General features: G+C 62.5%; 55 protein-coding genes and 2 pseudogenes (2 of these 57 running past the window's edge). 15 read left to right on the top strand and 42 right to left on the bottom strand.

What is annotated here, in order from left to right; genetic code table 11:
• Window positions 1–553, top strand: the final stretch of a protein-coding gene (locus V1289_RS28525) for a sensor domain-containing diguanylate cyclase (RefSeq protein WP_334400800.1). Its footprint begins 950 nt before the window's first position; only the last 553 of its 1,503 coding nucleotides appear in the window; its start codon lies beyond the left edge, outside the window; it ends in the stop codon at window positions 551–553.
• 160 nt (window positions 554–713) lie between these two features.
• On the opposite strand, the gene V1289_RS28520 is transcribed toward V1289_RS28525, so the two are convergent.
• A complete protein-coding gene (locus V1289_RS28520; RefSeq protein ID WP_074273117.1) occupies window positions 714–1,598 on the bottom strand; it encodes a UTP--glucose-1-phosphate uridylyltransferase in 885 nt (294 codons plus the stop codon).
• A 212-nt stretch (window positions 1,599–1,810) separates the two neighbouring features.
• On the opposite strand from V1289_RS28520, the gene V1289_RS28515 reads away from it, so the two are divergent.
• Complete coding sequence (locus V1289_RS28515; RefSeq protein WP_334400798.1) at window positions 1,811–3,196, top strand: lytic murein transglycosylase; 1,386 nt, start codon at window positions 1,811–1,813, stop codon at window positions 3,194–3,196.
• Between the two features lie 219 nt (window positions 3,197–3,415).
• Entirely contained in the window at window positions 3,416–5,122 is a 1,707-nt protein-coding gene (locus V1289_RS28510) for a DUF459 domain-containing protein (RefSeq protein ID WP_334400796.1), read from the top strand.
• A gap of 129 nt (window positions 5,123–5,251) precedes the next feature.
• Here the strand turns inward: V1289_RS28510 and V1289_RS28505 are convergent, their stop codons facing one another.
• The 3 genes from V1289_RS28505 to V1289_RS28495 all read right to left on the bottom strand — a co-directional run bounded on the left by V1289_RS28505 (window position 5,252) and on the right by V1289_RS28495 (window position 7,136).
• Window positions 5,252–5,626, bottom strand: coding sequence for a CsbD family protein (locus V1289_RS28505; RefSeq protein WP_334400794.1), 375 nt, complete (start codon window positions 5,624–5,626; stop codon window positions 5,252–5,254).
• A 145-nt stretch (window positions 5,627–5,771) separates the two neighbouring features.
• Window positions 5,772–6,506, bottom strand: coding sequence for an SDR family NAD(P)-dependent oxidoreductase (locus V1289_RS28500; protein ID WP_334400792.1), 735 nt, complete (start codon window positions 6,504–6,506; stop codon window positions 5,772–5,774).
• A gap of 24 nt (window positions 6,507–6,530) precedes the next feature.
• Window positions 6,531–7,136: a GNAT family N-acetyltransferase gene (locus V1289_RS28495; protein ID WP_334400791.1), complete on the bottom strand. Its 606-nt coding sequence runs from the start codon at window positions 7,134–7,136 to the stop codon at window positions 6,531–6,533.
• Window positions 7,137–7,145: 9 nt separating this feature from the next.
• Here V1289_RS28495 and V1289_RS28490 point away from each other — a divergent pair, with 9 nt between their 5' ends.
• Complete coding sequence (locus V1289_RS28490) at window positions 7,146–7,925, top strand: SDR family NAD(P)-dependent oxidoreductase (RefSeq protein ID WP_334400790.1); 780 nt, start codon at window positions 7,146–7,148, stop codon at window positions 7,923–7,925.
• A 219-nt stretch (window positions 7,926–8,144) separates the two neighbouring features.
• Window positions 8,145–9,035, top strand: coding sequence for a TauD/TfdA dioxygenase family protein (locus V1289_RS28485; protein WP_334400789.1), 891 nt, complete (start codon window positions 8,145–8,147; stop codon window positions 9,033–9,035).
• A 147-nt stretch (window positions 9,036–9,182) separates the two neighbouring features.
• On the opposite strand, the gene V1289_RS28480 is transcribed toward V1289_RS28485, so the two are convergent.
• Window positions 9,183–9,848, bottom strand: coding sequence for a YqgE/AlgH family protein (locus V1289_RS28480; protein WP_309179952.1), 666 nt, complete (start codon window positions 9,846–9,848; stop codon window positions 9,183–9,185).
• A 134-nt stretch (window positions 9,849–9,982) separates the two neighbouring features.
• On the opposite strand from V1289_RS28480, the gene V1289_RS28475 reads away from it, so the two are divergent.
• The 3 genes from V1289_RS28475 to V1289_RS28465 all read left to right on the top strand — a co-directional run bounded on the left by V1289_RS28475 (window position 9,983) and on the right by V1289_RS28465 (window position 13,917).
• Window positions 9,983–10,822 (top strand): protein-disulfide reductase DsbD domain-containing protein, encoded by an 840-nt coding sequence (locus tag V1289_RS28475; protein ID WP_309179953.1) that lies wholly within the window; start codon window positions 9,983–9,985, stop codon window positions 10,820–10,822.
• Between the two features lie 229 nt (window positions 10,823–11,051).
• Window positions 11,052–12,287 (top strand): IS701 family transposase, encoded by a 1,236-nt coding sequence (locus V1289_RS28470; RefSeq protein ID WP_334397144.1) that lies wholly within the window; start codon window positions 11,052–11,054, stop codon window positions 12,285–12,287.
• 253 nt (window positions 12,288–12,540) lie between these two features.
• A complete protein-coding gene (locus V1289_RS28465) occupies window positions 12,541–13,917 on the top strand; it encodes a flippase (RefSeq protein ID WP_334400787.1) in 1,377 nt (458 codons plus the stop codon).
• A gap of 123 nt (window positions 13,918–14,040) precedes the next feature.
• Here the strand turns inward: V1289_RS28465 and V1289_RS28460 are convergent, their stop codons facing one another.
• From V1289_RS28460 to cysG, 12 genes are all read right to left on the bottom strand, one after another.
• The gene (locus V1289_RS28460) at window positions 14,041–14,829 is read right to left on the bottom strand and encodes a 3-hydroxybutyrate dehydrogenase (RefSeq protein ID WP_309179955.1); all 789 of its coding nucleotides are present in this window, start codon (window positions 14,827–14,829) and stop codon (window positions 14,041–14,043) included.
• Window positions 14,830–14,836: 7 nt separating this feature from the next.
• Window positions 14,837–16,012, bottom strand: a complete 1,176-nt coding sequence (locus tag V1289_RS28455) for a patatin-like phospholipase family protein (protein ID WP_334400785.1) — start codon at window positions 16,010–16,012, stop codon at window positions 14,837–14,839.
• Window positions 16,013–16,234: 222 nt separating this feature from the next.
• Window positions 16,235–16,729, bottom strand: a complete 495-nt coding sequence (locus V1289_RS28450; protein WP_334400783.1) for a CAP domain-containing protein — start codon at window positions 16,727–16,729, stop codon at window positions 16,235–16,237.
• A gap of 183 nt (window positions 16,730–16,912) precedes the next feature.
• Window positions 16,913–17,962, bottom strand: coding sequence for a sulfate/molybdate ABC transporter ATP-binding protein (locus V1289_RS28445; protein WP_309179959.1), 1,050 nt, complete (start codon window positions 17,960–17,962; stop codon window positions 16,913–16,915).
• Window positions 17,952–18,923 (bottom strand): sulfate ABC transporter permease subunit CysW, encoded by a 972-nt coding sequence (gene cysW, locus V1289_RS28440; protein WP_334400781.1) that lies wholly within the window; start codon window positions 18,921–18,923, stop codon window positions 17,952–17,954. The genes V1289_RS28445 and cysW overlap by 11 nt, the downstream gene beginning before the upstream one ends.
• Before the next feature lie 10 nt (window positions 18,924–18,933).
• The gene (cysT, locus tag V1289_RS28435; RefSeq protein ID WP_334400779.1) at window positions 18,934–19,773 is read right to left on the bottom strand and encodes a sulfate ABC transporter permease subunit CysT; all 840 of its coding nucleotides are present in this window, start codon (window positions 19,771–19,773) and stop codon (window positions 18,934–18,936) included.
• A 33-nt stretch (window positions 19,774–19,806) separates the two neighbouring features.
• Window positions 19,807–20,796, bottom strand: coding sequence for a sulfate ABC transporter substrate-binding protein (locus tag V1289_RS28430; protein WP_334400777.1), 990 nt, complete (start codon window positions 20,794–20,796; stop codon window positions 19,807–19,809).
• A gap of 124 nt (window positions 20,797–20,920) precedes the next feature.
• The gene (locus V1289_RS28425; protein ID WP_334400775.1) at window positions 20,921–21,652 is read right to left on the bottom strand and encodes a phosphoadenylyl-sulfate reductase; all 732 of its coding nucleotides are present in this window, start codon (window positions 21,650–21,652) and stop codon (window positions 20,921–20,923) included.
• The gene (locus tag V1289_RS28420; protein ID WP_334400773.1) at window positions 21,649–22,164 is read right to left on the bottom strand and encodes a DUF934 domain-containing protein; all 516 of its coding nucleotides are present in this window, start codon (window positions 22,162–22,164) and stop codon (window positions 21,649–21,651) included. Before V1289_RS28420 ends, V1289_RS28425 begins: the two co-directional genes overlap by 4 nt.
• Complete coding sequence (locus V1289_RS28415) at window positions 22,151–23,806, bottom strand: nitrite/sulfite reductase (RefSeq protein ID WP_309179963.1); 1,656 nt, start codon at window positions 23,804–23,806, stop codon at window positions 22,151–22,153. The genes V1289_RS28420 and V1289_RS28415 overlap by 14 nt, the downstream gene beginning before the upstream one ends.
• Window positions 23,807–23,817: 11 nt before the next feature.
• Window positions 23,818–24,135 (bottom strand): DUF2849 domain-containing protein, encoded by a 318-nt coding sequence (locus V1289_RS28410; protein ID WP_334400770.1) that lies wholly within the window; start codon window positions 24,133–24,135, stop codon window positions 23,818–23,820.
• Window positions 24,132–25,568 (bottom strand): siroheme synthase CysG, encoded by a 1,437-nt coding sequence (gene cysG / locus V1289_RS28405; protein WP_334400768.1) that lies wholly within the window; start codon window positions 25,566–25,568, stop codon window positions 24,132–24,134. Before cysG ends, V1289_RS28410 begins: the two co-directional genes overlap by 4 nt.
• A gap of 254 nt (window positions 25,569–25,822) precedes the next feature.
• On the opposite strand from cysG, the gene cysD reads away from it, so the two are divergent.
• From cysD to V1289_RS28390, 3 genes are all read left to right on the top strand, one after another.
• Window positions 25,823–26,617, top strand: a complete 795-nt coding sequence (cysD, locus tag V1289_RS28400; protein WP_334407721.1) for a sulfate adenylyltransferase subunit CysD — start codon at window positions 25,823–25,825, stop codon at window positions 26,615–26,617.
• Window positions 26,618–26,641: 24 nt separating this feature from the next.
• Complete coding sequence (gene cysC, locus V1289_RS28395) at window positions 26,642–28,558, top strand: adenylyl-sulfate kinase (protein ID WP_334400766.1); 1,917 nt, start codon at window positions 26,642–26,644, stop codon at window positions 28,556–28,558.
• Window positions 28,559–28,724: 166 nt separating this feature from the next.
• A complete protein-coding gene (locus tag V1289_RS28390) occupies window positions 28,725–30,887 on the top strand; it encodes a malate synthase G (RefSeq protein WP_334400765.1) in 2,163 nt (720 codons plus the stop codon).
• 127 nt (window positions 30,888–31,014) lie between these two features.
• Here the strand turns inward: V1289_RS28390 and V1289_RS28385 are convergent, their stop codons facing one another.
• The 3 genes from V1289_RS28385 to V1289_RS28375 all read right to left on the bottom strand — a co-directional run bounded on the left by V1289_RS28385 (window position 31,015) and on the right by V1289_RS28375 (window position 32,678).
• The gene (locus V1289_RS28385; protein ID WP_143205163.1) at window positions 31,015–31,170 is read right to left on the bottom strand and encodes a Thivi_2564 family membrane protein; all 156 of its coding nucleotides are present in this window, start codon (window positions 31,168–31,170) and stop codon (window positions 31,015–31,017) included.
• 176 nt (window positions 31,171–31,346) lie between these two features.
• Entirely contained in the window at window positions 31,347–31,994 is a 648-nt protein-coding gene (locus tag V1289_RS28380) for a DUF2865 domain-containing protein (protein ID WP_334400762.1), read from the bottom strand.
• Window positions 31,995–32,003: 9 nt separating this feature from the next.
• On the bottom strand, window positions 32,004–32,678 hold the full coding sequence (locus V1289_RS28375) for a L,D-transpeptidase (RefSeq protein ID WP_309179969.1): 675 nt from the start codon (window positions 32,676–32,678) through the stop codon (window positions 32,004–32,006).
• A 224-nt stretch (window positions 32,679–32,902) separates the two neighbouring features.
• On the opposite strand from V1289_RS28375, the gene V1289_RS28370 reads away from it, so the two are divergent.
• The 3 genes from V1289_RS28370 to V1289_RS28360 all read left to right on the top strand — a co-directional run bounded on the left by V1289_RS28370 (window position 32,903) and on the right by V1289_RS28360 (window position 35,002).
• Window positions 32,903–34,015, top strand: coding sequence for an AI-2E family transporter (locus V1289_RS28370; RefSeq protein ID WP_334400760.1), 1,113 nt, complete (start codon window positions 32,903–32,905; stop codon window positions 34,013–34,015).
• Window positions 34,016–34,090: 75 nt separating this feature from the next.
• Window positions 34,091–34,462 carry a DUF883 family protein gene (locus tag V1289_RS28365; RefSeq protein WP_334400758.1) on the top strand — a complete coding sequence of 124 codons (372 nt, stop codon included), beginning with the start codon at window positions 34,091–34,093 and terminating at the stop codon, window positions 34,460–34,462.
• 102 nt (window positions 34,463–34,564) lie between these two features.
• Window positions 34,565–35,002 carry a hypothetical protein gene (locus V1289_RS28360; protein ID WP_309179972.1) on the top strand — a complete coding sequence of 146 codons (438 nt, stop codon included), beginning with the start codon at window positions 34,565–34,567 and terminating at the stop codon, window positions 35,000–35,002.
• Between the two features lie 917 nt (window positions 35,003–35,919).
• Here the strand turns inward: V1289_RS28360 and V1289_RS28355 are convergent.
• The 5 genes from V1289_RS28355 to tnpA form a co-directional block, all read right to left on the bottom strand.
• Window positions 35,920–36,300 (bottom strand): hypothetical protein, encoded by a 381-nt coding sequence (locus V1289_RS28355; RefSeq protein WP_334400756.1) that lies wholly within the window; start codon window positions 36,298–36,300, stop codon window positions 35,920–35,922.
• 432 nt (window positions 36,301–36,732) lie between these two features.
• Window positions 36,733–37,104: a DUF3024 domain-containing protein gene (locus V1289_RS28350; RefSeq protein WP_334400754.1), complete on the bottom strand. Its 372-nt coding sequence runs from the start codon at window positions 37,102–37,104 to the stop codon at window positions 36,733–36,735.
• A 13-nt stretch (window positions 37,105–37,117) separates the two neighbouring features.
• Entirely contained in the window at window positions 37,118–38,707 is a 1,590-nt protein-coding gene (gene tnpC / locus V1289_RS28345) for an IS66 family transposase (RefSeq protein ID WP_334400752.1), read from the bottom strand.
• A 69-nt stretch (window positions 38,708–38,776) separates the two neighbouring features.
• Entirely contained in the window at window positions 38,777–39,124 is a 348-nt protein-coding gene (gene tnpB / locus V1289_RS28340; protein WP_334400751.1) for an IS66 family insertion sequence element accessory protein TnpB, read from the bottom strand.
• Entirely contained in the window at window positions 39,121–39,483 is a 363-nt protein-coding gene (tnpA, locus tag V1289_RS28335) for an IS66-like element accessory protein TnpA (protein WP_334400749.1), read from the bottom strand. The genes tnpB and tnpA overlap by 4 nt, the downstream gene beginning before the upstream one ends.
• Between tnpA and V1289_RS28330 the strand changes: the two genes are divergently transcribed.
• Window positions 39,409–39,948, top strand: coding sequence for a LysR substrate-binding domain-containing protein (locus V1289_RS28330; protein ID WP_334400747.1), 540 nt, complete (start codon window positions 39,409–39,411; stop codon window positions 39,946–39,948). The genes tnpA and V1289_RS28330 overlap by 75 nt on opposite strands.
• An 85-nt stretch (window positions 39,949–40,033) precedes the next feature.
• Here the strand turns inward: V1289_RS28330 and V1289_RS28325 are convergent, their stop codons facing one another.
• The 17 genes and pseudogenes from V1289_RS28325 to V1289_RS28245 form a co-directional block, all read right to left on the bottom strand.
• Complete coding sequence (locus V1289_RS28325; RefSeq protein WP_334400745.1) at window positions 40,034–41,482, bottom strand: CoA transferase; 1,449 nt, start codon at window positions 41,480–41,482, stop codon at window positions 40,034–40,036.
• Between the two features lie 123 nt (window positions 41,483–41,605).
• Window positions 41,606–42,004 carry a nuclear transport factor 2 family protein gene (locus V1289_RS28320; protein ID WP_334400743.1) on the bottom strand — a complete coding sequence of 133 codons (399 nt, stop codon included), beginning with the start codon at window positions 42,002–42,004 and terminating at the stop codon, window positions 41,606–41,608.
• Between the two features lie 18 nt (window positions 42,005–42,022).
• Window positions 42,023–42,392, bottom strand: a pseudogene (locus tag V1289_RS28315) (DUF427 domain-containing protein).
• An 85-nt stretch (window positions 42,393–42,477) separates the two neighbouring features.
• On the bottom strand, window positions 42,478–43,227 hold the full coding sequence (locus tag V1289_RS28310; protein WP_334400741.1) for an SDR family NAD(P)-dependent oxidoreductase: 750 nt from the start codon (window positions 43,225–43,227) through the stop codon (window positions 42,478–42,480).
• Window positions 43,224–44,102, bottom strand: coding sequence for an alpha/beta fold hydrolase (locus V1289_RS28305; RefSeq protein WP_334400739.1), 879 nt, complete (start codon window positions 44,100–44,102; stop codon window positions 43,224–43,226). The genes V1289_RS28310 and V1289_RS28305 overlap by 4 nt, the downstream gene beginning before the upstream one ends.
• A gap of 16 nt (window positions 44,103–44,118) precedes the next feature.
• A complete protein-coding gene (locus V1289_RS28300; RefSeq protein WP_334400737.1) occupies window positions 44,119–44,544 on the bottom strand; it encodes a GlcG/HbpS family heme-binding protein in 426 nt (141 codons plus the stop codon).
• 121 nt (window positions 44,545–44,665) lie between these two features.
• Complete coding sequence (locus V1289_RS28295) at window positions 44,666–45,412, bottom strand: SDR family NAD(P)-dependent oxidoreductase (RefSeq protein WP_334400735.1); 747 nt, start codon at window positions 45,410–45,412, stop codon at window positions 44,666–44,668.
• Window positions 45,413–45,957: 545 nt separating this feature from the next.
• A complete protein-coding gene (locus V1289_RS28290) occupies window positions 45,958–46,212 on the bottom strand; it encodes a hypothetical protein (protein WP_334400733.1) in 255 nt (84 codons plus the stop codon).
• Window positions 46,213–46,764: 552 nt separating this feature from the next.
• Entirely contained in the window at window positions 46,765–47,760 is a 996-nt protein-coding gene (locus V1289_RS28285; protein ID WP_334400731.1) for a Bug family tripartite tricarboxylate transporter substrate binding protein, read from the bottom strand.
• Window positions 47,761–47,799: 39 nt separating this feature from the next.
• Window positions 47,800–48,900 carry an NADH:flavin oxidoreductase gene (locus V1289_RS28280; RefSeq protein ID WP_334400729.1) on the bottom strand — a complete coding sequence of 367 codons (1,101 nt, stop codon included), beginning with the start codon at window positions 48,898–48,900 and terminating at the stop codon, window positions 47,800–47,802.
• Window positions 48,901–48,970: 70 nt separating this feature from the next.
• A pseudogene (locus V1289_RS28275) lies at window positions 48,971–50,148 on the bottom strand (ABC transporter substrate-binding protein).
• 94 nt (window positions 50,149–50,242) lie between these two features.
• A complete protein-coding gene (locus tag V1289_RS28270; protein WP_334400727.1) occupies window positions 50,243–51,838 on the bottom strand; it encodes a class I adenylate-forming enzyme family protein in 1,596 nt (531 codons plus the stop codon).
• 389 nt (window positions 51,839–52,227) lie between these two features.
• Entirely contained in the window at window positions 52,228–53,007 is a 780-nt protein-coding gene (locus tag V1289_RS28265) for an SDR family oxidoreductase (RefSeq protein ID WP_334400725.1), read from the bottom strand.
• Complete coding sequence (locus V1289_RS28260) at window positions 53,004–53,855, bottom strand: enoyl-CoA hydratase-related protein (protein WP_334400723.1); 852 nt, start codon at window positions 53,853–53,855, stop codon at window positions 53,004–53,006. The genes V1289_RS28265 and V1289_RS28260 overlap by 4 nt, the downstream gene beginning before the upstream one ends.
• 52 nt (window positions 53,856–53,907) lie before the next feature.
• Window positions 53,908–54,414, bottom strand: a complete 507-nt coding sequence (locus V1289_RS28255; RefSeq protein WP_334400721.1) for an SDR family NAD(P)-dependent oxidoreductase — start codon at window positions 54,412–54,414, stop codon at window positions 53,908–53,910.
• A gap of 35 nt (window positions 54,415–54,449) precedes the next feature.
• Window positions 54,450–54,599, bottom strand: coding sequence for a hypothetical protein (locus tag V1289_RS28250; RefSeq protein WP_334400719.1), 150 nt, complete (start codon window positions 54,597–54,599; stop codon window positions 54,450–54,452).
• Window positions 54,596–56,212, bottom strand: the 3' portion of a protein-coding gene (locus tag V1289_RS28245; protein WP_334400717.1) for a molybdopterin-dependent oxidoreductase. 732 nt of this gene lie beyond the right edge of the window; only the last 1,617 of its 2,349 coding nucleotides appear in the window; its start codon lies beyond the right edge, outside the window — the gene reads right to left on this strand; the stop codon is at window positions 54,596–54,598. The genes V1289_RS28250 and V1289_RS28245 overlap by 4 nt, the downstream gene beginning before the upstream one ends.

Here is a 56,212-nt window from a genome sequence, read left to right as displayed (position 1 = left end):
GATCGGCCGCCGCGCCAAGGCCGAGGACAAGCTCGAGGAGCTCGCCACCACCGACGCGCTGACCGGGCTGAAGAACCGGCGCAAGTTCGATAGCGAGATCGATGCCGAGTGGCGGCGCGCCGTGCGCAACGACATGCCGGTCGCGCTGTTGATGATCGATGCCGACCATTTCAAGTCCTACAACGACACCTATGGCCACCAGGCCGGCGACCAGGTGCTGGTCGGCATCGCCATTTGCATTTCGGACTCGGTGCGCCGGGCCGGCGATTGCCCGGCGCGTTTCGGCGGCGAGGAATTCGCGGTGCTTTTGCCGGGGCTCTCGGCGATCGAAGCGGTCGGGGTCGCCGAAGCCATCCGGCGGAAAGTCGAATGCTGGTCCGAAGACCCGACGGCCACTACCGTCAGTATCGGAGCCGCGAGCATGACGCCCGCTGCGGGGATGCATTGGTCCGATCTCATCGAAGCCGCCGACAAGGCGCTCTACGCAGCCAAGGCCAACGGCCGCAACCAGACGGTGCTGGCGAGTGTGCCTAAGCTGTCGCTGGTGGCTTAGGAGCCTGCACCAACCGCGTCATTGCGAGCCACCGGGTCGCGCGAATGCGCGCCCGATGACAGGCTCCGCGAAGCAATCCATCGTGCTACGAAAAGAAAGAATGGATTGCTTCGTCGCTACGCTCCTCGCAATGACGGCAAAAACGCCAACGCCCTCGCCTCTACTTCTCCAGATATTTCTTCATCTCCGCGCGCAGGCCGTCGCGCAGGTCGGGGCGGGCCATGCCGAAGGCGATGTTGGCGCGCAGAAAACCCGGCTTCGAGCCGCAATCGTGGCGCTCGCCTTCGAACTCGACGCCGTAGAAGCTCTGCGATTTGGCAAGGCCTATCATCGCATCGGTGAGCTGGATTTCGCCGCCGGCGCCACGTTCCTGGGTCTCGAGGATCTTGAAGATCTCGGGTTGCAGGATGTAGCGCCCGGTGATCGACAGATTGGATGGCGCCGTTCCCTTCGGCGGCTTCTCCACCATGCCGTCGACCTCGAACATGTTGCCATGGGCGTGGCGCTTGCCGACGCCGCAGATGCCGTATTGGTGGGTGAGATGGTCGGGCACCGCTTCGACCGCGATCAGGTTGGATTTTTCGCCGAGCTTGCTGGCGGCCTCGATCATCTGCGCAAGGCAGCCCGGCGTGTTCAGCACCAGTTCGTCCGGCAGCACCACCGCGAACGGCTCGTCGCCGACGATATCGCGCGCGCACCACACCGCATGGCCGAGGCCGAGTGGCGCCTGCTGCCGGGTAAAGCTGGTGGCGCCGGCGGGCGGCTGGTCGCGCGCCAGGATGTCCTGCTCGGCCTTCTTGTTACCGCGCGCGGCGAGCGTGGTGTCGAGTTCGAACATCCGGTCGAAATGATCCTCGATCACGCCCTTGTTGCGCCCGGTGACGAAGATGAAATGCTCGATGCCGGCCTCCTTGGCCTCGTCGACCACGTACTGGATCAGCGGCTTGTCGACGATGGTCAGCATTTCCTTCGGCATCGCCTTGGTGGCGGGCAGGACGCGGGTGCCGAGGCCGGCGACCGGGAAGACGGCTTTGCGGATTTTCATGGGGGATGTCGGGGGCCTTGCGAGGGAGGGAGCGCGCGATTGTTCGCACGTTGGTAGCCACTTTGCACCCGGGAACAAAGGCGGATGTGTGATGCCGATTGTTTCATCCCCCTTGCGGCAGAAGGGGGCAGCAACAAAATCTCGCCTTTGTTAAGCTATTGGAAACCGCGACAAGGCCTTCTGAAACGGGATTTCAGGCGGACGGGCACGACATGCGTTTGACGGGACCATCGATCACCCATCGGACCGGCGCGATCATCATCGTGACGGCGCTGCTGTTTTCCGGCCAGGCCTGCGCGCAGTCGCAGGACGGCAACAGCGTTTCGAATTTTTTCGGCAATATCTTCTCAGGCCCTAAATCCGCCACGCCGCCGCAAGCGGCGCCCGGCCCCGATGGCGCGCCGCCGCCCTGGAGCGGCGAGGACGGCGCCTCCGGCCATCCCCTGATGACCGCGAGCGCGATCCGTCAGGCGGCGGCGAATTTCCCGAACTGCGTCGCTTCGATGTGGCCCGATGCCGCACGCCGCAACATCACCCAGCAAAATTTCGAGCGCTTCACCACAGGGCTGGAGCCAGACCTGCGCATCATGGACCTGATGGATTCGCAGCCCGAATTCACCAAGGCGATCTGGGACTATCTCGACATTCTCGTGAACGACAACCGCCTCGCCAAGGGCCGCGAGATCCTAGCCAAGTACAAGCCGCAATTCGACGCTGCGGAAAAGACCTACGGCGTCGACCGCTATGCGGTCGCGGCGATCTGGGGCATCGAGTCGAACTACTCGACCCAGATGGGCGATCGCGGCGTGCTCAATTCCACTGCGACGCTGGCCTGCATCGGCCGCCGCCAGGCCTATTTCAAGGACGAGTTCCTCTCGGCGCTGGAAATCCTCAACCGCGGCGATCTCAAGCCCGAACAGATGCGCGGCTCCTGGGCCGGGGCGTTCGGGCCGACCCAGTTCATGCCGACCGCGTTCAAGCGCTACGCGGTCGACGGCGATGGCGACGGCCGCCGCGACGTCGTCGATGATCCGGCCGACCTGATCGCCTCGACCGCCAACAACCTCAGGAAGGACGGCTGGCAGACCGGTCAAACCTGGGGCTATGAGGTCGCCCTGCCGCAAAACTTTAATTTCATGCTGGCGGATCGCGCCAAGGCGATGTCGATCGCCAAATGGCAGCAGCAGGGGCTGAAGCGCGCCGACGGCAAGCCGTTCCCGAACTCCGCCGAGACCGCCTATCTGCTGGCGCCCGCAGGTGCCGAGGGCCCCGGTTTCCTGATGCTGCAGAATTTCCGGGTGATCATGAAATACAACCCGGCGGAGGCCTATGCGCTCGCGATCGGGCACTTCGCCGACCGCCTGCGCGGCGGCCCGCCGTTCGTGCAGCCCTGGCCGCGGCAGGAACGGGTGCTGTCGCGGGCGGAGCGGCTGGAACTGCAGCAATTGCTGGCCCAGCGCGGCTTCTATCGCGGCACGCCGGACGGCCAGTTTGGCGGGCAGACCCGGGAGGCGCTGCGCAGCTTCCAGGCCTCGATCGGGGCGCCAGCGGACGGATTTGCCTCCGCCGACGTGCTGGAGCGCCTGAGAGGGCGGTAGGCTTTTGTTTTGACGCGTTTTCTTGACGCGAACCGGCTCCCACTTCGCTTGAAAACGCTATGAACCTCTTCCGGCCCCAAAAGTAACCGTGAAAACCGGTATTTTGGGGATGCCTTGACGGCGGCGGCCGATGCCCGGTTTATGGTGGAAAATCTGCCCGCTTGCGGCCTGATTCCGCTATTATAGCCGATACCTTCACGATCCATTGCGACGAGCCGGATGCCGAAGCCCAAATCGTTTTTGCGCGCGTTCACTGACACCGGGCCCTTGGTCGCGCTGGCGGTTGCGATCGCGTTGTTGATCGGCATCGTTGGACCGGCTTCGGCGCAGTTCTTCAATTTCAATTTCGGCGGGCCGGCGCGGCCGGCACCGCAGCCACGCAGCGGCGGTGGTGGCTGGTTCGGCGGCGACTTCTTTGCCCCCTCTCAGCAGCAGGCCCCGCAACGTCCCCGCGAGGATTTTTCCAGGGCGCCGGCGCCTGCCAAGCGCGAAACCGTACCGGAGCGCAACGTGCTGGTGCTTGGCGACGGCATGGCGGACTGGCTCGCCTACGGTCTGGAGGAGGCCTACGCCGAACAGCCCGAAATGGGCGTGATCCGCAAGCACAAGACCGTATCCGGCCTGATCAAGTATCAGCCCAAGGGCGATCCGGCCGATTGGGCCGCCGCTGCCCGGGGCATCCTCGCGACCGAAAAGCCTGATGCCATCGTGGTCATGCTCGGCCTCAACGACCGCGTCGCCTTGCGCGAGCCGGCGGCGGACAAGTCGGCCGATAAAAAGGGCGACAAGAAAGACGATAAAAAGGACGCCCGCGCCAAGCCGGATGCCAAGCCCGGCGATGCGAAACCCGGCACCAAGCCGGACGGCTCGCCCGATGCGGCCGCAAAACCCGACGACAAGCTGGTCGATACCGAATTGTCGCCGGACGATGCCGCCGACAATGCCGATGCGCCGCCGATCATCGCGCCGGAAAAGAGCGCGCGTTCGCCGAACGGCATTTATGAGTTCCGCGAGGAACGCTGGGTCGAGCTCTACACCAAGAAGATCGAGGAGATGATCGGCGTCTTGAAATCCAAGGGCGTGCCGGTGCTGTGGGTCGGCCTGCCCGCGATCTTTGGGCAGAGGGGAACGGCGGACATGCTGTTCCTGGATGCGCTGTATCGCGACGCCGCCCGCAAGGCCGGCATCACCTATGTTGACGTCTGGGACGGCTTTGTCGATGAAGCCGGCCGCTTCATGCTCAAAGGCCCGGACTTCGAAGGTCAGCCGCGCTTGCTGCGGTCGAAAGACGGAGTCTATTTCAACAAGTACGGCGCGCTCAAACTCGCGCATTATGTCGAGCGCGAGGTGACGCGCCTGTTGGCCGCGCATTCCGGGCCGATCGCGCTTCCGACCGAACCTGCAACCCCCGATGCCAATGCCGTCCCCGGCCAGCCGGCGCCGCGTCCGCTGGCCGGACCGATCCTGCCGCTGGTGGCATCCTCCGTCGGCACCGATCAATTGCTCGGCGGACCCGGCTCACGCCCCGCCGCGGTCGACGCGCTGGCCGCACGGACGCTGGTGAAGGGCGAGCCGCTGGCGCCGCCCGCCGGCCGCGCCGATGATTTCGCCTGGCCGCGCCGTGAGATCGGCCGCGAGCAGGCCAAGGGCGATACGCCGGTCGCCGCCACCGCGCCGGATGGAACGGTGTCCGCTACAGCGCCCGCCGCGCCGCCGAAGTCGGCGCAGAAAAGGGTTTTCCGGCCGGCTCAGAACAGTTCGCCCTCGCTGAACAGTTCGCCCTCGCTGCGGGATTTCTTCGGCGGTTTTGGTACGACGCCGCATCAGGTGGCTCCACCGCCGCCACGTGCGCCCGGCGTGCCGCGTCCGCCCGGCAATGTCGGACGGTCGGCCGAAGTCCCGCCGGGCAATTTCACGAGATGGTGACCGTCGTCATTCCCCGATGTGCGATTGCACATCGTGGGCGATGCGAAGCATCGAACCCGGAATCTCGCGCCCAATCACTTCTGGATTCCGGGTTCGCGCTTTCAGCGTGCCCCGGAATGACGGGTTAGTCTAACCGTAATAGCGCCAGCGCGGCGGCGGGCGGCGCGGCGGTCGCGTCATCAATAGCGCCAGCGCAAATCCAATTCCGCCCGCGACCAGCAACGCGCCAAGCGGATTCTCCTGCACGGTCCTGGCGACGGCCTGCTGGCCGCCACGAAGCGTGTCGCCGCGGTTGTCGTAGGCGTCCTTGGCATAGTTCACGGCCGCATCGGTGGCCTCGCGCGCGACGTCCTTGGCCTGACCGTACAAATTCTGCACCGTGCCCGCCGCTTCGCGCGCGCGGCCCGTGGCCTGCGTGTTGGCATCGCCCGTGACATCGCCGACGGCGCCTTCGACCTTACCGGCGAAATCCTTTGCCGACCCGGCAATTCGATCCTTGTCCATCGCGTCTACTCCCTGATTGTTCAGAGAGGTAACCGGCGAGACCCGCTCCAGTTCCTGGACTTTAGGTTTGACGCGTTTTCTTCACGCGAACCGGTCCCCACCCCGCATCAAGTGCGGGGCTGGCTTCGCTCGAAAACGCTATGCGTCAAAGAATCAGTCCGCCATCGACCACCAGCGTCTGGCCGATGATGTAGGACGACAACGGCGATGCCAGGAACAATGCGGCGCCGGCCATGTCGGCGGGCGTGCCCAGCCGCTTCAACGGGATCCGCTCCAGCGCGCCTTCGAGCCGCTTCGGATTGGCCGTCGTCGCCTTGGTCATCTTGGTGTCGACCAGGCCGGGCGCGATGCCGTTGACTCGGATGCCGTTCCCGGCCCACGCCTCGCCGAGCGTTCGCGTCAGCCCGACCGCGCCGGTCTTCGAGGCGTTGTAGGCGGGATTGCCCATCGTCGAATGATAGGCCGCGGTCGAACTGACGATGATGAGCGAGCCTTGGCTGGCCGCCAGCATCGCGTGAAATTTCGTCGCACACGCCATCAGGCTCATCAGGTTGACTTCCAGCACCTTGCGAAAGCCGTCCATCTCGAATTCCCCGCGGCGGTAGATCACCGCGCCCTGCGCCAGCACCAGCACGTCGAGTTTTGCAAACGAAGGAGCGAATTTCTCGATCGCCTGCGGATTGCTGACGTCGAGCTGCGCATATTCCAGGCCTTCGAGATGCGATCCTTCTTCGGCTGAATAATCGCCGGCCTTCGCGCGGGTGCCGCAAACGTGCACGCGCGCACCCTTGGCGCGGAACGCCTGCGCGATGCCGTTGCCGATGCCGCTGGAGCCGCCGACCACCAGCACCTGCTTGCCGCTGAAATCCAGTTCGTTCATCACTCCCGTTCCTTTTTTTGTGTTCTAACTCAGCCCTTCATCGAGAAATTTGACCATGAGAACCTCATCGTAATATCGCCCCTCCTGCTTGAGGGATCTTTTTTCAAAGCCGTACTCGACAAAGCCCATGGCGTTATAAAGCCGGCGCGCAGCTTCGTTCTCGCTCACCACATTGAGTTGAACCATCTCCACGCGCCCACGTGCGTGGCTTAGGATGGCCGCAACAAGCCCTTTTCCAACACCCGCGTTTCGCGCAGCGGAACGAACATACATGCCCCAAAGCAGCGCTTTATGCGCTTGCTTCGTACTTTCCTGCGCGACATATCCCGCTATTCCAGCGAGCGTCCCGTCAAGGAAAGCGGCAAAAATATCCGAGCGGCCAACGGCAGCTTCGAACCACGATAGCGGCTGCGCGTTTTCTCGCTCAAACGTGCTGCCGAAGGCCTCGGGATTTTGCTTGAGAGCTTCCAGCCGGATGTCCCGATAGAGGGCGGCGTCCGAAGTTTCCAGACGACGAATCTGCAGACCGGAAATATTGGCCACCATTGCATCCTGTTCTTGCCTGGTTTGACCTGTCTGCGGATCGGTGCCAGCCTTGTCAATCCTGCAACGCAACGCATCATTTTCCATGAGCATTCCATGTCTGATTTCAAACAACTCAGCCGCTCGGTTACGGGCCTGACCGTTCTCGTCACCGGCGCCGCCAGCGGCATGGGCCGCGCCACCGCGCTGGTGTTCGCAGCCGAAGGCGCCAAGGTCGCCGTCACCGACATCAACGCCGACGCCACGCAGGCGGTGGCCGGCGAGATCAACGCAAAGGGCGGCGCGGCAAAAGCCTGGATGCTCGATGTCGCCAACCGCGATAACATCACCGCCGTCGTCAATGACGTGGCCGCGCATTTCGGCGGGCTCGACATCGTCATCAACAATGCCGGCATCTCCGTGCGCGTCGCGATCGATGATGACGGCTATGACGAAGCATGGGCCAAAGGGCTGGCGGTGATGCTGACCGCACATCAACGCATCATCCGCGCCGCGTTGCCCTATTTGAGAAAGTCGAAATCGCCGCGGATCGTCAATATCGCTTCCACCGAAGCGCTCGGCGCTACCGCCTTGCACAGTCCCTACTCCGCCGCCAAAGCCGGCGTCGCCGGCCTGACGCGCTCGCTCGCGGTGGAACTCGGCCGCGAAGGCATCACGGTGAACTGCATCTGCCCGGGGCCGATCAGGACCGCGATCACGGAGCGGATTTCGGAGGAGCACAAGACCATCTATGCCAAACGCCGCACCGCACTCGGCCGCTACGGCGACCCCGAGGAAGTGGCGCACATGACGCTGAGCCTGTGCCTGCCGGCGGCCTCGTTCCTGACCGGTGCGGTGATCCCGGTGGACGGCGGGCTGATGGCGCGGAACGCGTGAGGCGTTCCCCGGAAATGTTGCGCTGCTGATCCGGAGTCCATGCTCGCTGCTTTGGTCCCGGCTCAGCGGTGCACCGTCAAGAGACGCTGCACCGCGTCCGGGACACGGAATTAGCGCAATGCCGCATGCCCTGCGCGGCGTTGACATCACGATGCGCGGGAGTAGTTTTTCATCCAAACGAAGCGGCAAAACCGCCCGCCGCATCCTGGAGAAAACGCCATGACGGTCACGATCCGGCAGCTGGGCAAGCACTTTTTCGGCGAGGTTTCCGGCGTCGATCTGCGCCAGCCGCTGACGCCGCAGGAGGCCAGGGATATCGAAGCCGGCATGGACAAATATGCCGTGCTGCTGTTTCGCGGCCAGGACATTACCGACGCGCAGCAAATGGCCTTCGCGCTGAATTTCGGCGAGCGCGAGAATCCGCGCGGCGGCAATGTCGTCAAGCCGCATGAGTCGCGCCTAGCCTCGACCGGACTCAACGACGTTTCCAATCTCGACAAGGACGGCAAACCGCTGCCACGTGACAGTCGTGCTCATCTGTTCAATCTCGGCAATTGCCTCTGGCATTCCGACAGTTCGTTCCGCCCGATCCCGGCAAAATTTTCGCTGCTGTCGGCGCGGGTGGTGAACCCGAAGGGCGGCAACACCGAATTCGCCGACATGCGCGCGGCCTATGACGCGCTCGACGACGAGACCAAGGCCGAAATCGAGGACATGATCTGCGAACATTCCCTGATGTATTCGCGCGGATCGCTCGGCTTCCTCGACTACACCGATGAAGAGAAGGAAATGTTCAAGCCGGTGCGGCAGCGGCTGGTGCGCACGCATCCGGTGCATGGCCGCAAGTCGCTGTACCTGTCGTCGCATGCCGGCGCGATTCTCGGCATGAGCATGCCCGAAGCCCGGCTGTTGCTGCGCGATCTCACCGAGCACGCCACGCAACCGGAATTCGTCCATGTCCATAAATGGACGGTGCATGACCTCATCATGTGGGACAACCGCCAGACCATGCACCGCGTCCGCCGCTACGACCAGTCGCAGCCCCGCGACATGCGCCGCGCTACGGTGGCGGGAACGCAGCCGACGGTGGCGCAGCAGGCGGCGGAGTAGACTTGTCGTCCCGGTCTCGAGCCGGGACCCATACGCTGTGCCCTCTCAACTGAGATCGAGATAGTCGACAACGTGATGGAGCAACCATCGCAGCCCACAATAGGCTTTCGTGGTTATGGGCCCCGGCGTTCGCCGGGGCGACACAAACTACGCGTGCCCGGCTTCGTTCGACAGCATGCCGAGATCGATCCCGATCTTGCGCAGTGCGCGCTGGTATTTCTCCTCGACATCGTCGCCGAAGATCAGATCCGGATCGGCATCGCAATGCAGCCAGCCATTGTGCTGGATTTCGTTTTCCAGTTGCCCCGGCGCCCAGCCGGCATAACCCAGCGCCAGGATCGCATGCTTGGGTCCCGCACCCTTCGCGATTGCCTTGAGGATGTCGACGGTCGCCGTCAGACAGATGCCCTCGTCGATGTTGAGGGTGGCATCCTTGATGTGGAAATCGCTGGAATGCAGCACGAAGCCGCGGCCGGTATCGACCGGGCCGCCCTTCAGCACCTTCATGGTCTCGGCGTTTTCCGGCAGCGTGATCTGGTCGGCGGTCTTGATGATGTCGAGTTGTACCAGCAATCCCGGGAAATCGATGCTGCCCGCCGGGCGATTGACGATGATGCCCATGGCGCCTTCGGAGGAATGCGCGCACATGTAGATGACCGAACGCTCGAAACGCGGATCGCCCATGACCGGCATGGCGATCAGCAACTGGCCGTCGAGATAACCGTCATCGGACGAGTTATGGCCAACGCCGGCCGCCTTGACCCCAGCAGCCTCGCCGCCAACGGGCTTCGGTATCTTGCCTACAGGGCTCATCCGCAAACCCCTCTCATGCCGATTCACATCCTGATATTGGACGGCGGTTCTGTCAAATAAACTTCGTGCCGCAAAGGCGGCGCATCACAAGCAATTCAATGGTTTGCGGCGAAACTTGGCTGTAAAGACCTGTCATGACCGTCATAGTTCCCATCCGCGCCGCGCTCGGCTTTGCCGCCACATTGTCCGTCGCATGTGCCGCAATCGAGGTTCGTGCCGAGGATGCCTCGCCGTGGCAACAGGACACCCATTCCGCCATCCGGTTGCTGGCGGGATCGCGCAGCGGCGCGGTATTGCTCGGCGGTATCGCGGTCAAGCTGCAGCCGGGATGGCACACCTATTGGCGGACGCCCGGCGATTCCGGGGTTCCGCCGCGGTTCGATTTCTCCAAATCGGAAAATGTGGAAGCCGTGACGGTGCTGTGGCCGGCGCCGACCAAGTTCGATGACGGCGCGGGCGGCACGTCGCTGGGCTACACGCATCAGATCGTGCTGCCGCTCAGGATCGTCGCCAAGAATGCCGACAAGCCGGTGACGCTGCGCGCCGACATCAATTACGCGGTCTGCGAAAAGCTCTGCATTCCCGTCGAGGCCAGCGCCGAACTTGCTTTCGCCAGCGTCGCAAGCACCTCGGACGCCGAACTGTCCGCCGCGCTGGACACCGTCCCCAAGCCCGCCAATATCGGCGATCCCAATCCGCTCACCATCCGTGACGTCAAGCGCGACGGCAAGGCGAACGTGCTGGTCGACGTCACCGCGCCCGAAGCCAAGGAAGTCAGCCTGTTCGTCGAGGGGCCGACACCGGACTGGGCGTTGCCGGTTCCAAAGCTGGTCGAGGACAGCCCGCCCGGAGTGAAGCGTTTTGTCTTCGAGCTCGACGGTCTGCCGCCGGGTGCAACCGCGGAAGGCGCCGCGCTCAAACTGACGCTGATCGGCGGCGCCAAGGCGTATGAATTCAACATCAATCTGAACTGACCCTTCACCGTCGTCCCGGCCAGGCCACCGGGTCGCGCGAATGCGCGCCCGATGACAGGCTCCGCGCGAGTCGGGACCCATAACCACAGGTCTGAGTGGTTGCACGAAGGTCGTCGAACAGCTTTTCCAAGACGAGGGGCCGCGGCAGTATGGGTCCCGGCCCCCGTGCGCAATTGCGCACTAGCACTACAGTTGCCTTTTATGCAGTTTTCTGAATCCATGGGCAACCATGATTCGAAGATCGTGGACGCGGCCAGCGTCGATTGAAGAGACGCTTGCGCTGTGGGCGGCGTCGCTTCGTGAGATCAAGCAACGGATACGTCCGTTGTTCAATCAAGATCGTGTTGCGAGGAATGCAGGCTTGTTTCTGGAAAGCCTGCTCGGAGATGAGCAACGCAAGACCGGTTGGATGCGCGCGGAGGCAGCTGGCGATCCCGGTCCTTGGCGGCAACAGGCGATCCTGGGTCGCAGGGATTGGGACGCTGATGCCCTGCGCGACATCGTCCGGGACTATGTCATTGAGCACCTGGCGGATGACGATGCGGTGCTCGTGATCGACGAGACCGGCTTTCTCAAGCAGGGCAAGGCATCGTGCGGAGTGGCGCGGCAATACACTGGTTCCGCCGGCAAGATCACGAACTGCCAGATCGGCGTCTTCGCCGCCTACGTGTCGCGCCACGGTCATGCGTTCATCGATCGCGCGCTGTATCTTCCGAAGGAATGGACCGACGATCCAGATCGTCTGGAAGCCGCATATGTGCCTCCCGGTGCCGGCTTTGCGACCAAGCCAAAGCTTGCAACGAGCATGATCGCACGCGCCATAGCCGCGTCTGTACCATTCAAGTGGGTTGCCGGTGATACTGTCTACGGTGTCGGCGATATCGAACAGCAATTACGCCGGGCAGGCAAAGGCTACGTGCTCGGGGTCAGCAGCGCTCATGTATTTCAATCCTGGGGCAAGCGGCGATCGGTCGCCGGCAAGGCCGCGGACATCGCTCGGACGCGGCGCGCGTCCGATTGGAAACGCCTGTCGGCAGGGGCCGGAACCAAAGGACCGCGGCTGCACGATTGGTGCTATCTCGAATTGGCCGATCTCGAGGTCGAAGAATTTTACAGCGCAAATCATGGTCTTTGGACACGAGGTCTGCTGATCCGTCGTCGCATCGCCGATGATGACCTCGCCTTCTTCACCACCTGGTGTCCAGCGGGAACATCCATCGAAACGCTGGTGGCGGTCGAAGGCCATCGATGGGCGATCGAGGACAGCTTTGAAACCGCGAAAAACGAGTTCGGGCTCGATCACAACGAGAGCAGATCCTGGCATGGCTGGCACCGTCACGTGTCCCTGGTGATGCTCGCCTTCGCCATGATGGCCGCGATCCGACATCGCGCTAACCCGCCACCGCCCAAAAAAACGAAACGGCGCCCCCCGGCAAAAGCCAAAACATATCCACGCCGCCACTGATCCGTTGGTCAATCCAGGAAATCCGCCGCATTGCCATCAGACTCGCTCGAAAACGGATTCAACCCGCACACATCATCGCATGGTCTTTCTGGCGCAGAGCTCACCAGGCCGCCGCTCAACGCGCCCACTTCAAATCAACAAAGCAACTGTAATGCTAGGCCGGGACGACGGGCCCACACCCAACCTAATCTTAACGAATCGTTGATAGATCGGACCATCGCCGCGCTCTCGCCGCGCTCCGGGAATTTCCGCCTTGGCCGTGATGGACACGCAATCCACAACCGTTTCGTCTGCCGGCGTGATCGCTCGCCTGCGATCGAAAGCAGGCCGTTTTCTTGGCGGCTCGAGCGAAGCCTCCGTGACCAAGCGGCTGGCCGGCACGATCTTCATCATCCGCGTCTTCAGCGCGGCGCTGGCCTATCTGTCGCAGATCCTGCTGGCGCGCTGGATGGGCGGCTCGGATTACGGCGTCTATGTCTATGTCTGGACCTGGGTGCTGCTGCTCGGCAGCATGATGGATTTCGGCATCTCGGCGTCCGCGCAAAAGCTCATTCCGGAATACCGCGCCCGCGGCGAGCACGCGCTGCTGCGCGGCTTCCTGTCCGGCAGCCGCTGGTTGACCTTTGCGGTATCCTCCATCGTCTCGCTGCTGCTGGCGGGCCTCGTCAAAACGCTGTCGCCCTGGATCGACGCCAACGCCGTTTTGCCGCTCTATATCGGCTGCCTGACGCTGCCGGCCTTCGTGGTCGCCAACACCCAGGACGGCATTGCGCGGTCGCATGACTGGATGCGGCTCGGATTGATGCCGCAATTCATCGTCCGCCAGTCGCTGATCATCGGCCTCACCGCAGGCGCCTTTGCGCTCGGCTTCCACCTCGGCGCAACCGTCGCGATGCTGGCCAGCGCCGGCGCGGTCTGGATCGCCATGCTCGGGCAGATGGTGGTGCTGAACCGCAAGCTCGGCGGCCATATCGAGCCGGGCGCCAAGGCCTATGATTTCCGCGGCTGGCTCGCGGTCTCGCTGCCGATCCTGCTGGTGGAAAGCTTCTATCTTTTGTTGTCCTACACCGACGTGCTGGTGCTGCAGCAGTTCCGCTCGTCGGAAGAGGTCGGCGTCTATTTCGCGGTCGTCAAGACGCTGGCGCTGGTGTCCTTCATCCACTACGCGATGGCGGCAACGACCGCGCACCGGTTTGCCGAATATCACGCGCTCGGCGACAAGCCGCGGCTCGAGGCCTATGTGGCCCATGCGATCAACTGGACCTTTTGGCCCTCGCTCGCCGCAACCTTCGCGCTGCTGGCGCTGGGCAAGCCGTTGTTGTGGCTGTTCGGTCCGCAATTCGTCGCCGGCTACGACATCATGTTCATCGCCGCGATCGGCCTTGTGGTGCGCTCGGCGATCGGCCCGGTGGAGCGGCTCCTCAATATGCTCGGCCATCAGCACATCTGCGCGCTGGCCTATGCGCTCTCCTTTGTCATGAACCTGGTGCTGTGCGTCGTGCTGGTGCCGCGCTTCGGCGGCCATGGCGCCGCAGCCGCGACCTCGATCTCGCTCGTGTTCGAGACCGTGCTCTTATTCTGGATCGTCCGGCAACGCCTTGGGCTGCACGTGCTGGCGTTCGGGAAATAGCCAAGCATCCGAACTGTCATCACCCGCGAAAGCGGGTGATCCAGTAATCGCAATCGTCAGAAGTTTAACGGAGAGCTCCCGGCCTACTGGATGCTCCGCTTTCGCGGGGCATGACGAGTACCCCTACTCCGCGGTCCAGCCGCCGTCGATCGAGAGGTTGGCGCCGGTGATCTGGGCGGCATCGTCGCCGCACAGGAACAGCGCCAGGGCTGCGACCTGCTCGGAGGTCACGAACTCCTTGGTGGGCTGCGCCTCCAGCAGCACGTCGTGGATGACCTGCTCCTTGGTCAGATTGCGCGCCTTCATGGTCTCGGGAATCTGGTGCTCGACCAGCGGCGTCCAGACGTAGCCGGGGCTGATGCAGTTGCAGGTGATCTTGAAGGTCGCAAGCTCCAGCGCCGCCGTCTTGGTCAGGCCGGCGATGCCGTGCTTGGCCGACACATAGGCCGACTTGAACGGCGAAGCCACCAGCGAATGCGCGGAGGCGGTATTGATGATGCGGCCCCAGCCGCGCTTCTTCATGCCCGGCACGGCGGCACGGATGCCGTAAAACGCCGACGACAGATTGATCGCGATGATCATTTCCCATTTTTCGGGCGGGAACTCCTCGATCGGGGAGACGAACTGAATGCCGGCATTGTTGACGAGGATATCGACCGAGCCGAAGGTCTTTTCGCCGAGCGCGACCATTTCGGCGATCTCGGCGGGCTTGGTCATGTCAGCGGGCGAGTGCACCGCCTTGACCTTGAAATCGGTCTCGATGCCGGAGCGTTCCTTCTCGATATCGGCGGGCACGCCCATGCCGTTGAGAACGATGTTGGCGCCGGCGCCGGCGAAGGCGCGCGCGTAAGCCAATCCGATGCCGCTGGTCGATCCGGTCACCACGGCGGTCTTGCCTGTCAACGTACCCATATCTGCTTCACTCCTTTTTGGCTTCGGGGGTCTCGGTACCGTCCCCCGTGAGATCGTAAGTCACCATGGTCTCGCCGGACTGCGGCCGTTCCAGCCAATCCTTGTGACGCATCGACAGATGAACGTCGCGGACACCCGCGTTCCAGTGCTCGACCATGCCGACATGCGAAAAATCGTAATCCTTGGAGGAGGATTCGTAGTTCTTGCTCTTGTAGATCAGATGCACCACCGTGACGGTGTTTTCCTCGGCGGCCTGGCATAGAATTTTGACCGAAGGATCGTTCCTGAGATCATCCGGCAACTTTCCAAGCAACTCGCGCAGTGCCATGCGGGCGTTGTGAATCTGCTTGTTCTTGTCGGTGTTCATGCGGGTACGGCTGGAAAAGCGAATGTCCTTTTCGCGCTCCGCAGCCTCGAGCAGCGACACCGGCAGCTGTCCGCGGGCCGAGAACAGGTCGACCTGGAAGATCAACAGGTCGCGCTTGACTTCCTCATCGAGCACGAAGTCCAGCGGCGTGTTGGAGGCGATGCCGCCATCCCAGTAATGCTCGCCCTCGATCTCGACGGACGGAAAGCCCGGCGGCAGCGCGCCGGACGCCATGATGTGCTCGGGGCCGATCTTCTTGCCGAGCTTCTTGAACTCGTAATTGTCGAAATACCTGAAATTGCCCGAGGCCACGCCGACCGCGCCGACGCTGAGCCGCATCTTCAAATCGTTGATGCGGTCGAAATCGACCAACCGCTCCAGCGTCTTCTTCAGCGGCGAGGTGTCGTAATAGCTCTGCGATTGCGGGCTGCCCGGCGGCCACAGCGGCGCGGGCGGCAAACGCGGCGTGAAAAAGCCGGGCACGCCGAAGGTGGCGATCAGGGCGGCGCTGGTCTCGTTGAATAGCGAGCGCGCGCGGTCGCCTGACGTGACGGGATTCCAGGGCACCGGGGATGACACCATCTCCCAGAATTCCTTCAGCCGGTCGACGCGCTTTTCCGGCGAGTTACCGGCGATGATCGCAGAGTTGATGGCGCCGATCGAAATGCCGGCAATCCATTCCGGTTCGAACCCCTGACGGCACAGCGCCTGAAAGGCGCCGGCCTGATAGGAACCGAGCGCACCACCGCCCTGCAGGACCAGCACCCGTTGCGCTTTCGCAGGCGTCGTTGCTGGCGCGGAATCGGAACTATCCATTGTGACCGTCAAATTAGAGGACAATAGCCACCGCACCGTGGCGGCAGTTCGCGACGGCGTCAATCCGCGAGATGGAACGGAACATCACGCGGAGTTTATCGCGATAGCGTGGGATGATTTTTCTTCGAAACGTCATCCCGCTCTATCATTTTGTTTGAGCATGATCTTTTCGCAAAAAACGGTGCCTGCTTTGCGCTAAGGCCTGCGGGTCCGGATCACGCTTCAAGTTGATGCAAGAATGAGGGTCCAGAACACCTTGTACTTGGTGTTTGGAGCATAACTCGCCGCAATGCCCAATTTTGTGACACCATTTTTGAGCATATTGGCCTTGTGCGGCGGTGAATCGCGCCAGCCGGAAAACGCCTCCGCCAGGGTGTGATATCCGGCGGACACATTTTCGACCGCCAGCGTCGCGGGGTAGCCGGAGGCCGCCAGCCGCTTGTCCAGCGGGGCCTTCACGTCATGATCCATCTTGTTGCGGCTCGCCATCGCCTGGGACTGCTGTTCGGCGAGCTTCATCAGGTCCAGGTCGACCGCCACGGTGCCAAGGCCGTTGTTCTGGCGGTATTGGGAGATCATGATGGCCGCCGCCTGCGGATCGAGCACCGCGCCGGCCTGGGCCATGTCGAGATACATGGCGGGCTGGTCCGGAATCTTGGTGTCTGCCGCGCACCCACCCAGCAACAAAAGTCCTAAAATCGCGGCCCCGGCGCGCATGATTCGAAATTTCCCCAAAATTGAGGGGCAGTTGTTGCATATCAACCGTGGCTGAATGGTGAAGATAGCCGCTTTTGACGTCATTCCGGGGCGCGAAGCGAACCCGGAATCTCGAGATTCCCCGGTGCGCAATTGCGCACCTGAGGTCTCGTGCTAACGCACCATCCCGGAATGACAGGTGGATCAGCCCTGCGCCGCAAAAATCCGGTAGCGCCGGGGCTGCAGGCCGACGATTTCCCCGGCCTGCAGTTCCCGGTCCCGGGGGGCGTCGATCTCGATCACGGTTTTGCCTTCGCCGCCCGAGAGCGCGACTTCCGCCCGCTGGATCGGGCCGAACGAGCGGACATGGCGCACGGCCCCCTCCAGCGCGCCGGATCCGGCCGGGCCGATCTGCATGTCATGGCGGCGGACGAACAGGTTCGAGGCGCCGGATGCCGCCCCATTGGCGGCGATGTTCAAGGGCCTGCCGCCGAGCCGCACCGAACCGCCGCTGACATCGACCGGCAGCACGATGGATTCGCCGATGAAGCCATGCACGAACGCGGTGGCCGGATTGTCATAGACGTCGCCGGGCGTGCCGATCTGCTCGATGCGGCCCTTGTCCATTACCACGACGCGGTTGGCGACCTCGAGCGCCTCTTCCTGGTCATGGGTCACGAAGATCGATGTCACGTGGATTTCGGAATGCAGCGAGCGCAGCCACTGCCGCAGCTCTTTGCGCACCTTGGCATCGAGCGCACCGAACGGCTCGTCGAGCAGCAGGATGCGCGGCTCGATCGCGAGCGCGCGCGCCAATGCGATGCGCTGGCGCTGGCCGCCGGACAATTGACTGGGATAGCGATTGGCCAGCCAGTCGAGTTGCACGAGATCGAGCAGCTCCTTGACGCGGGCGCGGATCGTGGCTTCGTCCTTGCGGTTGGCGCGCGGCTGGACCCGCAAGCCAAAGGCGACGTTCTCGAACACCGTCATGTGGCGGAACAGCGCGTAATGCTGGAACACGAATCCGACCTGACGCTCGCTCGCGCCACGCGCCAGCGCGTCTTCACCGCCGATCGACACTTCGCCGGCATCAGGCCAGTCCAGCCCGGCGATGATCCGCAGCAGCGTGGTCTTGCCCGAGCCGGAGGGACCGAGCAGCGCCAGCAATTCGCCGTCGCCGACCTTCAGGTCGACATTGTCGAGGGCGGCGAAGGCGCCGAATTTCTTTACGATGTTTTTGACTTCAATCGTCACTTGAATCGTCCCTTGGTATTTGCCCTTCGTCCAGACGCCGCTCGAGAACGGTTTTCACCACCAGCGTGATCAACGCCAGCATCGCCAGCAATGATGCGATCGCGAACGACGCCACGAATTGATATTCATTGTAGAGGATCTCGACCAATAGCGGCATGGTGTTGGTCTCGCCGCGGATATGGCCGGACACCACCGACACCGCGCCGAACTCGCCCATCGCGCGCGCATTGCACAGCAATACGCCATAGAGCAGACCCCATTTGATATTGGGCAGCGTGACGCGGAAGAACGTCTGCAATCCCGACGCGCCGAGCGAAATCGCCGCTTCCTCCTCCTGCGTGCCCTGCTCCTGCATCAAGGGGATCAGCGCGCGGGCGACGAACGGGAACGTCACGAAGACGGTCGCCAGCGCAATGCCGGGCACCGCGAACAGCACGTGGATATTGTGCGCCTGCAACCAAGGGCCGAAATACCCCTGCGCGCCGAACAGCAGCACGAAGACCAGTCCCGATATGACCGGACTGACCGAGAACGGCAGGTCGATCAGCGTGATCAGAAAGGTCTTGCCGCGAAAGTCGAATTTGGCGATCGCCCATGCCGCGATCACGCCGAACACCAGATTGAGGCCGACCGAAATCGCCGCCACCAGCAGCGTCAGCCTGATCGCCGAGAGCGCTTCCGGTTCCGTCAGCGCCGCCAGATACGAGGAGATGCCCTTGGAGAAGGCCTGCGCGAATACGACCACCAGCGGCAGCACGACGAACACGGTCAGGAAAGTCAGCGCGAGCGCAATGATGACGAAGCGGACCGGACCCGGCTCGGTTCGCGAGTCGCGCGGTGAGACGATCGCGCGCGCGCGCTCCTGCTCGCGCGAGGGCGGAGAAGCGACATCAAGGTCGGCTGTCGGGGCGTAGACCCGCAACTGTGTGGGTGAAGTCGCCAAGCCGGATTGCATCGTCATCGATCGGCCCTCAATGCGCGGGGATTCGGGTTTGCGCCCAGCGCTGCAGGCGATTGACCGCGAAGATAATCAGGAATGACGCGACCAGCATGACGACGGCGATCGAGGTGGCGTCGGCATAGCGGAATTCGGACAGCCGGATCACGATCAAAAGCGGCGCGATTTCCGAGACGTTGGGCAGATTGCCGGCGATGAAGATGACCGAGCCGTATTCGCCGACGGCGCGCGCGAACGCCAGCGCAAATCCGGTCAAGAGCGCCGGGATCAGGCTCGGCAGGATCACCCGGAACACGGTGTGCCAGCGATTGGCCCCAAGGCTTGCGGCGGCTTCCTCGATTTCAACGTCGAGGTCGAGCAGTACCGGCTGGACGGTTCGCACCACGAAGGGGATGCCGATGAAGATCATCGCGATGAAAATCCCGATCGGCGTGAACGCCACCTTGATGCCGAGTTCGGCCAGCGGCGCGCCCAGCCAGCCCTTTTGCGCGAACAGCGAGGTCAGCGCGACACCAGCCACCGCGGTCGGCAGTGCAAAGGGGATATCGACGATGGCGTCGAACAGCCGCCGGCCGGGAAACCGATAGCGCACCAGCGCCCAGACGATGATCGTGCCCATCACCAGGTTGACCAGCGCCGCGGCAAAGGAGAGACCGAACGAAATCTTCAGCGCATTGAGCGTGCGGCGGCTGGTGACGATGCCCCAGAACTGGTCAAAGCTGAGCTCGAACGTCTTGAGGAACAGACCGGCCAGCGGAATCAAGATGATGATGGAGAGCCATGTCAGGGTCAGCCCCATGGTGAGACCGAACCCCGGCAGAGTGCTGCGCCGAGCAACCGCTGTGCTCACCATTTCCCCTGCTCGCGCGTCGGCTCGATCGACGGATCAGTTCTTGTAGATCTGATCGAAAATGCCGCCTTCGCCGAAGTGATCCTTCTGCGCCTTGGCCCAACCACCGAAAACGTCGTCGATGGTGAAAAGTTCGACCTTGGCAAACGATTTTTCGTATTCCTTGCCAATCTCCGGATCGCGCGGCCGATAGGAATTGCGCGCGGCAATTTCCTGACCTTCCTTGGTGTACCAATACCTCAGGTAAGCCTCGGCGACGGCGCGGGTGCCCTTCGTATCGGCAACCTTGTCGACCACCGCCAGCGGCGGTTCGGCCAGGATCGAAAGCGGCGGCGACACGATCTCGAATTTGTCCTTGCCGAATTCGCGCTGCGCCAGAAACGCTTCATTCTCCCACGCCAGCAGCACGTCGCCGACGCCGCGCTCGACGAATGTCACCGTCGAGCCGCGCGCGCCGGTATCGAGCACCGGCACGTTCTTGTAGAGATCGCCGACGAATTGCCTCGCCTTGTCGGCGGAACCGAATTTCTTCAGCGCATAGCCCCAGGCGGCGAGATAGTTCCAGCGCGCGCCGCCGGAGGTTTTCGGGTTCGGCGTGATCACCTCGACACCGGGTTTGATCAAATCGTCCCAATCCTTGATGGCTTTGGGATTGCCCTTGCGCACCAGGAACACGATCGTCGAGGTGTAGGGCGAGGCGTTGAGCGGCAACCGTTTCTGCCAGTCGGCGGCGATGAGACCTTTTGCCGCAATGGCGTCGATGTCATAGGCCAGCGCCAGCGTGACGGTATCCGCTGGCAACCCGTCGATCACGGCGCGCGCCTGCGAACCGGAACCGCCATGCGACTGCTTGATCTCGACGCTCCTGCCGGTTTCCTTACTGTAGGCGGCGGCGAACGCCTTGTTGAAATCGACATAGAGCTCGCGCGTCGGATCGTAGGACACGTTGAGCAGCGTCACGTCGGCGGCGAGCGCCGAGCCGGCCCAGACCAGGCCCGCGACGATGGGGAGAATACGACGGAACATCCTTGGTCTCCATTCGGCCTGACGACAGACGTCATCGAAAGCGCGAAGGACATAACTCGCAACGAAGGCACCCTAAGTCAACGAAACCGCATTTCGTTGTTTGCGGCGTTGCAGCGTCGTTGTGCTACGAAGTCTTGGTCGTATGGATGCCGCATTCCGTCTTGGCTCGGCCGCGCCAACGGCCAGCGCGCTCATCTTCGCCGGGCGCGGTCCGGCTGCTGCAAGGCATACACCCAACCGAGAGATAACCCGATGCGACAAGTGGATGCTGCGGCAATTTTGCGAGCCGGTAGATCGCCTCGATTTCCTCCCGCGAGACGTTCGCGAACGGATTGAACTTCAGCCGCGCGCCGTCGTCCTCGACAACGGGAATCTCGGCGCGGGCACCGCCCTGAAAGCGCTTGCGCCCGTTGATCCACGCCGAGAACGGTTTTAACGCACGTGCCAGCGGCTCCACCTTGCGGATCCGGCAGCAGGCATCGGGATCGGAGAACCACAATTCGCGGTCGGGATCCTCACGCGACAGCGTCTCTTCCAGAGGCTTGATCGAACGGACGTCGCGCAAGCCGAGCTTCGCGATCAGCGTGTCGCGATAGGCCAGCGTCTCCTCGAACAGCCAGCCGGTATCGAGGAAGACCACGGGGATGGCTGGATCGACGTCCGCCATCACTTTGAGCAGCGCCGCCGATTCCGTGCCGAACGACGAGACCAGCGCGAGATGCTCGCGCCCGACCGTCTTCAGTGCCGTCTCGATGACTTCCGCAGGCGAGGCCGCGCGCAACGCCCGATCGAGCGTGCCGGCCGGCGGCAACTGGACGGTCCGTTCCGATAAAGCTTCAGCTGCGAAAACACTCACTGGCCGGCACTCTCCGAATGACGCAACTGCATCCGCCGATTGAGCGCGGTGACGCGGCCGTCGCCGGTCGGCTGGTAGAATACCGAATAGCGCTTCACGGTGGCGGCGAACGCTTCCGCGTCGCTTTCCTTCTTCACCTCAAACGCGTCGAAGCCGGCGCGCTGCATGAAGACGAACTGGTCACGCAGCACCTGGCCGGTGGCACGGAGCTCGCCGTCATAGCCGTGGCGCTCGCGCAGCAACCGCGCCTGGCTGTAGGCGCGGCCGTCGCGAAAACTCGGAAATACCAGCGCGACCACCGCCAGCCGGTCGAGATGGGGCACGAGATCGTCGAGGTCGCGGTTGTTCGGCCAGATCACGCCGGTCTTGCCGGTGCGCCGCGACAACGCTTCGGGATCCTCGAGAAACCGCGCCGCCGAAATCAGGATCGCGCCATCGCCCGGCAGCTCGGCCCCGTCGGGCACGTGGACGAAAGCGTCGGTGGTTATTCTTCCCTGCTTAACGAGTGGCATAGACGCGCTCCCTGAAAGGTTCGACGCCGAGCCGCTTCACCGTGTCGACGAAGAGTTCTTCCGCACGGTCGCGCAGCGCCAGATAGGCTTCGACAATGTCTTCGATCACGTCGGCGACCTCGGCATAGGGCACCGCAGGCCCGATCAAGGTGCCCATCTCCGCGTTTTCGTCGGCACGGCCGCCGATCGTGATCTGGTAAAATTCCTCGCCGTTCTTCTCGACGCCGAGAATGCCGATGTGGCCGACATGGTGATGGCCGCAGGCATTGATGCAGCCGGAGATGTTGATGTGCAGCCGGCCGATCAGATTGGCGGTGTCGTGATTGGAAAAACGGCGGGTCAGTTCCTGCGCGATCGGGATCGAGCGCGCATTGGCCAGCGAGCAATAGTCCAGGCCCGGACAGGCGATGATATCGGTGACCAGATTGACGTTCGGCGTCGCGACGCCGATCTTGTCGAGCGCTTTCCAGAGCACCGGCAGATCGCGCTTGGCGACATGGGGCAGCGCCAGGTTCTGCTCGTGGCCGACGCGGATTTCGCCAAACGAGTATCTGTCGGCGAGATCGGCGATCGCGTCCATCTGGTCGGCGGTGGCATCGCCGGGCGGGCCGCCCACCGGCTTCAGCGACAGCGTCACGATCGAATAGCCCTGCACCTTGTGCGGAAACACCGAATTCTTGCGCCAGCGTTCGAACAGCGGGTCGTGCGCCGCCTGCTTCAGCTCGTCCGGCATGTGCGGCAGTTTCTCATAGGCGGGGTAGGAAAAGCGCGAGCGGATTTCCTCGATGTCGGCGTGATCCAGCGTCAGCGCGCTGTCGCGCAGCTGCTGCCACTCTTCCTCGACCTCCTTGGCGAACTTCTCGATGCCGAGCTCGTGCACCAGGATCTTGATGCGCGCCTTGTAGATATTGTCGCGGCGACCGTACTGGTTGTAGACCCGCAGGATCGCCTCGACATAGCTCAGGAGATCGCGGCCGTGAACGAACGGCTTGATGGTCTTGCCGATAAAGGGCGTACGGCCGAGCCCGCCGCCGACCAGCACTTCAAAGCCGGTCTCCCCGTCGGCATTCTTGATCAGACGCAGGCCGATATCGTGGATCTTGATCGCCGCGCGATCGTGCTCGGAGGCGGTGATCGCGAATTTGAACTTGCGCGGCAGGAACGAGAATTCCGGATGCAGCGTGGTGTATTGCCGCAAAAGCTCCGACCAGATGCGGGGATCCTCGATCTCGCCCGGCGCCACGCCGGCCCACTGGTCCGAGGTGACATTGCGGGTGTTGTTGCCCGAGGTCTGCATCGCGTGGATGCCGACTTCGGCCAGATCGGACAGCGCGTCCGGCAATTCGGCGAGCTTGATCCAGTTGTACTGGATGTTCTGCCGGGTGGTGAAGTGGCCGTAGCCGCGGTCGTAGCGGCGCGCAACATGCGCAAGCCGCCGCAACTGCTTCGATGACAGCGTGCCGTAGGGAATCGCGACACGGAACATATAGGCGTGCAGTTGCAGATAGACGCCGTTCTGCAGCCGCAGCATCTTGAATTCGTCTTCGGTCAGTTCGCCCGAGAGGCGCCGCTTCACCTGATCGCGGAATTCGGAGACCCGCTCATTGATGAGGGTGCGGTCGAGTTCGTCATATGCGTACATGATGGGTCGCCTTACGCCGGAACCGGAAGATCGATGGTGAGGCCTTCCGACCGGATTTGTTCGCGGAGATTGCCGGGCTCGATCTTGCCGGTGTCCTTGACCTCGACCGGCGCGATATAGGCGCCGATCGCGCCGACGTCATCGGCGACGGATTCGGCGAGCAGCTCACGCGCTTCGTCGGCGGTGCGGACGATCGCGGCATCCGACAAGTCGGTCGACCAGCCCTTGGCAGCGGTGCGATAGATCACGACGCCATCCCAGGTACGATTGGCGGTCACCATCGACGGCTTGGTTATTCTGATTTTCTTTTGTTCGAGCGGAGAGGTCATTCGGCGGCTTCCACCAGTTTGGAGATCATTTGACTTGGGTTGGACCGGCGCCATGGCGCGGAATGCGCGACCACATCGCCGATAATGAGAATGGCAGGGCCGCCGTCGATCTTTTTGACCAGATCAGGCAGTTGCGCCAGCGTGCCGACAGCGGCCTGTGCGTCCGGCCGCGTCACGCGGGCGAATACGCCGACCGGCGTCTGCGGCGATCGTCCTGCGGCCAACAGGCCTGCGCGGACCGATGGCGCCGCGGTCATGCCCATGTAGACGACGACCGTCATCCTGGTGTCCGTCAGCGCCGACCAGTCGACGGTTTCGGCATCCCTTGCCTTGTGCGCGGTGAGGAAGGTGATACGCAGCGCTTCGTGCCGATAGGTCAGCGGCGCTTCGAATTGCGCGGCGGCGCCGAGGCCGGCGGTAATGCCCGGCACCACCGAATAGGCGACGCCGGCCTTGCGCAGCGCTTCGATTTCTTCGCCGCCGCGGCCGAAGATGAAGGGGTCACCGCCCTTGAGCCGCACCGCGCGCTGCCCTGACCGGGCAGCGTCGATCAGCAATTTGTTGACCGCGTCCAGGCCGATGCCGGGCTTGCCGACGCGGCGGCCGACCGCAACGCGCGCAGCATCGCGGCGGGCGCGATCGAGAATTTCGGATGAGACCAGCTCGTCGTAAAAGACAATGTCGGCGTCCTGCAGCGCACGCAACGCCTTGATGGTGAGAAGATCCGGGTCGCCCGGCCCGGCTCCGACCAGCGTGACCCTGCCCTCGACCTTGCCTTGCGCCTGCGCGCCGGCAAAAGCGGAAGGATCGGCAATCTCCTGCAGCGCCGTTGCAGCCTCGGCCTTGCGTCCGTCCAGCACCAGCGCGCCGATCGGACCATCGATCACGCGCTCCCAAAACCGGCGGCGCAGCGCAAATTCGGGAATGCGCGCGCTGATCGATTTGCGGAAGTCGCCGATCAAGCTGGCGAGATCGCCGATTCTCGCCGGCAGCATCGCCTCGATGCGTTCGCGCACGCGGCGTGCGACCACGGGCGACGCGCCACCGGTACCGACGGCCACGATGACGTCGCCGCGATCGACGATGGCGGGAAAGATGAAAGTGGAATGGACGAGATCGTCCATCACGTTGACGGGAAGCCCGACGGCTTTCGCGCGCACCGACATCGCGACGCCGATGTCGCCGGCGCCCGCACAGAGGATCGCGATCACGCCTGAGAGGTCGGTAGCCAGGGGATCGGCGTGAGCCAGTTCGATCCGTGCCACATCGGCGTCATCGAGGCCGCTTACATCATGATGACCGTCGGTCGCAAACCAGCGAACCCCGGCGCCGGCGGCCGTCAGCAACCGCAACTTTGCGCGCGCGAGGTCGCCGGCTCCGACGAGCAGCACCTTGCCGCTTTGCAGATCGAGAAACACGGGCAGGAATCGCATGCGACACTCGCTTCCCCAACTTCCGGGGTTGACTGGAATTATTTTCTATATATGTCTCGTTCAACGGCCGCAAAGAGAAAATTATTTCTTCTCTATTGCAGTGCAACTATAGAATTTCCGTCCCCAAAGGCCAAGGCCCAGAGATGCATCTTCTCAACAACGATTTCGCCAAAGACCGCTTGCGTAGCGTGGACCTGACCAAGGGACCGAGCGCCGCGCAAATTTTGCACGAAGGACGTCTGCTGCCGCCCTCGATGGACCACCTCGACGAACTCGAGGCGCAAAGCATCTACATCCTGCGCGAAGCGTTCGCGCGGCTGAAGAAGCTGGCGCTGCTGTGGTCGCTGGGCAAGGATTCCAACGTGATGATCTGGCTGGCACGCAAGGCCTTCTTCGGCCGCGTGCCGTTCCCGGCGTTGCACGTCGATACCGGCAAGAAATTTCCGGAGATGTACGCGTTCCGCGATCGCTTCGGCAAGGAATGGGAGCTCGATCTCAAGGTCGAGCCCTGCCCCTCGATCGACAGCGTCGATCCGACCTTGCCGCCGGCCGCGCGATCCGCCGCGCGCAAGACCGAAGGTCTGAAGCTCGCGCTGACCAAATATGGCTTTGACGGATTGATCGCCGGCATTCGCCGCGACGAAGAAGCCACCCGCGCCAAAGAGCGCGTGTTCTCGCCCCGCGGCCTGGAAGGCGGATGGGACGTGCGCGATCAGCCGCCGGAATTCTGGGACCATTTCAACGCGTCGCCGCCTACAGGAGCGCATTTGCGCATTCACCCGATCCTGCATTGGACCGAGGCCGACATCTGGGCCTACACCAAGCGCGAGAACATTCCGATCATCCCGCTTTATTTGTCGCAAAACGGCAAGCGCTACCGCTCGCTCGGCGATCAGGACATCACCAATCCGGTGGCGTCGACGGCTTCCAACATCGATGAGATCCTGACCGAGCTCGACGGCACCAAGGTACCGGAACGCGCCGGCCGCGCGCTCGATCATGAAACCGAAGATGCGTTCGAGCGGCTGCGTGTCGCCGGCTACCTCTGACCGACATTTGCTGTGAGCGTTGCAATGAACATGATCCTCCCCCTGGCCGTATCGGCAACCCCCAACGGCACCACGCGCCCGCAGGTCCGCATCGTCATCGTCGGCCATGTCGATCATGGCAAATCCACCCTGGTCGGACGGCTGCTGCACGAGACCGGCAGCCTGCCCGAGGGCAAGCTGGAAATGCTGAAAGCCGTCAGCGCCCGGCGCGGCATGCCGTTCGAATGGTCGTTTCTCCTGGATGCGCTGCAGACCGAGCGCGACCAGGGCATCACCATCGACACCACGCAGATCCGCTTTCGCACCCGCTCGCGCGATGTGGTGCTGATCGACGCGCCCGGCCACGCCGAATTCCTGCGCAACATGATCACCGGGGCTTCGCAGGCCGATGGCGCGGTGCTAATCATCGACGCGCTGGAAGGCGTGCGCGACCAGACAAGGCGTCACGGCTATCTGCTGCATTTGCTCGGCATCAAGCAGGTCGCCGTGGTCGTCAACAAGATGGACCGGGTCGATTTCAGCGCCGATCGCTTCAAGGAGATCAGCGACGAAATTTCCGCGCATCTGATCGGCCTCGGCGTCACGCCTTCGGCCGTGATTCCGATTTCCGCGCGCGACGGCGACGGCGTTGCCGAACACACGCCGCGGATCGGCTGGTACAAGGGGCCGACCGTGGTCGAGGCGCTCGACGCGCTCGAACCGGCGCGCCCGCGGGAGCAACTGGCGCTGCGGCTGCCGGTGCAGGCGATCTACAAATTCGACGACCGCCGCATCGTCGCCGGCCGCATCGAGTCGGGCAGTCTGAGCGCCGGCGATGAGATCGTCATCATGCCCGCGGGCAAGATCGCGAAGATCAAGACGGTCGAGAGCTGGCCGGTGACGCCGGTCAATGGCCCGCAAGGCGCCGGCCGCTCGGTCGGCATCACGCTCGACCGCGAATTGTTTCTCGAGCGCGGCGACGTGATCGGCCACCCCGGGCAAAGCCCGCGCGACACGCGCCGGATTCGCGCACGGATTTTCTGGCTCCACGACAAGGAGCTATCGAAGGGCGACGCGATCCTGATCCGGCTCGGCACCCGGGAAGCCCGCGCCACCGTGGTCGCGATCGAGAAGGCGGTCGATCCCGGCGAACTCTCCAACGAGGAGACCAAGTCGATCGCGCGCAATCACGTCGGCGAAATCGACATTTCGCTGGCGCAGCCGATCGCAGCCGATCCCTATTCCGAGAATCCGCGCACCGGACGGCTGGTGATCGAAGTCAACGGCCGCATTGCCGGCGGCGGCCTTGTGCTGTCGGTCGACGCCGGTCAGCGTGCGGTCCCGATCGACATCGTGCCGGTGGAATCCGCATTGCGTTCCGACGAACGCTCGGCGCGCTATCGCCACAACGGCGCGGTGATCTGGCTGACCGGTTTGCCGGGCTCCGGTAAATCGACGCTGGCCCGCGCGCTGGAACGGCGGCTGTTCGGCCGGGGCGGCTCGCCGATTCTGCTCGACGGCGATACCTTGCGCGCCGGCCTCAATGGCGACCTCGGCTTTTCCGCGCAGGACCGTACCGAAAACATCCGGCGCCTCGCCGAAGTCGCGACCCATCTCGCACGCAACGGGCATATCGCCATCGTCGCCGCGGTCTCGCCGTCGGTCGAGGATCGCGCCGCGGCGCGCCGCATTGCCGATACGTCGTTCCGCGAAATCTATGTCGCGACCCCGGCGGAAGTCTGCGAGAGCCGCGATCCCAAGGGCCATTACGCCAAGGCGCGCGCGGGCGCGTTGCCGGCCTTCACCGGGATCGGCAAGGATTACCAGCCGCCCACCGAATGCGAGTTGACGATCGATACCTCCTCCCGCGCGGTTGCGGACGCGACCGACGAGATCGAGCGGATGCTGGCGCAGAGTGGCATTCTGTTCGACGAACTCGTGGACCTCGCCGCCAATATCTGAGGCGTCAGCCCGCCCCTTTTGACGGGCAAATCAGCCCCGTCCGGGGCTTCTCATGACCGTGGCTTTAGGGCTAAAAGGGCCGTCAACGCGGCCCCTTTGGCGCGTTTTTGCTGCTTTTCTTCTGAAAACAGCCTCTAACCGCGCGTTTCTTTTGAGAAAGCCCATCATGAATCGTGTTGATGCCCACGGATTGAAGATCGCCCCCATTCTGTTCGATTTCATCGCCAAGGAGGCGACGCCCAAGACCGGGATTTCACCCGACGCGTTCTGGGCCGGACTTTCCGCCATCGTCCAGAAGCTGGGGCCAAAAAACAGGGAATTGCTGGCTGTCCGCGACGCCCTGCAGACCAAGATCGACGGCTGGCATCGCGCCAACAAGGGCAAGCCGTTCGACATGAACGCCTACACGGCGTTCCTCAAGGAAATCGGCTACCTGCTGCCGGAGCCCGCGACGCACAAGGTCGAAACCGCAAATGTCGATGAAGAGATCGGCAAGATCTGCGGCCCGCAGCTCGTCGTCCCCTTGACCAACGCACGCTATGCGCTGAACGCGGCGAATGCGCGCTGGGGCAGCCTGTACGACGCCTTCTACGGCACCGACGCGATCCCGCACGATCCGAGCGAGAGCGGCAAAGGCTACAACAAGGCGCGCGGCGACAAGGTGATCGCCAAGGCCAAGGCGTTCCTCGACGCGGCAGCTCCCTTGGCGACCGGAAGCCACACCGACGTGACCTCCTACAGCGTCATCGCCGGCCAGCTAGCGGTCAAGCTGAAGAGCGGCAACGCCACCGCGCTGAAGTCGAGCGACCAGTTCGCCGGCTACCAGGGCGACGTGGCGGCGCCGACCGCGATCCTGCTGGTCAACAACGGCATGCATATCGAAGTCAAAATCGATCGCAGCAACATGATCGGCAAGGACGATCCGGCCGGGGTTGCCGACATGATCCTGGAATCGGCGGTCTCCACCATCCTCGACATGGAAGACAGCGTCGCCGCGGTCGACGCCGAAGACAAGGTGCTGGTCTATCGCAACACGCTCGGCCTGATGGACGGCTCGCTGTCCGCCGATTTCGAGAAGGGCGGCAAGACGCTCAAGCGCGCGCTCAATCCCGACCGCGTCTACAAGACGCCGGATGGCAAGCAGCTCACGCTGCACGGGCGCAGCCTTTTGTTGATGCGCAATGTCGGCCATCACATGTTCACCGACGCCGTGCTGGACGCCAAGGGCGAGGAAATTCCGGAAGGCCTGCTGGATGCCGCAGTCGCCGGTCTGGTCGCGATCCACGATCTCAAGGGCTCTTCGAAGACCAAGAACAGCCGCGCCGGTTCGGTCTACATCGTCAAGCCGAAGATGCACGGCCCCGACGAGGTGGCGCTGACTTGCGAATTATTCGGCGAAGTCGAGAAGATGCTGTCTTTGCCGGAAAACACCATGAAGGTCGGCATCATGGACGAGGAGCGCCGCACCACGGTCAACCTCAAGGCTTGCATCCAGAACGCCTCCAGACGCATCTGCTTCATCAACACCGGCTTCCTCGACCGCACCGGCGACGAAATCCATACCTCGATGGAAGCCGGTCCGATGATCCGCAAGAACGACATGAAGGCGCAGCCCTGGATCAAGGCCTATGAAGACTGGAACGTCGATATCGGTCTGATCGACGGCCTGCCCGGCCATGCCCAGATCGGCAAGGGCATGTGGGCCGCGCCCGACAAGATGGCGGACATGCTGACGCAAAAGCTCGGCCATCCCCAGGCCGGCGCCACCACCGCCTGGGTGCCGTCGCCAACGGCTGCGACCCTGCACGCGCTGCATTATCACCAGGTCAACGTGATCGCGCGCCAGCAGCAGTTCGACAAGGGCGGCCCGCGCGCAAAGCTGTCCGACATCCTCACCATTCCGGTGTCACAGTCGAACTGGGCGCCCGACGATGTGAAGCAGGAGATCGACAACAACTGCCAGGGCATTTTGGGCTACGTCGTGCGCTGGATCGACCAGGGCGTCGGCTGCTCCAAGGTGCCCGACATCCACGACGTCGGCCTGATGGAAGACCGCGCGACCTTGCGCATCTCGAGCCAGCATCTGGCGAACTGGCTGCATCAGGGCGTCATCACCAGGGATCAGGTGATGGAGTCCTTGAAGCGCATGGCGGTCGTGGTCGACGGCCAGAACAAGAGCGATCCGCTGTACAAGCCGATGGCGCCCGGTTTCGACGGCGTGGCCTTCAAGGCCGCCTGCGATCTCGTCTTCAAGGGCCGCGAGCAGCCGAACGGTTACACCGAATACATCCTCACCGCGCGTCGCCGCGAGGCGAAGGCGGCGGGTTAACCGATCGCTGAAGTAGGTTTTCGTCATTCCGGGATGGTCCGCAGGACCAGACCTCAGGTGCGCAATTGCGCACCGGGGAATCTCGAGATTCCGGGTTCGATGCTTCGCATCGCCCCGGAATGACAGCTCAAAACACCGCGATATATTTCAACAGCGAGATCACGCCGAGCACGATCACGACGACGCGCGCGATCTGCTTGGCGCGGCCGTCGAGCGGAAGCATGTTGATGAGATAGAGAATGAGAATAACGACCAGAAACGTAACGAGTGCGCTGACGAGCATGCGGGCCCCCTGAATGCACAGTGAAAGTCGCGGTGTTTTGCTAACGTGTGGGAGCGCGCCGGGTTCCAGGGATGGAACTTATGCGGGTGCGGTCTCTCAATAGGGCTTAACCCCTCACCCGGCGCTACGCGCCGACCTCTCCCAATGGGAGAGGTGAAGAGCAGGCAATTTTCCCTCTACTCCGCCGCCACCACCGGCACCCGGCTGTATTTCGCCCTCACCCGTTCCGGGACCGGTGAAAAATTCAGCGCGGCGCCGCGGCGGTCGGCGCTGCGGCCGGCGACCAGGAGGCCGTTTTCGCCGGCGACGATGTCGCCCTTGCGCAGCGTCGGGTCGTCCTCGATCTTGACCGGCGCCAGCCCGAACTGGTCGCGGCCGTTGCAGGTACAGCCGGCCACGATCTCGGTGCGGTAGCGGAACGCATTCGGCAGTTCCGAATAGGGCGTTCCGTCTTCGCCGGCGGCGTTATCGATGCTGCTGCCGTAGACCAGTTTAGTTTCGCTTGCCGGGCAGAAGCTGTTGCAGGACGCCGCGCGGCTCGCATTGTCGGGCGCGGTCACCGGGAAATAGCGGCCGTCGCAGGTTCGCACGCAATAGGCCAGACCCCCGCCGCCGTAGCGCGGGCGCTCCATCGGCGTGGTGACAGGCCCGCCGCCGTCGGAGAACGGCAGCGAGATATAGGGCGATGGCGCATGCCGCCGGCCGCCGAACGCGCCGAACAGCGCCGATAGGAAATCCTCGGCCTGCGCGGCCGGCGCCAGCGCGGAGGCCACCGTCAACGCCGCCACGCCCCAAACCAATCGCCTGGCTGATCGACCAATCATGATCCCGCCTCAGTATCCTCTTGCGACAACAGGCGCGCGCTTCGGCAGCACCACGACCTTGGTGCCGACATCGACCCGGCTGAACAGGTCGGTGACGTCCTCATTGGTCAGACGAATGCAGCCGGAGGAGACGAATTTGCCGATGGTCGAGGGATCGTTGGTGCCGTGGATCCGGTACTGGCTGGTGCCGAGATACATCGCGCGCGCGCCGAGCGGATTGCCGGGCCCGCCGGCCATGAAGCGCGGCAGATAGGGCTGGCGTGCGATCATCTCCGCCGGCGGATGCCAATCCGGCCACTCGGCCTTGCGGCTGATGGTCTGCACGCCCGACCAGGTAAAGCCCTCGCGGCCGACGCCGACGCCATAACGGATCGCGCGGCCCTGACCCAGCACGTAATAGAGCGCGGTATTGCCGGTATCGATGATGACGGTGCCGGGCGCCTCTGTCGTACGGAAGGCAATGATTGTGCGCCGCAGCCGCTCCGGCACCACGCCCTCGTCGGCCGGCGCGGGCGCGGTCATCGCCTCATCCGTCGAGGCATACCCGACGAGCGTTCGGCCGAGCAGTTGCGCGCTGGCCGGGCCCGGAAAAACGGCCGACGCCAGCATGACGGCGCTGGCGAAGACGAGCGCGCTGGTCACGCGCGATGATGATCGGCGAATGGCGGCGAAAGACTGTGTCATGTGCTGCCCCGTTGGATGTGCATCCCCCAGGATGCTCTGCACAACAAACGCGGTCATGCCCTCGCAGTTCCGTTCGGCTCGGCTCGAACGGTGCGCTGTCAAGCGCGCTACCCTCACGATCGCGCGATGGAACCTTTGCCGCCGCGCGCCGTTGGTCGCCCGAGTTCGGTTCGCGCCGTCGCGGCTGTTGCTTCATTGCCGTCTTGGCGCGGGGGAGAACTTTTGTGCGTGTCCTTCCCAGTGAACGTCTGCTTTCCAACGCGCCGCAAGGCACACCCGTGCCCGACAGCAAGGACGAACAGCCGCCGGTGATCCGCCGCGCGGAGGTCGTGGCCTTCGCGCTGGTCGCGCTGCTGATCATCTCTGTCATCGCCGTGCTCTACGTCGCCAAGGCGTTCTTTCTCCCCATCGTGATGGCCTTCATCGTCGGCACCATGCTGTCGCCGGCGGCAAGCCTTTTGGAGCGTTACCGGATTCCCCGCGCGGTCGGCGCGGTGCTGATCGTGACCACGGCCGGCGCCGCCGTCGCCTTCATGGTCGGCCTGATCTCGTCGCCCCTGATGGAGTGGAGCTCGCGGCTGCCGGAGCTCGGCACGATCCTGAGGGACAAGCTGCATGTGTTCGACCGGCCGCTGGCGCTCTGGCAGGAGTTGCAGAGCATGGTCGGCGGCCCCGATACGCTGGCCTCGTTCCAGATGCCGAAATTCGACTGGGTTCAGCCGGCGCTGGAATTCCTGTCGCCGACCTTTGCCGAATTCCTGCTGTTCATCGCCACCCTGATCCTGTTCATCGCAAGCTGGAAAGATTCGCGCCGCGCCTTGATCATGAACTTCGGCGGCCGCACCGCGCGGCTTAGAACCCTGCGGATCATCAACGAGATCGAAGAGCATCTCGGCAATTACCTGCTGATGGTGACCACCATCAATGTCGGCGTCGGCATTGCCACCGGGATCATTTGCGCCCTGACCGGCATGCCCAATCCGGCCGGGCTCGGCGCGCTGGCCGCGACCTTGAACTTCATTCCCATTATCGGCCCGGTGGCGATGTTCGTGGTGCTGATGGGAGTCGGCATCGTCGCCTTCCCGACCATCGGCGCCGGGCTGATCGCGCCAATTGCGTTCGCCGTGCTGACCTTCCTGGAAGGCCATTTCATCACGCCGACGATCGTCGGCCGAAGGCTTTCGCTCAATGCGCTCGCCGTGTTCATGGCACTGGCGTTCTGGACCTGGCTGTGGGGCCCGATGGGCGCCTTCCTCTCGTCGCCGCTGCTGATCGTGGCGCTGATCATCAAGGAACATCTGCTTCCGGTCGATTCGCCGCAGCTTCCCGAGGACTAGCCTGGCTTCGCATCGGGAACTTCCCATCCGGCGAAACGTTTTCCCATAGATCAATTCAGTATCCCGGAGCTTTTGATGTCGACGACCCCTGGCGAAGCCGCAGTGAAAAATCTGACGGACAAAGCGACCTATGAACGTCTGGAAAAGGATGTAGCCGCCGTGAAAAACGATATCGCAGCCCTGACCGAGCAGATCACCGACGCGCTCAACTCTTTTGCGGGCACCGCCGGCAAGCAGGCGCGGCGCGGCTACCAGCAGGCCCGCGCCAATGCCGAGCAGGCCGTGGACGACATGTCCGAGCGTGGCAGCGCGATGATGGGTGCCGCGCAGGATGCGGCGGCGTCGATCGAGGAAACGCTCGAAGACGTCATCACGCAACGGCCGCTGGCGACCGTCGGCCTCGCGCTCGGCCTCGGTTTCCTGATCGGCGCGACGTGGCGCAGGTAATAGCGATGGCTGTCCGTCACAAGCCGGATTTCTGGTCGAGATGGCGGCGCTGGTGGGCCGCTGCTTCGTTCGTTGACGTTCTCTACCAAGCGAGGCGGGGCCATGTTTCAGCGACTGATCGATGATTTCAAGGATTCGACCGGCACGGCGCTGCGGCTGACCTCGCTCGCCGCAGCGGCCGGCGTGGCGCTGTTCATCACCACCTCGTTTCTCTGCGCGGCGGCATTCGTGCTGGTGCTGGAAAACTACGGCCCGGTGCAGGCCTGCTTCACCGGGGCTGCCATCTTCTTCGTGGTCACACTGATCGCCGCCGGCAGTTACATGGTGCGCAAGAACCGGATCAGGGCGCGCGCGGAAGCGAACGCAAAATCCGCCGCGCAAACAATGCTGGCCGACCCCATGGTCGTCGCCGCCGGCCTCCAGATCGTACGCGCGATCGGCGTCAAGCGGTTGATCCCGATCCTCGCGGTCGGCGGCTTGGCGCTGGGATTCCTGGCCAGCCGCGGCGGCGCGTCCAGCACCGAAGCGCCGGCGGAGTAGTCGCCGTTGCAGCCAATGTGGCACACTGCGGCGCTCAACATAGGTCGTCGTACCCCGCGAATGCGGGGTATCCAGTACGCCGCGGCTTCTCGGCTCAATCACTGGCGTCTCTGGAATACTGGGTCGCCCAGTCAAGCCGGGCGATGACGAGTGAGGGTGTGGCGCGTTCGTGCGCAAAGACATGGTTTCGCGATCTCGCCGCGCATTCCGCGCGAGTTTTGCTCTGAAACATTCCGCCCTCGCCAATCAGAGGGCGCAGGGAATGCCGGGTGCGCGCTGCACCCGCGGTCTCGTGTGCAAAATTGTGCGAAGAAACGCACACGAGCATACAGGTTCAGCGGAAACACTCCGGCATTCCCCGCGCAATGGTTTTACGGCTTATGCCGTGCTCTCCCCGGCGACGAATTCGTCTTGTCACCGTCGCTGCCGGCTTGATGGCTCATCCGATCCGGTCGGATCGAAATCGCCACCGACAGCTTGGCACCAGCAACGGGTGTCGGGACCACACGGTTTTGCCGTACGCTGAAAGCGCCGTTCGTCCTGCGCGCAGTCGTTCACTCACGAGAGACTCGCCCCGTGAACAAACCTGCGCGCCGACGCTGCCGCGTCCACCGCATCCCCTCCCACGTTCGTGACGACGCGCGACCGCCCCTCTTGCCGGGAAAGGACGGGGCAAGCTGGTAGCGCTGATTTGCCCGACGGCGGAAGGGAAATATTTTTCTCGGAGGGGCTGGACAGCTTTTTTTGATTTGCCCGACGGGCAGTTTATTGGCGCATCGGCCGTCATTGCGAGCCCACGGGTCGCGCGAATGCGCGCCCGATGACAGGCTTCTGCGAAGCAATCCATGCTTCAACACCGGAAGCTTGGATTGCTTCGTCGCGACGCTCCTTGCAATGACGAGGGAGGCAAGCGCCCCTCACGTCACGCAGCGCCCCGGCTGCAGCAGCTTTGCGACTTCCGTCAACACGCTGACCACGGGCTCGCAGGCGATCGCCGTTCTGCCGGGCTTCGTCAGCGAGGGGACTGCCGGGCGGGTGCGGGTTTCCGAGGACACGGGCACGCGGACCAGGACCGAGGTGTCGGCCACACCGGCGACCCGCAGCGCAATTGTCTGGGTCTGGCCGCGCGCCGGCACCAGGGCCGCCCGATCGGCCTTGGCGGCGCGGTTGACGCTAGATTCGGGCGCGACGAATGCCGCCTGCACGCCAGTCAGGTCATGGCCGGTGGCGAACTGAACGGCGCCGAGCGCCAGTGAGAGGGCCAGCGTTGCGAAAATTCCCTTATGGATCTGTGACATGTGTATCCCCGCCCCAAGGCTGATCGGAAAGCACTGATCGGGAAGTTCAATGCAAACACAACGCGAACAAACGGTTCCGGGTCGCAGGCCCCGCGATCACTTAACCGTGTACGAAAAAATTTTGAGAAGGCGGGAACGACTTCGGGGGTTGGGAGTCATCCCGGCAGCCGGTTATTCCCCCTGCCCCATTGACCGGCGACGTAGGGCGCGACCGTGGTGATGCCGGTCGCGCCCTGCTTTTTTCTGCGGGAATTTGGCAGGTTTTTGGACCCGCCCCACCATCCGCCCCACCAATCTTCTTAGCTTAGGTAACGTGCCCCTGAAGTTCCTCCGGGATTTTGCAGAGTTCGCCCCCAAGGAGGGGCGAACGATGAAGTAATCGAGGTTCACCGTATCCATCCGGCAAGCACCGCGGGTAACTGGGTTTGGTGTTCAATGGGGATGGAACAGCCCGTCGGACTTCAGGGTGTCGATCGCTTCGGAGCGGGTGAGGTCGCGATATAGACAGAACCATTCTCCGGTGTGGCGGTGCCAGTGGAGATTGAAGCGGTCGCGGCTGATCCAGTCGAGGCGTGCGAAAGGGGCGTCGAACTCTTCGCCGAGATTCTCCGGGAAGCCGGAGCGGTAGCGCTGAATGAAGCGATACTTGGTGCCGTGCCATTTGCCGAGGATATCGACGGGATAGTTGAACTGCGTCGGCCGGATGGTCGGCAGGAAGCGGGGCTTCAGGAAGTCATCGATCAGGTGCTGGCAAGCGGCGGCCACCGCCGATTTTTCTGCCGTAGAGAAGCCGGTTGATCTCATATCTGCTCTTGGCTCAGGCTGCTTCAGCGCGGCTCGGCATGGGCTTTCGCCAATTCCACGGCAGAAGCTCATCCAGCCGGAGAGCAGCATGGTCGTTGATGCGCGCCAGTATGTCGGCGAGCCAGGCTTGCGGATCGACGTCGTTGAGCCTGGCAGTCTGGATCAGTGCTAGCATAACCGCGGCGCGCTCGCCGCCACGATCCGACCCCGCGAACAGCCAAGACTTCCGGCCAAGGGCAATCCCGCGCAGCTCGCGCTCGGCCGCATTGTTACTCAGGCAGATGCGGCCGTCCTCAAGGAAGCGCGTGAAGACGTCGATGCGCTTTAGCATGTAGTTCATGGCCTTGGCCACTTCGTTGTGGTGCGAGAGCTTGCCCCGCTCTCGTTTCATCCACTCGATGAGATCGTTGACCGGCGGCGCGACGTCTTTGCGGCGCGCGGCTACGCGCGCTTCGGGCAACGAGCCGTTGATCGAGCGCTCCAGCGCAAAGATCGCGTCAAACCTCTGAACCGCCTCGAAAGCGATCGGCGAGATTGTCGCAGGCTTCTGGTTGCGGGCCTTCGAAGCGATGTCGGCAAGCTCGAACAGCTTGCGCCTCGCATGCGCCCAGCAGCCGGCTTCCGTGATCGGTCCCGGCTTTCGATCCACCTCGTAGAGCGCATTGAACCCGGCATAGGCGTCGGCCTGAAGGATCCCGCAATAGCCGGCGAGATGCTGCTCGGGATGGATGCCGGCCCGATCCGGCGAGTAGAAGAACACGGCAGCCGGCGGCGCGGCGCCACCGAAGGGACGATCGTCACGGACATAGGTCCAAATCCGCCCGGTACGGGTCTTCACCTTGGCCAGCACCGGCACGGTGGTGTCGTCACCATGGATCCGCTCGGCCGCGAAGACATGCGCCTTGATCAGCTCGTAGAGTGGCCTCAGCGTGGCCGCACAGGCGCCGACATGATCGGCCATGGTCGAGACCGACAGCTCGATCCCCTCGCGCGCATATTGCTCGCTCTGCCGATTGAGCGGCTGATGGTTGGCGTACTTCTCCACCAGCATCATCGCCAGCAGGCTCGGGCCGGCAAAGCCACGTGCAATCGCATGGAACGGCGCCGGCGGCTGCGTGATCACCTCACACGACCGGCAGCTGAACTTCTCCCGCACGTGCTCGGTCACGAACCATTGCCGCGGGACGACGTCGAGCGTCTCGGTGATGTCCTCGCCGATCTTGGAGAGCTTGCTGCCGCCGCAGCAGGGGCACGAGGTCGGCGCGGCGTGAACAATCCGCCGGCGCGGCAGATCGGCGGGAAAGTTGCGCCGCGTCGCCGGGCGCCGCGTGAAGCCCCGCACCTGGACGCGCGCCGCCTCAGCCTTCGCCTCGTCCTCGCCGGCCGCCGCGGCCAACTCCTCGAGCTGCAATTCCAGCTGATCGATCAGCCGCTGACTGCGCTCGGAGCGCGGCCCGAACATCTCGCGCTTCATCTTGGCGATCACCAATTGCAGGTGCGCGATCAGCGCTTCCGCGCCCGACAGCTTGGCGCGGGCCTCGATCAGCGCCGCCTTCAGCGTAGCGCTGTCCTCGGGAAGATGATCGGGTGTTGTCGTTGCCATGGCACGACTGAATCACAATCCCGGGCGATTCGCTGGCTTCATTCACCGCCATGAGTCAACGGGTCGCATTCAACCCGCCGCCGACGGGCGCCAGGTGTGAAGTGGATTGCGCCAATCGATGCCTTCGAGCATGTAGCCGAGCTGCGCCGACGTAATCACCATTGCGCCGTCAGCCGCCGATGGCCAGATAAACCGGCCGCGTTCCAGCCGCTTGGCATAGAGCGACATGCCGAGCCCATCGTGCCAGAGTATCTTGATCAGTTTGCCGCTTCTCCCGCGGAACACGTAGAGGTCGCCGCCGTGAGGATCGCGCTTGAAGGCTTCCTGCACCAGCAAGGCCAGAGAGTTCATGCCGCACCGCATGTCGGTGTGGCCCGTCGCAATCCACACCCGGACCCCAGACGGAACCGGGATCATCGCCGCCGTCCATCGGCCAGCGCTGCAACCGCCGCCGTCAACATCGCCGGCTCGACTGCGCCCACAATCCGCATCCGCGCTCCGCTCGCGAACTCGATCTCGATGGCGCCGCGGTCGGCCGGACCGGCCGCTGCAACCTCCGGAGCGATCTGAACCGGCGCAAAGCCTGTTCCCCGCCATGCTCGCAGCTGACGGCGCCAGCCATACAGCTGGCTTGCATGAATCCCGGCTTCTCGGGCAATCGACGACACGCTGGCACCCGGCTCCAGCGACGCCGCCACCAGTTGCTCCTTCTCCGCCGAACTCCAGCGACGCCGCCGCTCAACCGAGGTAATCACCTCGACCCGCCCGTTCGTCATGTGACTACGCCTGCATATCTTCAGCGCCATGGGATCCCAAAATCTCCCGGTGAGCTGACCAACCACGAAGCGATCATTTACACGCGGGGCGGCGGGCAATCCTGGACGTTTCGAAAGGGCGCGGCGGAAGTGCCAGTAGTTCTGCAAGGGCGGTTGAAAGTGACCCAGGCGGAAGGCCTGCGGGAGGCGGTGAACCACGACATGGGTCTAGCGGTGGCCCTGGAGTGGGTTTTCTCGCCCGAGCTTAAATCCGGAAAGGTCGTGGATATCTTGCAGGACTGGGCCTTGCCGCCGACCAATCTGTCCGCCGTATACCCGACCGGCCGCCTCGCCAGCACCAAGGCGCGCGCATTCGTTTCGTTCGTCGCGGGGATTATGGGCGGCCTGGACTCGGCTCCGCCGCCACGGGAGCGCGTTCAAGAAGGAGCTGCGCGTCACACCCCACGAGTTCTTTCGGGCCGCTGACGCCTATTGAGCGGGCGGCGCACGGCGATCCGCGGCGGCGGATCCATTCCCTTAGCGTACGAGCCACTCCGCCTTGCTTGCACCACTACGGCGTGTCGTAGAAGCCAGGTGTAACGGACATGCTCACTTGATCAGTGACACCCTGGTAGTGGCCGCAGGGCGTCTCGGCCTCGAAGACGTCCGGCGCCAGGTATTCATGCCCGCCCGCCGTACCAGCGGTGGCATAGGTGTAGCTCTTGTCGAACACGCCCATTTGAAGGAGCCAGAGCGAGAGGCGCGCCAATGAGATCCGGACCCGATAGCTCCCGCCGTCGATTGCTCTGCGCTTCAGTGCAGCAATAGCGCCGATGCTGGCCATCCAGGAGGTGACGTAGTCATTCACCACGAAAATCTCAGGTAGCTTCGGATCTTCCACCGATCCCTCGAGCGCTAACACGCCAGTAACCCCGCCCGCGGTCTGATCGAAGCCGATTCGGTTCGCCCAGGGTCCTTTGGGGCCATAAATCGAGATGTCGACATGGACGATGCCGGGGCGAATACCAGCCAATTCGTCCGTCGACAGGCCCATCTGCTCGATGAACCCGGGCCGCCGGTTGGCGAAGAAGACATCCGCGTCCTGCAACAGTGCCTTCAGGCGCGCCATCTCATCGAGGCGGCCAATATCCATGATGGACGACCGCATGCCGACGTTGGCGGAGTAGTAGTTGAAATCCATCTCGAAATCGTTGGGCCGCCAGATGTTCAAGACATCCGCGCCGTGATGCGCGAAAGCCCGTCCGAAGCCCGAGCCGGCGATGACATGGCCAAGCCCCAGCGCGCGCACGCAACTCAATGGTCGGGTGGGGTAACGCGCGAACGGCTCTGGGGCGCTGTCCGCAATCTTCTCGATTTCGATGAGCGGCATGCGCTCGACGTACTGCCCCTGTTCCTCCGCGAGAAACTCCTCCGGGCTGCGAACGACCGTTGCCTGCAGCCCTTCACGGCTCATCGCCTCCTCAAGCGCGAAAGCGTCCCATTTTCGGACCGCCTCACCGATCGCTTTCGGATCATCGTTGCAGCCAAAGAAGGCAAGCGCTTTGGTTTTGAGAGCAGGATAGATGTTCATGAGCAGCATCCGGCGCCCGTCCCTCGTCGGATACATGTACGTCGGCATAAAGGGATTTGTCGGATCGGCGGGATTTCCGGGAGGATACCCATTCAGCAGCTCCCACTTCCGATCGTAGAAGGGACAGAGGCGGTGCAGGACCTGGCCGAGGTTGACGGCGAGATCCTGGCCCTTGCCTCCTCGAAATCGCCACAAATCAGCGACCGAAACCGCCTTGGCCATCAAGCTAACAGCGGCCATCGTGGCAAGCGGCAAGGCACTCTTCACAACTGGATCACGGCCAATAAAGACGACTTCGCCGCCGCCGGAATGAGGATCGAGACCGACAACGCTTAGGACATCCGCCAACTCGCGCATCGGATCGACACGACGGTCGTCGTGGATCGGGTTTGCAACAGCATCAATGATGCGGCGTCCTAGTCCGCCCATGGCGCTCTCCTATCGGGCACTTTTGCGCTCGCCGGCCAGTCCGGAGGAACCTGTGACAATTGCGGTGCGCTTTGCCGTCGCCATTTAAATTTTCTCCTCTACCTCGGCACCTCCTCATCAAGATCAATCGGTGAAGCTGTCGCCGAACATCGGCAGACCGCTCTTCGAGTCCGCACGAGCCGCCTCATCCTGGAGCACGTCCCAGTGCTCGGCCAACACCCCGTCGGCGATGCGCACGATGTCGGCGGCTATCCAATTTCTGGGCAGTCCGGTGCCGGAGAAGCGACCGTGGACGATCACGAAATCGCCTTCGGCCACGATCACACTTGGCTCATATTTGAGTGACGCGGGGCTGGCCTTGATGAGGTTAAAGAGACCTTCGCGACCCGGCTCGATGTGAGCGCTGTGCTGGATGTAGTTCGGCGACCAATATCGCGCGGCCGCCTCATAATCCCGTTTGTTGAAGAGTGTGTCGAATGCTTCGAGGACAAGCGTTTTGTTGTTTTTTTCCATCGACGCCATCTCTCATGCTCCTCCCTCTTAACTTATCTCGTCGACCCGGTCCGGGTAGAAGGCGATGTAGTCCTTGATCTGCGCCATCGCTTCGAACGGGGTCTCATACGTCCACACCGCATTCCGCGAACGATCACCGCCAGCGGGAATGTTGTAGTAGGAAGCGTCGCCCTTGTAGGGGCAATACGAGGTGTGTTCGCTGCGCGTCAGCGCGGCCATATCGACATCCCGGCGAGGGATATACTGAACGGGCGGATAGGACGCCTCGCGAAGCGTCAACGCAGCGCTTGTGTCGGCGATGATTTTTCCGCCGACCTTGACCACGACGCGAGATGAGTTCGCTTCGATCGAAATCGGGCTGGTCGGGCCCCGGACTCTTCACCGGCTTGTCAGTCATGACCTGTTTCCTTTTTGGCAGGTGTAGGTGGTTATTATCGCCCTCCGAATGTCTGAAGATGAAAAATCCAGCTCGGAGTGAGTGATCACGTGCCAGTTTTGCCGCCGTTGATCCTGATGATTTGGCCGGTAATGAAAGACGCTTTGTCTGAGCCGAGAAACACGACGGCGTCGGCGATCTCTTCCGGCCTCGCACCGCGTTTGAGCGGTACGGCGGCAAAGAAGGCTGCTTTCTTGTCGGGCGTGCCCGTTAGACGATCGAGCATCGCGGTCTCGGTTGGACCAGGTGCGACTGCATTGACGCGGACGCCGAAGGGAGCGGCTTCGAGAGCGGCGGATTTCGTGAGACCTTCCACCGCGTGCTTGCTTGCCGTGTAGAGCGCGAGATTCGCTGCACCGCGCTCGCCCATGGTCGAAGAAATATTGATGATGTTGCCTGAGCCCTGCGGCTGCATCATGACTCGCAGTTCGTGCTTCAAGCTCAGAAGCGTGCCCAGTACATTGGTGTCGAACATCCCTGCATAGCTGTCGGAAGTCTGCTCGGTCAGCGGGCCACGTATTCCTTCGGTGCCGGCATTGTTGACCGCGATATCCAGCCGGTCGAAGCATTTGACAGTTTGTTCGACAAGGCTGCGCACCTGGTCTTCGTGACGCACGTCCGCCAGAATGAAAGCGGCTTCAGCGCCGAGGCCGCGAAGCTTGCTTTCGAGCGCCTCGCCTTCGGCCTTGCGGCGGCCGGATACAACGACCGCTGCGCCTTCTTTGGCAAAGGCAAGCGCCGTGGCATGACCGATGCCGGTCAGAGCGCCGGTGATGAGGACAACAGGAGTGTTCATGGCGCTTGCTCTTCGGACAGGAACAGGGAAACGTGCTGGACGAACCGATTGGGATATTGGTACTGCGACCCGTGGTTAGCGTCCGGATAAAGGATCAGCTGTGCATTCGGGAGGTGCCGCTGCAGGATTGAAGAGTTTACCGAATAGATGATCACGTCGTTGTCGCCATTGACGACCAACGTCGGCTGACGGATCGACTTCAGATATTCGAACGGCTTCTCACGCGGAGCGCCCCACTTGCCGATCGCCTCGATCTGGGCGGGCGCAACTTTTTCGTTGACCTCGGGATCGCGATACTGGGCGCGCAGGCGAAAGCGTTTGAGGAACTCGCGGCCTGCAGCCTGACTTTTCTCGGATCGCGTGAAGTGTACGCGAAGCCAAAGATGATCAGGTTCGTCATAAGTGGCGCCGAAGATTTCTTGAGCCTCCGGCGTGAGGGTCGCCATGCCTTCGCCGCTGCGCGGGCCGGTGCCGACGAGGACCAGGCGCCTCACGAGGTCGGACGCCTGAAGGGTGATCTCCTGTGCGACAAAGCCGCCGATCGAAAATCCGAGCACATCGACCTTCGGCAGTCCCAGCGCCTTGATAAAAGAGACTGCGTTTGTCCCCATTTGCTCACAGCAAGTCGGAACCTCGCCCGAGCTGCTGGAGACGCCGGCGTTGTTGAACAGGATCACCTCTCGCGTCGCCGCGAGACCATCGGTAACCGCCGGATCCCAATGGTCCATTGTCCCCGTGAAGTGCTGGTTGAACACGAGCGGCACCCCGCCCGACTTCCCGAAGCGGCGATAGGCGAAGCGGATGCTGTTGGCCTCGACGAACTGTGTTGGCGCGGTCTGGTGGGTATGAATCATTTTTGGGCGGGTATGAATCATTGTTGTCACGCCCTCATCACTCGGCCGGCGCCGCATCGGACAGGAGCGCCAGCGCTGCACTCGCGCAGTCCACATCGTTCTGCACCGTGGGCGCCCCGCTCACCCCGATCGCCCCGACGACTTCTCCGTCCACCTTGATCGGAAACCCTCCTCCGTACGCCGCGACGCGCGAAAGCGTGGGAATGCCGGCCAGAAGCGACGGGTCGCGCTGTATGAAGTTGAAAAAATCCTGCGTGGAGACGCCGAACAGCGCTGTGTAGGCCTTGTTCTGCGCAATCTCGATGGAGAGGATCGGGGCTCCATCCATCCGGCTAAAGGCCTTGAGATTGCCGCCATCATCGAGGATCGCCACATTCTCTGCAACGCCAAGTTTTCTGGCTTTCGCCACCGCCTGATCCACCATTTTCTGCGCGAGTTCAGAAGAGATGCTGTGCTTCTTCACTACGTTAGCCATTGGACTCCTCCCGCCATTTGAGATGTGTCGCGCGTTCATTGGGTGTGCGTGGTCATCATCGACTGTGTTGCGCAATTCCCGATCGATGGAGCGTGAACGGGAATTGCCTTCAGTTAGCAGTTTGACCGCCGTCGACGTTGAGGACATGGCCGGTGATGTATGAAGCTTCGTCCGACGCAATGAAGACGATCGCGTTGGCAAGCTCCTCCGAGAGGCCGAGGCGACCCATCGGAACACCCTGCACCAAAGCCGCCTTGTTCTCCGGCGTTGCGGTGAAGCGGGTCAACATGCCGGTATCCGTCGGGCCCGGCGCGACAGCATTCACGCGGATTCCCGACTTGGCGATCTCAAGCGCGACCGATTTGGTGATGCCTTCGACAGCATGCTTGCTGCCCACATAGATGGAGGCTCCGGCCGCGGCCTCGTGCCCATAGGTCGAGGAAATGTTGATAATGCTGCCGCTGCCCTGCGGCTGCATCACCCGCACTTCGTGCTTCATGCTCAGGATCACACCGAGAACATTGGTGTCGAAGGTCGCGGCATAGCTTTCCGCGGTCTGGTCGGTGATCGGACCGACCCTACCTTCGGTGCCGGCGTTATTCACGGCGACGTCCAGTCGGCCAAACCGCGCGACGATCTTGTCGACCAGGGCGCGGACGTCATCCTCCTTGCGGACGTCGGCGTTGATAAACTCGGCCTCCGAACCAAAACCGCTTAACTCCTTAGCCAGCGCCTTGCCAGGTTCGTCGCGCCGCCCAGCTACGACAACTTTCGCCCCCTTCTTGGCGAAGGCGACGGCCGCAGCGCGCCCGATACCGGTGAGTCCTCCAGTGACCAAGACAACTTGCGTACTCATTCTACGCTCCTGCGCTGGGCCGCCAGCAACGCGACGGCATTTCGTTACAGCTGATTTATCCAATCCACCGTGCCGGCAGAAGGCGCAGAAATGGGATATGGCTTATTCCAGTGAAGCTCTAAATCGAGAGGCCGAGCGGGCTGGAAGAACCACATGTCCAGCTTCTCGCGGCACTGGCGCAAATATCTGCGATTAGGCTGCAGGCCACCCGGAGTGGCCTAGACGTAGCAAAAGCACAGGACCGCTTAGGGTCATTTTCGACCCATTCGGCGTGGATCGTCGGCTGCCTGATGTTCGCATTACCTCGCCTTCGTCCGACTTGCGTCAGTCAGGCTATGGCTGCGCGCTAATGAGTCCACGGCCTACTAGCTCTGAATGGCGTGCCATTCGGAATAATACAGTTATTAGTTTGCTCCTTATTGTCTGCAAATCTGTAAGCGTCCGCTTGGCGCCAGGAGCTGCCAGTCGCGATTCAATCTCGGAAGTAGAAATCGCCCGTCAGATTGGCCAAGTAGCGCAAAGCGGACGTACCCCACGCAACTAAATTAGGCGGCTTCGCGCCGGCGACGTCGCTCCGCCAGATCCGTGATACGGACAACATTCGGCGGAAGATTAGGCTCGGCGGCGAGCACTGGCTGAACGATCTCAGGTTCAATAACTGTGGTCTCGCAGGTTACCGCTTCGATGGATGTCAGGAAGGCGCGGCCGGCATCAGTGATCTGCCACCCGCTGTCGTCTCGGATAACATAGCCACTGGAAAAAATGCTCAGATCCGGCGCGCGCGCCGCCAGGAGCTTCATGCGGTCTGACCAATCCGCGCCGCTAGACATTAAGATGGCGACAGATCTAGTGACGTCAGCGTGCGTTGCTCGTCCTCCAGGGTGTCCCGCCAGGACCTTCAACGTCGTGATCTGAATGCTCACGCCACGCCCCGCAACCACTGATGACAATACGCAAAATGAAAGATACCGAACGTATCGGCCTGTTGGGGGATATGTCGAGTGATTGCAGTCGACGCGAAGGCCGGCTCTGCCGAGTTTTCCCGACAGCGTCAAATTGGCAACAGGTTAGCGGTCATTGTGCGGAAATAGCCGAGCGCGAGCGCTTGGGGGCTTTGCGCCACAAGCAGCCGTTCCATAACCGCTCATTACGTGAACGCCGCATGTAGCCATGGATCGTCAAGCTCGTGAGTTTGATTGGCGCGCTGTTATGGTCGTTGTTCTGGTTCAAGAAGGAGCGCGATACACCTACGGCTGTCGCAAAGCGGATTCTAAAGCCCTTCTGCGAGGCGGAATCGGGGGCAAATGATTTGCCGCTGGACAACGGACATGACGGTCCGCACTGAAGTTACCTTATTGCGGTTGGAGATCTAGCGCGCGCACCATGGCTATGTATTTGTCGCGCTCGCTTTTGAGAAAGGCCTCGGCCTGATCGACACTCATTGGTTCCAGTCGCCGGGAGGCATCCCTCTGGATCCGTACGAGGTTGTCTTCGCTTGTGGTCCACTCATTCATCGCATCGTTCAACCGAGTGACAACGTCATCCGGCGTGCCGGGCGGCGCAAACAACGCCGACCAGAGGCTGTATTCGAAATTCCTGCCCCATGCGCTCTCGCCGATCGTCGGTACGTCCGGCAGGGCTGGATTGCGATTCGCGCTGGCGATGGCGAGCGCCTTGACCTGGCCGGTCTGGATCAGGCTGAGCGTCGAGCCGCCTAGTGGCGCAAAGGTGAGGTCAATGTGCCCACCCGACATGTCGGCCAGCACCGGCGCGACGCCCCTGTAAGGCACTTCCAGAAATTTCGCGCCGGTCCGCTGCTGCAAATCCGCGCCAACGATATGCGATGTCGAGCCGGTGCCCCAATGCGCCAGCGTCATCTCCTTGCCGCCGGGCTTGCGCGAATAGGCGATCAATTCGTCAACGTTCTTGAAGGAATGAGCGTTGCCGGACAAGAGGACAAAATCGGAGATCCCGACCACGCCCAGCAGGCGGAATTTTTCAGGCTGGTACTTCGCGGAGGCAACCATGAAGGGCGCGACCAGGAAATCTGTGCCTGCCGTGCCGAGCAGCGTGTAACCATCGGGACCGGCCCTGAGAACGGCCATGACGCTGATCGAACCGTTGGCGCCAGGAACGTTCTCGGTAATCAGCGAAGAGCCGAGATTGCGCTGAAGCACGATATTCGCAGCACGGATTGACACATCCGCCGGGCCGCCGGCAGGGAAAGCCACCTTGATCGTGATCGGCTTGTTGGGATAGCCCTGTGCACTGACGGCGGAGCTTGTGCCGACGGCAATGGCGGCCAGCATCAGCCCTTGCAGGCAGATTCGGTAGATTGACAGATTCATGGTAGAGTCCGGTTGTATTATTTTCTTCGGGGTGTCAGCTTAGCTCAGCGCCGCGAACGCGGTCCGTTCGAAAGCCATCAGTTCTTCCGTCCGGCCGTCACGTACCTTCAGTAGCCACTGCGGATCCTGAAGCAGCGCCCGGCCCACCGCGACGAGATCGAACTCCTCGCGATCGAGGCGGCGGATCAACTCGTCGAGGGATGCCGGACGGGAGCTTTCTCCGCCGTATGCGGCAATGAATTCGCCCGTCAGACCCACCGACCCGACCGAAATCGTCGGTACTCCCGTCACTTTCTTCGCCCATCCGGCAAAATTCAGATCGGAGCCATCGAACTCCGGTTCCCAGAAGCGGCGTTGCGAGCAATGCAAAATGTCCACTCCCGCGTCGACGAGAGGTTTGAGCCAGGTTTCCAATGCGCGTGGCGTATCGGCCAGCTTCACTTCATAGTCCTGCTGCTTCCACTGGCTGATCCGGAGCAATATCGGAAAATCCGTTCCGACCGACTTGCGCACCGCGTGGACGATATCAGCGGCAAACCGGGCTCGGCCGGGCAAGTCCTTGCCTCCATAGCTATCCTCGCGGCGATTGGTACCCTCCCAAAAGAACTGATCGATCAGATAGCCGTGCGCGCCGTGCAATTCGACGGCATCGAACCCCAGGTGCTTCGCCGCAAGCGCCGCATCGGCGAAAGCGCGAATGGCGTCTGCGATGTCCTCTTCGCTCATCGGCTCGCCGAACTTCTTCTCCGGTCGCGACAGGCCGGACGGACTGTCGTAGGCACCGGGAGGAGACCAATTCTGGGCGCGCGTGCGAACGGCTCCGACATGCCATAGCTGCGGTGCCATCAGGCCGCCCGCAGCGTGTACCTCGTCAACCACACGCCGCCACCCCGCCAGCTCCTTCTCGCCATGGAAGCGGGGAACATTCGGATCGTTCAGGGATGCCGGACGATCCACGCCCGTCCCCTCCGAGATGATGAACCCGACCGCTCCTTCGGCACGGCGGCGGTAGTACCGCGCGACGTCTTCGGTCGGAATTCCGCCCGGAGAGAATGAGCGCGTCATTGGCGCCATTACGATCCGGTTCGGCAAGTTTAGCCCTTTCATCTTGAAAGGTCGGAAAAGTGCGTCGCTGGACATTCATGCTCCCTGATTCAGTTAGTAGCTTTACGGGCTCCGATCACCCGCATTGCTCATTCAAAAGGCAAGATCACTTTTCGTCGGCGCTGAGAACCTTGCCGAATTGCTCCCACGTGGTTCCGTTCCACCGCTGCAGCTGCAGCTGCGTGTACGCCATACTGCTTTCCGGGCCCGTGTTGATCGTAACACCCGGTATGAGAGTGGGGAGCGACAAACCGCGTATGCTCCGCGATTGCTTGACGATGTTCTCGCGCGATAGGTCGTCACCGCACTGCTTGAGCACTTGCTCCAGGATCTGTCCTTGCTGCGTACCGAACAGATAGTTGGCATCACCGATGTCCGCGCCCGGCAGGTATTTCGCGAAATGGTCACGGTACCATTTGATGCCGGCGTCTTCGGCCCATTTCTTGTCGTTCGGATCCTTGGTGATCGTTGCAGCGATGATGCCCACGGCCTTTTCCGGTCCCGCGGGAACAATAGTCGAAGAGACCGAGCTCGAAACGAAGTTGATCAGGAACAGCGGCTTCCAGCCAATCTCGTCAACCTTCTTGATGGCTTGCGCCGCGAATTTCGGTGTGCCGGCAACCAGAAACGCCTCTGCCCCGGACGATTTCAACTTCACCACGTGGGAATCGATCGTCGGCTCGGTCACTTCATAGGAAGATGATACAACTTTCTTGTCGAAGTCGTCTTTCAGATAGCCTTTTCCAAATCGTCGTTCTGATACAGGATCGCAATCTTTGCGTCCGGCCGGGCCTGAGTGATGTATTTCGCGTAGATTCGCCCTTCCGTGTCATAGCTTGGCAACCCCGTTGTGGTCATCGGAAATTCAGCGAAGCTCGTGAACTTGGTAACTCCGCTCACCACAAATAGATGAGGCACCTTCTTGGCGTTGACGTACTTTATCGTGGCACTGATACCGGGCGTACCCAGCGGGCCGAACAGGAATGCCACCTCGTCGCTTTCGATAAGCTTTCTGGTCTGCTCGACTGTCTTGGGTGGACTGTAAGCATCGTCGTAGGTGATGAGGTTTATCTTGCGGCCGTTGATGCCGCCCCGATCGTTGATCGAGTTGATGTAGGCGATCAGACCCTTTCCGGTATTGCTGAGCGGCGATGCGGGACCACTAAACGGGAACGTAGCCCCCACCTTCACTTCGGCGCTCGTGACGCCGGGCGTTTCCGCACGCGCGAGTGTCCCGACGATCGTCGCGCCGATCGCGGCGGCTATTAAAGTCCTCTTGAACATCGACATCTCCCTTGTCCCGCGACGGTTGTGCCGCGCATTATTCGTTCAAATTCCTGAGATTTTCCGCGATCGACGTCGTTTCTCGCGACGTATGTCAGCCCGCGGCTGCCGCATCGGATGCCTTCGCCGCTCCTCGTTCGATCGCCATCTCTCGCAACTTGTGCTTAAGTATCTTGCCGGTAGACGCTGCAGGCAGAGCGTCGAGCACGATCAATTCAGTCGGACGCTTATACGAAGTGAGCTGTCGGGCTGCGTACGACGTCAGGTCTTCGGCGGTGACGCTGGCGCCGGGCAGAAGCTGCACGAATGCGACGACCTCCTCGTTGCCATCAACTGATCGTCCCACAACAGCTGATTGGACGACTTGGTCGTGCGCGTTCAACACCGCCTCCACCTCAGCGGGGTAAACGTTGAAGCCGGAGCGGATGATCAGTTCTTTGGTGCGGCCAGCGATGTAGAGATGGCCTTCGCTGTTCACACGAACGAGGTCCCCTGTGTTGAACCATCCCTGGTTATCGATCGCCGTCGCCGTCAGGTCGGGAGCGCGATAGTAACCGAGCATCACGTTGGGGCCTCGGACGTGCAGTTCGCCCACCTCGCCGGTCACAACGTTCTTGCCCTGCCTGTCCGCGATCCGGTGCTCGATACCGGGAAGGAAGGGGCCGACTGACTCGTCTGAGACGGGGTGTTCTGAACGAACACCCGACAGGCCGGGCGAACACTCGGTTATGCCGTAGTTGTTCAACAGCGGGATTCCGAATTCGTCCTCGATCCGCTTCTTCAGATCAATATCCAAGGGCGCGCCGGCGACGGCCATGATCCGCAGCTTGCCTCGCTCGAGCCGCTCGATGCCCTTGACCGCCTTGTGTTCGAGCAGACGCTGATATGTGGCAGGCACACCGAACAGGCTCGTAATCCCTTCCTCGGCGATGGCATGGGCCAGCGTCGCGGGATCGGCCTTGGCCACAACATACAAAGTGCCGCCGTGCATCAGCGTCGCGATCAGCAGAATCGTATACCCGACGATATGGGACATCGGCAGCACGCCGTAGATGCGGTCGGCCGGACCGCTTTGGCGAAGAATTCCTGAAGTCTTTGCGGTAAAGAGCAGGTTGCGGTGGCTCAGCATGACTCCCTTCGGAGCACCGGTCGTGCCCGAGGTGTACAAGAGGCCCGCGACCTGGCGGGCGCCATCCTTCTCGACGGGTTCCGCCTTCGCATCCTCATTGAGAGTGCCGATACCGATTCCACCGAACGGTCCCACAGCGGCGATTCTCGCACCGACGCGGCTGGCGTGATCGGCCGCCTCCTTCGAAAGCGCCGCGTTGAACAGCACGCGCCTGGCGCCGCTGTGCGTCCCGATCAGGTCGATTTCCCTCGCTGAGAGGCGCGGATTGACCGCAATGCCCCATGCATCGAGCTTGCTGGCCGCAAAGAGCATCGCCCCCAGAGCCACGCTGTTCTCGCTCGCAATCATCACGCGATCACCGGGCCTGATCCCCAAATCCGTGAGATCCTTCGTTGTGGCGTCGACAGCCTCCGAAAACTGCCGGTAGCTCCACGAACGCGCCCCTTCAACGAATGCGGGATGATCCGGGATGTCCCGCACGAACGGCGCATAAACCTCGTGAACCCTGGACGGCAGGCCGTCCAGCAATTCGGCCGTAGTGACGTCGTCGACACTCCTCATGCCATCCTCCTCGCGCCTTGTTTTCGGGCGCGCTGCGCGGCCCCCTTCAAACGGGCAGGTTCACCGACGGATCAAGTAAATAGTTCTAAAATAGAACTGTCAAGCCGGATGGTTATACCGCAATCTATAAATATAGATATTCTGGCGCACACAAATTCAATTCCTATTTGGAATTTAGTGTTCCAAACACAAATCGATCGGAGAAATCAGTGAGACAAGACTCGGTTGAGGAAGCGCAGTGCTCGTTCGAACGCAAAGTCGCGGTGGCGCTCGTGCAGTCTGCTGTTCCTGCGTCAAAGCTTGCTTCTCGTGCCGGGAAAGCGAGAAATGCGCCGACTCGGGAGGCATTGCTCAGGCGCTACGTAGGCCCGCACCGAAGTAAGTGCGAGTCACCACTTCTCGGCCCACGGTCGGAGCACGACTTCGAACGCCCAGGTCGACCGATGCTGACGGTGCAGTTGCAGATAGGTCTTCGCGATATGGTCGGGGTCGGCCATGTTGTCATCGACCGTCGTTCCCGCCAGCCGGTGCGCGCGCGTCCCATCCTCCTGGGTCCAGCCGATCGCAGCATCAATCGGCACATTCGCGATGTGGATACCCTGCGGCATCAGCTCTCTTGCCATGCTCTGCGCGAGGCCGGACTTGGCATGACATGCCATTGCAAAGGCACCACTTGACGGGAAGCCTTTGAGCGCGGCGCTGGCGTTCGTGAAGATGATCGTTCCTCTCGCGCCGTTGGCATCGGGTTCGTTTCCGAGCATGAGCCGAGCTGCCTGTTGACCTACCAGAAACGCGGAGAACGCCGAATTTCGAAGTGTTTCGAGCGCCATGACCGGGTCGGCTTCGATAACGCTCTTGCGGAAAATGCCGGGAACCCGGCCATCGATGTTATGCACGACGAGCCTCGGCGTCCCGATGTCTTGAACGACATTTGCAAACAGCTGTGCCACGGCTGCCGGTTCGCTTGCATCGCAGGCGTATCGGCGCACGCCATGCGTCTTTTCGAGAGCCTCAAGGACCGCCTTTCTGGGATTCCTGGCTGCGACGCAAACACGCATGCCGTTTTCCGCAAACAGCCTGGCGCAACTCGAGCTGATGCCCGGGCCGCCGCCGACAATGAGTGCAACGTCCTGTACGGAAGTTTGGGTGTCGCGGTTTGATTCAGTCATGTTGCTTCCTCGGATGCGTTTGGTGGCCGGCTGTAATTGGGAACACGCTTCTCGATGAAAGCCCGCACAGCCTCGGCGTGCTGCTCGGTACCCGCTGCAACGACCATCTTCTCGGTCTCGTGATCCAATGACGTCAGGAAGTCGGCCGACAGCGCAAGGTCGAGATTATCCTTGATGGAGGCAAATGCACTTCCCGGACCGTTCGCCAATATCCTCGCGATCCCAAACGCTTCGTTCTGCAGGTTAGCATCAGGTACCACGCGATTTACCAGCCCCAGCGCTTCGCAGCGGCGTGCATCGATCCGTTCGGACAAGAACATCAGTTCACGGGCGCGCGCCGTCCCGGCCAGCCGGGTCAACAGCCACGAAATGCCGTAATCGCCGGTGAGCGCAATTCTGGCATAACCAGTCGTCATGATGGTGGATTCGGCTGCGATACGAATGTCGCAGGCGAGCGCGATCGCAAGCCCAGCGCCAGCAGCCGGTCCTGGCAGCGCCGCGATGGTGGGTTTACGCACCGAAACAAGGACGCCGGTTAGGGTTCGCTGACGTTCCTTCAATCGCGCAACCTTGTCGTTGAATGACATGGCGGGTGCGGCAGAGTTGCCGCCCATCCCCTTGACGTCGCCGCCCGAACAGAAAGCGGTGCCTGCACCCGTGATCAGCAACGCGCCGACATCCGGATCGTCGCCGTTGCGCTTGATCATCCGGCGCAACGCTGGCGTGAGATGGTCGGACAGCGAGTTTCGTGCCTCCGGCCGGTTCAAGGTGATCACGGCGACGCGATCCCGGATCGCACACAGCAGTTCGTCCGTCCCTGTATCAATCGAGATTGACCCATCAGTCATGGTTTTGACCTTTCAAGTCCCGCGCTTGGATATCTTTCTCTCCGGTCATCCATCACCAATTTTCGCGGAACGGCCGCAGCTCCGTGAGGAACGACCAGGCCGATCGGTCCTGGCCGTAGAGATGGTACAGTTCGTCGGCGATGGCGGCAGGCTTGATGAAGAATTCATCCGGTTTGTCGCCCATCCGCGCGCGCATCCTGGGCGTGTCGATCACGGCGTCGATGAGGACATAGGCGACGTGGACACCGAGAGGCCCCATGTCACGTGCGATCGACTCGGCCAAAATACGCTGCGCCGCCTTTGTCGGAGCAAAGCCGGCGAAATTGGCCTTGCCCCGGATCGACGACGTGTTTCCGGTTACCAGGATTGCGCCCTTGCCGCGATCGATCATGTCGGGAGCCACTTCGCGCGCCAGGTACAGCAAGCCCATCACGTTGACCTCGAAATTGCCCTTCAGCATCTTCGGATCGATCTCGCGAAAGCTTCCCCAGCCTCCGCCTACCGCGTTGTGGATCAGAACCTCAGCCCCGCCAAAGCGGCGCTTTACGTCAGTGACCACGGTCCGCACCTGGCCCTCGTCTGAGACGTCGCAGGTCACCGCGTGCCTTGCGAAAGGCGATTGATGAGCTCTGTCGAGCGAGCAAGCGCTATGATACGGAACCCGCCAGCAGAAAAGCGTTTGACGATGGCAGCTCCGGTGCCCGGCCCTACCCCGGTCACGATCGCGATTGGTTTCTCGATCATTTGACGCTCCCGTCGAGCCGTTGTCCGGCCGCTCTCATATGAATTCGCTCGGACTGCGACTGACAGGCGGCAGCCTCGTGCGCGGACGCCAGGGCCAGACGAACCGCGACGTTCTTGTGGTAGGGCGTGCCCGCAATCGGATCGCGGTTGCCGCTCTCGGTGAGCAGATTGATGCGCGGCCCGTTGGTCAGGCGCTCTCCGTCCGGCGTCGGGTATGCCTGACCGTAGCCGTGCGGCAGCGCCAACTGGCCATTCCGCATGGCGTTATCGACCTTGCAGCGGACGACGAGCCGCCCCACCACCGATTCGACGGCAATCCAGTCGCCATCCTTGGCGCCCAATTCGCTCAGATCGTTCGAATTGATCAACATGGCGCCGTCCGGGTCGTCGCGACGCCATGCGGGATCGCGAAAGATCTGGTTGGCATTGAACATGCGGCGGCCACCAGCCGCCAGCATGAACGGGAACTCCTTTGGCGCGCCCGCGGCCTGCGGATCAAGACGCGCCAGCCATTCCAGCATCTGCGGGACCACCAAGCGAACCTTCCGATCCGAATGACTGATCAACGACCAGACCTCGTCATACTCGTGCCGGGTCACCGCCGTGCCTTGCCGGCTGGACACGATGGTGTCGAACAGGAGATCGCCGAGTTGATGATCCCTCACCTCGTCCGATGCGCCGATCGCCCGCCGCACCGCTTGCGGCGATCGCTTCGCGCAAGCCAAAGCCGCGCTCCACAAGGGAGCCGCGGCCGCCGTGCCATCCGGAAGCGTCTGCCCCAGCGTATGGTAGAGCACCAGGGCAGGAACTGCGCCGGTCGAGGGGTTCTCCGCGATGAAAGCTCGAAAGGCGATGGCGAACTCGGCTCGCGAACGCCGCGCCGCCTCCCGCAGGGGCGCGAGCACATTGTCACCCGGTAAAAGCCCCAGGGCGATGGCAAGCCGCGTGTAGATCTCGGGCTCCGGCAAGGTGCCGGCGAGCGGCGGCAATACACCGGCACGAACATGAAAATAGTTCGTCGGAAATTCGAAGTTGAACAGGGTGAATTCAGCTTTCTCGAATTGTGAGGACGCCGGGAGAACGTAATGCGCGAGCCGTGCGGTTTCGGTCATCGCAACGTCAATCACGACGCATAGTTCCAGCGAGCGCAGCGCGCGTTCCACCGCCTCGGTATTTGCCGCCGTGTTGGCGGGATTGGAACTGTCGATCCAGGCGCAGCGCAACCGGTCAGGGTGATCCTTGAGCACCGCTTCGGGGAAAATGTTCGGCGGCAACAGGCCCCCAATAATCGCGTCCCCGGTCGGCGCGAATGTCTGGTTCGGAGAATTGCCCCATAGCGGCAGAAGCCAGCTATGCAATTGATTGGTACCTTTCCGGCCGAAATTGCCAGAAAGCATGATCAGGAGTTTTTCCAGATAGGAGTTGAGTGTCGAGTTGATGCCTTGCTGGATACCAAGTTCGACCCGCACCACCATGGCCTTCGCCGCGGCGATCATTGCGGCGCAACGCTCCAGGTTCGCGATCGGGATATCGGCGGCAGCAGCCCATTCTTCGACGGGGATGTTCAATAGTGCTTGCCTCACTTCCGCAAAGCCGATCGTGTGCTCCTCGAT

The organism is Bradyrhizobium sp. AZCC 2289, from assembly GCF_036924615.1.
Lineage (GTDB): Bacteria > Pseudomonadota > Alphaproteobacteria > Rhizobiales > Xanthobacteraceae > Bradyrhizobium.
Note: the sequence above shows the minus strand (reverse complement) of the source record. Positions and strands in the feature narration are given on the sequence as shown.

What these genes read in the sequence shown, in the direction of transcription:
- V1289_RS28320 (WP_334400743.1), bottom strand. Translation starts at nt 42,004, where the DNA reads ATGGCGTCGATGGAAAAAAACAACAAAACGCTTGTCCTCGAAGCATTC.
- V1289_RS28495 (WP_334400791.1), bottom strand. Translation starts at nt 7,136, where the DNA reads ATGGAAAATGATGCGTTGCGTTGCAGGATTGACAAGGCTGGCACCGAT.
- V1289_RS28360 (WP_309179972.1), top strand. Translation starts at nt 34,565, where the DNA reads ATGTTTCAGCGACTGATCGATGATTTCAAGGATTCGACCGGCACGGCG.
- V1289_RS28475 (WP_309179953.1), top strand. Translation starts at nt 9,983, where the DNA reads ATGACCGTCATAGTTCCCATCCGCGCCGCGCTCGGCTTTGCCGCCACA.
- V1289_RS28295 (WP_334400735.1), bottom strand. Translation starts at nt 45,412, where the DNA reads ATGAGTACGCAAGTTGTCTTGGTCACTGGAGGACTCACCGGTATCGGG.
- V1289_RS28470 (WP_334397144.1), top strand. Translation starts at nt 11,052, where the DNA reads ATGATTCGAAGATCGTGGACGCGGCCAGCGTCGATTGAAGAGACGCTT.
- V1289_RS28280 (WP_334400729.1), bottom strand. Translation starts at nt 48,900, where the DNA reads ATGTCCAGCGACGCACTTTTCCGACCTTTCAAGATGAAAGGGCTAAAC.
- V1289_RS28415 (WP_309179963.1), bottom strand. Translation starts at nt 23,806, where the DNA reads ATGTACGCATATGACGAACTCGACCGCACCCTCATCAATGAGCGGGTC.
- V1289_RS28500 (WP_334400792.1), bottom strand. Translation starts at nt 6,506, where the DNA reads ATGAACGAACTGGATTTCAGCGGCAAGCAGGTGCTGGTGGTCGGCGGC.
- V1289_RS28385 (WP_143205163.1), bottom strand. Translation starts at nt 31,170, where the DNA reads ATGCTCGTCAGCGCACTCGTTACGTTTCTGGTCGTTATTCTCATTCTC.
- tnpA (WP_334400749.1), bottom strand. Translation starts at nt 39,483, where the DNA reads ATGACGAACGGGCGGGTCGAGGTGATTACCTCGGTTGAGCGGCGGCGT.
- V1289_RS28510 (WP_334400796.1), top strand. Translation starts at nt 3,416, where the DNA reads ATGCCGAAGCCCAAATCGTTTTTGCGCGCGTTCACTGACACCGGGCCC.
- V1289_RS28430 (WP_334400777.1), bottom strand. Translation starts at nt 20,796, where the DNA reads ATGTTCCGTCGTATTCTCCCCATCGTCGCGGGCCTGGTCTGGGCCGGC.
- V1289_RS28520 (WP_074273117.1), bottom strand. Translation starts at nt 1,598, where the DNA reads ATGAAAATCCGCAAAGCCGTCTTCCCGGTCGCCGGCCTCGGCACCCGC.
- V1289_RS28350 (WP_334400754.1), bottom strand. Translation starts at nt 37,104, where the DNA reads ATGAGATCAACCGGCTTCTCTACGGCAGAAAAATCGGCGGTGGCCGCC.
- tnpB (WP_334400751.1), bottom strand. Translation starts at nt 39,124, where the DNA reads ATGATCCCGGTTCCGTCTGGGGTCCGGGTGTGGATTGCGACGGGCCAC.
- V1289_RS28365 (WP_334400758.1), top strand. Translation starts at nt 34,091, where the DNA reads ATGTCGACGACCCCTGGCGAAGCCGCAGTGAAAAATCTGACGGACAAA.
- V1289_RS28250 (WP_334400719.1), bottom strand. Translation starts at nt 54,599, where the DNA reads ATGATCGAGAAACCAATCGCGATCGTGACCGGGGTAGGGCCGGGCACC.
- V1289_RS28375 (WP_309179969.1), bottom strand. Translation starts at nt 32,678, where the DNA reads ATGACACAGTCTTTCGCCGCCATTCGCCGATCATCATCGCGCGTGACC.
- V1289_RS28455 (WP_334400785.1), bottom strand. Translation starts at nt 16,012, where the DNA reads ATGGATAGTTCCGATTCCGCGCCAGCAACGACGCCTGCGAAAGCGCAA.
- V1289_RS28260 (WP_334400723.1), bottom strand. Translation starts at nt 53,855, where the DNA reads ATGACTGATGGGTCAATCTCGATTGATACAGGGACGGACGAACTGCTG.
- V1289_RS28390 (WP_334400765.1), top strand. Translation starts at nt 28,725, where the DNA reads ATGAATCGTGTTGATGCCCACGGATTGAAGATCGCCCCCATTCTGTTC.
- V1289_RS28490 (WP_334400790.1), top strand. Translation starts at nt 7,146, where the DNA reads ATGTCTGATTTCAAACAACTCAGCCGCTCGGTTACGGGCCTGACCGTT.
- cysW (WP_334400781.1), bottom strand. Translation starts at nt 18,923, where the DNA reads ATGACGATGCAATCCGGCTTGGCGACTTCACCCACACAGTTGCGGGTC.
- V1289_RS28380 (WP_334400762.1), bottom strand. Translation starts at nt 31,994, where the DNA reads ATGATTGGTCGATCAGCCAGGCGATTGGTTTGGGGCGTGGCGGCGTTG.
- V1289_RS28265 (WP_334400725.1), bottom strand. Translation starts at nt 53,007, where the DNA reads ATGACTGAATCAAACCGCGACACCCAAACTTCCGTACAGGACGTTGCA.
- cysD (WP_334407721.1), top strand. Translation starts at nt 25,823, where the DNA reads ATGGACCACCTCGACGAACTCGAGGCGCAAAGCATCTACATCCTGCGC.
- cysG (WP_334400768.1), bottom strand. Translation starts at nt 25,568, where the DNA reads ATGCGATTCCTGCCCGTGTTTCTCGATCTGCAAAGCGGCAAGGTGCTG.
- V1289_RS28290 (WP_334400733.1), bottom strand. Translation starts at nt 46,212, where the DNA reads ATGAAGCTCCTGGCGGCGCGCGCGCCGGATCTGAGCATTTTTTCCAGT.
- V1289_RS28285 (WP_334400731.1), bottom strand. Translation starts at nt 47,760, where the DNA reads ATGAATCTGTCAATCTACCGAATCTGCCTGCAAGGGCTGATGCTGGCC.
- cysC (WP_334400766.1), top strand. Translation starts at nt 26,642, where the DNA reads ATGAACATGATCCTCCCCCTGGCCGTATCGGCAACCCCCAACGGCACC.
- cysT (WP_334400779.1), bottom strand. Translation starts at nt 19,773, where the DNA reads ATGGTGAGCACAGCGGTTGCTCGGCGCAGCACTCTGCCGGGGTTCGGT.
- V1289_RS28305 (WP_334400739.1), bottom strand. Translation starts at nt 44,102, where the DNA reads ATGATTCATACCCGCCCAAAAATGATTCATACCCACCAGACCGCGCCA.
- tnpC (WP_334400752.1), bottom strand. Translation starts at nt 38,707, where the DNA reads ATGGCAACGACAACACCCGATCATCTTCCCGAGGACAGCGCTACGCTG.
- V1289_RS28270 (WP_334400727.1), bottom strand. Translation starts at nt 51,838, where the DNA reads ATGAGGAGTGTCGACGACGTCACTACGGCCGAATTGCTGGACGGCCTG.
- V1289_RS28480 (WP_309179952.1), bottom strand. Translation starts at nt 9,848, where the DNA reads ATGAGCCCTGTAGGCAAGATACCGAAGCCCGTTGGCGGCGAGGCTGCT.
- V1289_RS28485 (WP_334400789.1), top strand. Translation starts at nt 8,145, where the DNA reads ATGACGGTCACGATCCGGCAGCTGGGCAAGCACTTTTTCGGCGAGGTT.
- V1289_RS28410 (WP_334400770.1), bottom strand. Translation starts at nt 24,135, where the DNA reads ATGACCTCTCCGCTCGAACAAAAGAAAATCAGAATAACCAAGCCGTCG.
- V1289_RS28460 (WP_309179955.1), bottom strand. Translation starts at nt 14,829, where the DNA reads ATGGGTACGTTGACAGGCAAGACCGCCGTGGTGACCGGATCGACCAGC.
- V1289_RS28420 (WP_334400773.1), bottom strand. Translation starts at nt 22,164, where the DNA reads ATGCCACTCGTTAAGCAGGGAAGAATAACCACCGACGCTTTCGTCCAC.
- V1289_RS28310 (WP_334400741.1), bottom strand. Translation starts at nt 43,227, where the DNA reads ATGAACACTCCTGTTGTCCTCATCACCGGCGCTCTGACCGGCATCGGT.
- V1289_RS28515 (WP_334400798.1), top strand. Translation starts at nt 1,811, where the DNA reads ATGCGTTTGACGGGACCATCGATCACCCATCGGACCGGCGCGATCATC.
- V1289_RS28450 (WP_334400783.1), bottom strand. Translation starts at nt 16,729, where the DNA reads ATGCGCGCCGGGGCCGCGATTTTAGGACTTTTGTTGCTGGGTGGGTGC.
- V1289_RS28355 (WP_334400756.1), bottom strand. Translation starts at nt 36,300, where the DNA reads ATGTCACAGATCCATAAGGGAATTTTCGCAACGCTGGCCCTCTCACTG.
- V1289_RS28325 (WP_334400745.1), bottom strand. Translation starts at nt 41,482, where the DNA reads ATGGGCGGACTAGGACGCCGCATCATTGATGCTGTTGCAAACCCGATC.
- V1289_RS28505 (WP_334400794.1), bottom strand. Translation starts at nt 5,626, where the DNA reads ATGGACAAGGATCGAATTGCCGGGTCGGCAAAGGATTTCGCCGGTAAG.